This is a genomic window from Burkholderia sp. RF7-non_BP4 (genome assembly GCF_001521935.1).
GTDB lineage: Bacteria > Pseudomonadota > Gammaproteobacteria > Burkholderiales > Burkholderiaceae > Burkholderia > Burkholderia diffusa.
In genome coordinates this window covers 225,319-282,555 of the sequence record NZ_LOTA01000025.1, presented here as the reverse complement: position 1 = coordinate 282,555, position 57,237 = coordinate 225,319, and the positions used below count along the sequence as shown (strand labels likewise).

At 65.7% G+C, this 57,237-nt stretch carries 47 protein-coding genes (2 of these 47 cut by a window edge); 29 read left to right on the top strand and 18 right to left on the bottom strand.

Annotated elements, in window-relative coordinates:
- The 4 genes in view from WS49_RS09545 to WS49_RS09530 are tightly spaced (at most 18 nt apart) and all read left to right on the top strand, a layout consistent with a single transcriptional unit that may run on beyond the window.
- Window positions 1–480 carry the end of a CoA-acylating methylmalonate-semialdehyde dehydrogenase gene (locus WS49_RS09545; RefSeq protein WP_059527011.1) on the top strand. The gene continues 1,050 nt to the left of window position 1, outside the view, so 480 of the gene's 1,530 nt are visible here — the last part of the coding sequence; the start codon falls outside the window, past its left edge; the stop codon is at window positions 478–480.
- An 18-nt stretch (window positions 481–498) separates the two neighbouring features.
- Window positions 499–1,401: a 3-hydroxyisobutyrate dehydrogenase gene (mmsB, locus tag WS49_RS09540; RefSeq protein WP_059527008.1), complete on the top strand. Its 903-nt coding sequence runs from the start codon at window positions 499–501 to the stop codon at window positions 1,399–1,401.
- Window positions 1,398–2,189 carry an enoyl-CoA hydratase gene (locus WS49_RS09535; protein WP_059527004.1) on the top strand — a complete coding sequence of 264 codons (792 nt, stop codon included), beginning with the start codon at window positions 1,398–1,400 and terminating at the stop codon, window positions 2,187–2,189. The genes mmsB and WS49_RS09535 overlap by 4 nt, the downstream gene beginning before the upstream one ends.
- Complete coding sequence (locus WS49_RS09530) at window positions 2,186–3,325, top strand: enoyl-CoA hydratase/isomerase family protein (RefSeq protein ID WP_059527002.1); 1,140 nt, start codon at window positions 2,186–2,188, stop codon at window positions 3,323–3,325. The genes WS49_RS09535 and WS49_RS09530 overlap by 4 nt, the downstream gene beginning before the upstream one ends.
- 68 nt (window positions 3,326–3,393) lie before the next feature.
- On the opposite strand, the gene WS49_RS09525 is transcribed toward WS49_RS09530, so the two are convergent.
- The gene (locus WS49_RS09525) at window positions 3,394–4,299 is read right to left on the bottom strand and encodes a LysR family transcriptional regulator (RefSeq protein ID WP_059526999.1); all 906 of its coding nucleotides are present in this window, start codon (window positions 4,297–4,299) and stop codon (window positions 3,394–3,396) included.
- A gap of 177 nt (window positions 4,300–4,476) precedes the next feature.
- On the opposite strand from WS49_RS09525, the gene WS49_RS09520 reads away from it, so the two are divergent.
- Window positions 4,477–6,015, top strand: coding sequence for an MFS transporter (locus tag WS49_RS09520; RefSeq protein ID WP_059526997.1), 1,539 nt, complete (start codon window positions 4,477–4,479; stop codon window positions 6,013–6,015).
- Window positions 6,016–6,050: 35 nt separating this feature from the next.
- On the opposite strand, the gene WS49_RS09515 is transcribed toward WS49_RS09520, so the two are convergent.
- Window positions 6,051–6,632, bottom strand: coding sequence for an HD domain-containing protein (locus tag WS49_RS09515; protein ID WP_059526994.1), 582 nt, complete (start codon window positions 6,630–6,632; stop codon window positions 6,051–6,053).
- Between the two features lie 85 nt (window positions 6,633–6,717).
- Window positions 6,718–7,275 carry a helix-turn-helix domain-containing protein gene (locus tag WS49_RS09510; protein ID WP_059526991.1) on the bottom strand — a complete coding sequence of 186 codons (558 nt, stop codon included), beginning with the start codon at window positions 7,273–7,275 and terminating at the stop codon, window positions 6,718–6,720.
- A gap of 282 nt (window positions 7,276–7,557) precedes the next feature.
- On the opposite strand from WS49_RS09510, the gene WS49_RS09505 reads away from it, so the two are divergent.
- A complete protein-coding gene (locus WS49_RS09505; RefSeq protein ID WP_059526988.1) occupies window positions 7,558–8,961 on the top strand; it encodes an HdeD family acid-resistance protein in 1,404 nt (467 codons plus the stop codon).
- A 303-nt stretch (window positions 8,962–9,264) separates the two neighbouring features.
- A complete protein-coding gene (locus WS49_RS09500; RefSeq protein WP_059526985.1) occupies window positions 9,265–9,996 on the top strand; it encodes a ribonuclease T2 in 732 nt (243 codons plus the stop codon).
- 67 nt (window positions 9,997–10,063) lie between these two features.
- On the opposite strand, the gene WS49_RS09495 is transcribed toward WS49_RS09500, so the two are convergent.
- The 3 genes from WS49_RS09495 to WS49_RS09485 all read right to left on the bottom strand — a co-directional run bounded on the left by WS49_RS09495 (window position 10,064) and on the right by WS49_RS09485 (window position 13,599).
- A complete protein-coding gene (locus WS49_RS09495) occupies window positions 10,064–10,699 on the bottom strand; it encodes an isochorismatase family cysteine hydrolase (RefSeq protein WP_059526982.1) in 636 nt (211 codons plus the stop codon).
- Window positions 10,700–10,942: 243 nt separating this feature from the next.
- Complete coding sequence (locus WS49_RS09490) at window positions 10,943–12,895, bottom strand: P-loop NTPase fold protein (RefSeq protein WP_156441372.1); 1,953 nt, start codon at window positions 12,893–12,895, stop codon at window positions 10,943–10,945.
- Between the two features lie 449 nt (window positions 12,896–13,344).
- Window positions 13,345–13,599, bottom strand: a complete 255-nt coding sequence (locus WS49_RS09485) for a hypothetical protein (protein ID WP_155624433.1) — start codon at window positions 13,597–13,599, stop codon at window positions 13,345–13,347.
- 106 nt (window positions 13,600–13,705) lie between these two features.
- Between WS49_RS09485 and WS49_RS09480 the strand changes: the two genes are divergently transcribed.
- A complete protein-coding gene (locus WS49_RS09480; protein ID WP_059526974.1) occupies window positions 13,706–15,157 on the top strand; it encodes an IS1182 family transposase in 1,452 nt (483 codons plus the stop codon).
- 695 nt (window positions 15,158–15,852) lie between these two features.
- Here WS49_RS09480 and WS49_RS34925 read toward each other — a convergent pair.
- Both WS49_RS34925 and WS49_RS34920 read right to left on the bottom strand, forming a co-directional pair.
- On the bottom strand, window positions 15,853–16,008 hold the full coding sequence (locus tag WS49_RS34925) for a hypothetical protein (RefSeq protein WP_156441371.1): 156 nt from the start codon (window positions 16,006–16,008) through the stop codon (window positions 15,853–15,855).
- A 632-nt stretch (window positions 16,009–16,640) separates the two neighbouring features.
- Window positions 16,641–16,886, bottom strand: a complete 246-nt coding sequence (locus tag WS49_RS34920) for a hypothetical protein (RefSeq protein ID WP_156441370.1) — start codon at window positions 16,884–16,886, stop codon at window positions 16,641–16,643.
- Window positions 16,887–17,842: 956 nt separating this feature from the next.
- Here WS49_RS34920 and WS49_RS09475 point away from each other — a divergent pair.
- The 4 genes from WS49_RS09475 (at window position 17,843) to WS49_RS09460 (ending at window position 20,477) form a co-directional block, all read left to right on the top strand.
- Window positions 17,843–18,502, top strand: coding sequence for a hypothetical protein (locus WS49_RS09475; protein WP_059526972.1), 660 nt, complete (start codon window positions 17,843–17,845; stop codon window positions 18,500–18,502).
- Window positions 18,499–19,245 carry a hypothetical protein gene (locus tag WS49_RS09470; RefSeq protein WP_059526969.1) on the top strand — a complete coding sequence of 249 codons (747 nt, stop codon included), beginning with the start codon at window positions 18,499–18,501 and terminating at the stop codon, window positions 19,243–19,245. The genes WS49_RS09475 and WS49_RS09470 overlap by 4 nt, the downstream gene beginning before the upstream one ends.
- Window positions 19,242–20,024, top strand: coding sequence for a hypothetical protein (locus tag WS49_RS09465; RefSeq protein WP_059526966.1), 783 nt, complete (start codon window positions 19,242–19,244; stop codon window positions 20,022–20,024). The genes WS49_RS09470 and WS49_RS09465 overlap by 4 nt, the downstream gene beginning before the upstream one ends.
- Before the next feature lie 186 nt (window positions 20,025–20,210).
- The gene (locus WS49_RS09460; protein ID WP_059526963.1) at window positions 20,211–20,477 is read left to right on the top strand and encodes a hypothetical protein; all 267 of its coding nucleotides are present in this window, start codon (window positions 20,211–20,213) and stop codon (window positions 20,475–20,477) included.
- Between the two features lie 16 nt (window positions 20,478–20,493).
- Here WS49_RS09460 and WS49_RS09455 read toward each other — a convergent pair whose 3' ends face one another.
- Window positions 20,494–21,408 carry a glutaminase gene (locus tag WS49_RS09455; RefSeq protein ID WP_059526960.1) on the bottom strand — a complete coding sequence of 305 codons (915 nt, stop codon included), beginning with the start codon at window positions 21,406–21,408 and terminating at the stop codon, window positions 20,494–20,496.
- Window positions 21,409–21,632: 224 nt separating this feature from the next.
- Here WS49_RS09455 and WS49_RS09450 point away from each other — a divergent pair, with 224 nt between their 5' ends.
- Both WS49_RS09450 and WS49_RS09445 read left to right on the top strand, forming a co-directional pair.
- Entirely contained in the window at window positions 21,633–22,343 is a 711-nt protein-coding gene (locus tag WS49_RS09450; protein WP_059526956.1) for a response regulator, read from the top strand.
- Between the two features lie 64 nt (window positions 22,344–22,407).
- On the top strand, window positions 22,408–23,538 hold the full coding sequence (locus tag WS49_RS09445) for an ATP-binding protein (RefSeq protein WP_059526953.1): 1,131 nt from the start codon (window positions 22,408–22,410) through the stop codon (window positions 23,536–23,538).
- A 6-nt stretch (window positions 23,539–23,544) separates the two neighbouring features.
- Here the strand turns inward: WS49_RS09445 and WS49_RS09440 are convergent, their stop codons facing one another.
- Window positions 23,545–25,965: a patatin-like phospholipase family protein gene (locus WS49_RS09440; RefSeq protein WP_059526938.1), complete on the bottom strand. Its 2,421-nt coding sequence runs from the start codon at window positions 25,963–25,965 to the stop codon at window positions 23,545–23,547.
- Window positions 25,966–26,237: 272 nt separating this feature from the next.
- Between WS49_RS09440 and WS49_RS09435 the strand changes: the two genes are divergently transcribed.
- The 5 genes from WS49_RS09435 to WS49_RS09415 all read left to right on the top strand — a co-directional run bounded on the left by WS49_RS09435 (window position 26,238) and on the right by WS49_RS09415 (window position 37,110).
- A complete protein-coding gene (locus WS49_RS09435) occupies window positions 26,238–27,272 on the top strand; it encodes a rod shape-determining protein (protein WP_059526935.1) in 1,035 nt (344 codons plus the stop codon).
- A 205-nt stretch (window positions 27,273–27,477) separates the two neighbouring features.
- Window positions 27,478–28,137 carry a YdcF family protein gene (locus WS49_RS09430; protein ID WP_156441369.1) on the top strand — a complete coding sequence of 220 codons (660 nt, stop codon included), beginning with the start codon at window positions 27,478–27,480 and terminating at the stop codon, window positions 28,135–28,137.
- A 633-nt stretch (window positions 28,138–28,770) separates the two neighbouring features.
- Window positions 28,771–34,374, top strand: coding sequence for an autotransporter domain-containing protein (locus WS49_RS09425; protein ID WP_059526929.1), 5,604 nt, complete (start codon window positions 28,771–28,773; stop codon window positions 34,372–34,374).
- Window positions 34,375–34,529: 155 nt separating this feature from the next.
- Window positions 34,530–36,755, top strand: coding sequence for an amylo-alpha-1,6-glucosidase (locus WS49_RS09420; RefSeq protein ID WP_059526926.1), 2,226 nt, complete (start codon window positions 34,530–34,532; stop codon window positions 36,753–36,755).
- 103 nt (window positions 36,756–36,858) lie between these two features.
- Window positions 36,859–37,110 (top strand): hypothetical protein, encoded by a 252-nt coding sequence (locus WS49_RS09415; protein WP_059527240.1) that lies wholly within the window; start codon window positions 36,859–36,861, stop codon window positions 37,108–37,110.
- A gap of 498 nt (window positions 37,111–37,608) precedes the next feature.
- Here WS49_RS09415 and penR read toward each other — a convergent pair whose 3' ends face one another.
- Entirely contained in the window at window positions 37,609–38,499 is an 891-nt protein-coding gene (gene penR / locus WS49_RS09410) for a beta-lactamase transcriptional regulator PenR (protein ID WP_059526923.1), read from the bottom strand.
- 116 nt (window positions 38,500–38,615) lie between these two features.
- Between penR and blaPEN-bcc the strand changes: the two genes are divergently transcribed.
- The gene (gene blaPEN-bcc, locus WS49_RS09405; protein ID WP_059526920.1) at window positions 38,616–39,509 is read left to right on the top strand and encodes a PEN family class A beta-lactamase, Bcc-type; all 894 of its coding nucleotides are present in this window, start codon (window positions 38,616–38,618) and stop codon (window positions 39,507–39,509) included.
- A gap of 331 nt (window positions 39,510–39,840) precedes the next feature.
- Here the strand turns inward: blaPEN-bcc and WS49_RS09400 are convergent, their stop codons facing one another.
- The 3 genes from WS49_RS09400 to WS49_RS09390 form a co-directional block, all read right to left on the bottom strand.
- Entirely contained in the window at window positions 39,841–40,041 is a 201-nt protein-coding gene (locus WS49_RS09400) for a DUF805 domain-containing protein (protein ID WP_059526917.1), read from the bottom strand.
- A 799-nt stretch (window positions 40,042–40,840) separates the two neighbouring features.
- Window positions 40,841–42,217: a sensor histidine kinase gene (locus WS49_RS09395; protein ID WP_059526914.1), complete on the bottom strand. Its 1,377-nt coding sequence runs from the start codon at window positions 42,215–42,217 to the stop codon at window positions 40,841–40,843.
- The gene (locus tag WS49_RS09390) at window positions 42,214–42,876 is read right to left on the bottom strand and encodes a response regulator (RefSeq protein WP_059526911.1); all 663 of its coding nucleotides are present in this window, start codon (window positions 42,874–42,876) and stop codon (window positions 42,214–42,216) included. Before WS49_RS09390 ends, WS49_RS09395 begins: the two co-directional genes overlap by 4 nt.
- A gap of 227 nt (window positions 42,877–43,103) precedes the next feature.
- On the opposite strand from WS49_RS09390, the gene WS49_RS09385 reads away from it, so the two are divergent.
- From WS49_RS09385 to WS49_RS09365, 5 genes are all read left to right on the top strand, one after another.
- On the top strand, window positions 43,104–43,457 hold the full coding sequence (locus WS49_RS09385) for a YgiW/YdeI family stress tolerance OB fold protein (RefSeq protein ID WP_059526909.1): 354 nt from the start codon (window positions 43,104–43,106) through the stop codon (window positions 43,455–43,457).
- A 63-nt stretch (window positions 43,458–43,520) separates the two neighbouring features.
- Window positions 43,521–44,381, top strand: coding sequence for a MurR/RpiR family transcriptional regulator (locus WS49_RS09380; RefSeq protein ID WP_059526906.1), 861 nt, complete (start codon window positions 43,521–43,523; stop codon window positions 44,379–44,381).
- A 136-nt stretch (window positions 44,382–44,517) separates the two neighbouring features.
- Window positions 44,518–45,378: an isocitrate lyase/PEP mutase family protein gene (locus tag WS49_RS09375; protein ID WP_059526903.1), complete on the top strand. Its 861-nt coding sequence runs from the start codon at window positions 44,518–44,520 to the stop codon at window positions 45,376–45,378.
- Window positions 45,379–45,711: 333 nt separating this feature from the next.
- Complete coding sequence (locus tag WS49_RS09370) at window positions 45,712–45,978, top strand: YodC family protein (RefSeq protein WP_059526900.1); 267 nt, start codon at window positions 45,712–45,714, stop codon at window positions 45,976–45,978.
- A gap of 155 nt (window positions 45,979–46,133) precedes the next feature.
- Window positions 46,134–47,300, top strand: a complete 1,167-nt coding sequence (locus tag WS49_RS09365) for a cytochrome P450 (RefSeq protein WP_059526898.1) — start codon at window positions 46,134–46,136, stop codon at window positions 47,298–47,300.
- An 18-nt stretch (window positions 47,301–47,318) separates the two neighbouring features.
- Here the strand turns inward: WS49_RS09365 and WS49_RS09360 are convergent, their stop codons facing one another.
- On the bottom strand, window positions 47,319–47,645 hold the full coding sequence (locus WS49_RS09360) for a superinfection immunity protein (protein ID WP_059526895.1): 327 nt from the start codon (window positions 47,643–47,645) through the stop codon (window positions 47,319–47,321).
- Between the two features lie 90 nt (window positions 47,646–47,735).
- Window positions 47,736–48,155: a rhodanese-like domain-containing protein gene (locus WS49_RS09355; RefSeq protein WP_059526892.1), complete on the bottom strand. Its 420-nt coding sequence runs from the start codon at window positions 48,153–48,155 to the stop codon at window positions 47,736–47,738.
- 111 nt (window positions 48,156–48,266) lie between these two features.
- Here WS49_RS09355 and ftrA point away from each other — a divergent pair, with 111 nt between their 5' ends.
- On the top strand, window positions 48,267–49,241 hold the full coding sequence (ftrA, locus tag WS49_RS09350; RefSeq protein WP_059526889.1) for a transcriptional regulator FtrA: 975 nt from the start codon (window positions 48,267–48,269) through the stop codon (window positions 49,239–49,241).
- A gap of 172 nt (window positions 49,242–49,413) precedes the next feature.
- A complete protein-coding gene (locus WS49_RS09345) occupies window positions 49,414–50,139 on the top strand; it encodes a hypothetical protein (protein WP_059526886.1) in 726 nt (241 codons plus the stop codon).
- Window positions 50,140–50,205: 66 nt separating this feature from the next.
- Here WS49_RS09345 and WS49_RS09340 read toward each other — a convergent pair whose 3' ends face one another.
- On the bottom strand, window positions 50,206–52,545 hold the full coding sequence (locus WS49_RS09340; protein ID WP_059526881.1) for an Orn/Lys/Arg decarboxylase N-terminal domain-containing protein: 2,340 nt from the start codon (window positions 52,543–52,545) through the stop codon (window positions 50,206–50,208).
- A gap of 3 nt (window positions 52,546–52,548) precedes the next feature.
- Window positions 52,549–54,075, bottom strand: a complete 1,527-nt coding sequence (gene adiC, locus WS49_RS09335; protein ID WP_059526878.1) for an arginine/agmatine antiporter — start codon at window positions 54,073–54,075, stop codon at window positions 52,549–52,551.
- Between the two features lie 608 nt (window positions 54,076–54,683).
- Between adiC and WS49_RS09330 the strand changes: the two genes are divergently transcribed.
- Together WS49_RS09330 and WS49_RS09325 are read left to right on the top strand one after the other, a co-directional pair.
- Window positions 54,684–56,138, top strand: a complete 1,455-nt coding sequence (locus WS49_RS09330; RefSeq protein ID WP_059526875.1) for a M20 family metallopeptidase — start codon at window positions 54,684–54,686, stop codon at window positions 56,136–56,138.
- Between the two features lie 75 nt (window positions 56,139–56,213).
- Window positions 56,214–57,237: the 5' portion of a malate/lactate/ureidoglycolate dehydrogenase gene (locus WS49_RS09325; RefSeq protein WP_059526873.1), read on the top strand. It continues 86 nt past the right edge of the window; only the first 1,024 of its 1,110 coding nucleotides appear in the window; the start codon lies at window positions 56,214–56,216; its stop codon lies beyond the right edge, outside the window.

The following is a 57,237-nucleotide window of genomic DNA, read 5'->3' as shown; positions in this document are numbered from 1 at the left end:
ATCAAGGAAGGCGCGAAGCTCGAACTCGACGGCCGCGACGTGAAGGTCGCCGGCTTCGAGGAAGGCAACTTCATCGGGCCGACGATCTTCTCCGGCGTGAAGACCGACATGACGGTCTACACGCATGAAATCTTCGGGCCGGTGCTGGTCGTGATGGAAGTCGACACGCTCGACGAAGCGATCGCGCTCGTCAATGCGAACCCGATGGGCAACGGCGTGGGCATCTTCACGCAGAGCGGCGCGGCCGCGCGCAAGTTCCAGAGCGAGATCGACGTCGGCCAGGTCGGCATCAACATTCCGATTCCGGTGCCCGTGCCGTTCTTCAGCTTCACCGGTTCGCGCGGCTCGAAGCTCGGCGATCTCGGCCCGTACGGCAAGCAGGTCGTGCAGTTCTACACGCAGACGAAGACGGTCACCGCGCGCTGGTTCGACGACGACACGACGGCCGGCCCCGTGAACACGACGATCCGGCTGCATTGAGCCGGGGAGGACACGAACATGAAGATCGGATTTATCGGACTGGGTCACATGGGTGCGCCGATGGCGCTGAACCTCCTGAAGGCCGGCCACGAAGTGCACGCGTTCGACCTGAGCGCCGACGCGTTGCGCGCGCTGCAGGACGCCGGCGCGCAGGTGGCCGCGTCGCCGCGCGATGCGGCATCGGGCGCGGCGTTCGTGATCACGATGCTGCCGGCCGCGCCGCACGTGCGCTCGGTGCTCGCCGGCGAGAACGGCGTGCTGGCCGGCCTCGGCGCCGGCGCGACCGTGATCGATTCGAGCACGATCGACCCGGCGAGCGCGCAGGCGTTCGGCGCGCTCGTGCGCGAGCACGGCGGCGCGTTCGTCGATGCGCCCGTGTCGGGCGGCACCGGCGGCGCGGCGGCCGGCACCCTGACCTTCATGGTCGGCGGCAGCGACGCTGATTTCGAGCGCGTGAAGCCCGTGCTCGCCGGCATGGGCAAGAACATCGTCCATTGCGGCGCGACGGGCATGGGGCAGGTCGCGAAGGTCTGCAACAACCTCGTGCTCGGCATCTCGATGGCGGCGGTGTCGGAGGCGATGTCGCTCGGCGTCGCGCTCGGCATCGATCCGAAGGTGCTGGCCGGCATCGTCAACACGTCGACGGGCCGCTGCTGGAGCTCGGATACCTACAACCCGTATCCGGGCGTGATCGACACCGCGCCGTCGTCGCGCGGCTACAGCGGCGGCTTCGGCACCGACCTGATGCTGAAGGATCTCGGCCTCGCGAACGACGCCGCGAAGCAGGCGCGCCAGCCCGTCTATCTCGGCGCGCTCGCGCAGCAGCTTTACCAGACGATGAGCAGCCGCGGCGACGGGCAACTCGATTTCTCGGCGGTGATCCGCCTGTACCAACCGGCCACGAAGAAGGACGCCTCATGATCGAACTGGACTACGTCGACGACGGCGCGATCGCGTGCGCGACGCTCAAGCGTCCGCCCGCGAACGCCTTTACCGCCGACGGGCTGCGGCAACTGCAGGACACCGTCGCCGAATTGAACGCGAACCCGCGCGTGCGCGCGCTGGTGATCACCGGCGACGGCCCGAAGTTCTTCAGCGCGGGCGCCGATCTCAACACGTTCGCCGACGGCGACCGCGCGGTCGCGCGTGCGATGGCCGCGCGCTTCGGCGCGGCGTTCGAGGCGCTGCATGACGCGCGCGTCGTGACGATCGCGGCGATCAACGGCTACGCGATGGGCGGCGGCCTCGAATGCGCGCTCGCGTGCGACCTGCGGATCGCCGAGACGCACGCGCAGATGGCGCTGCCCGAACCGTCGGTCGGCCTGCTGCCGTGCGGGCTCGGCACGCAGACGCTGCCCTGGCTCGTCGGCGAAGGCTGGGCGAAGAAGATCATCCTGGCCGGCACGCGCGTCGACGCGTCGACGGCGCTCAGGATCGGCCTCGTCGAGGACGTGGTCGAAAGCGGCGCGGCGCGCGATGCGGCGCTGGCGCTCGCGCGCAACGTCGCGCGGCAGAGCCCGCACGCGGTTGCATACAGCAAGGAACTGATCGGCCTCGCGCGCCGCGGCGTGCCGCGCGGCGCGGCGCTCGCGGTCGAGCGCGAACGCTTCGTCGACCTGTTCGACACGAACGATCCGCGCGAAGGCGTGGCCGCGTTTCTCGGCAAGCGCGCGCCGCAATGGCATACCGATGGAGAGCCGCAACGATGAGCACGCCGGTCACGACTCATGGCAGTTTCGTGGAGCCCGCACCGGAGGTGCTGTTCCGCGTGGTGAACCGCGTGGCGCTCATCACGCTGAACCGGCCGGCCGCGCTCAATGCGTTGTCCTATCCGATGATCGGCGAGTTGGCCGCGCACCTCGAACGCTGCCGCACCGACGACCAGATCGTCGCGGTCGTGCTGCGCGGCGCGGGCGAGAAGGGCTTCTGCGCGGGCGGCGACGTGCGCGCGCTGCACCGGATGGTCGCGCAGCGCGAGACCTGGCTGCCGTTCTTCGTCGACGAATACCGGCTCGACTACGCGATCCATACGTTCCCGAAGCCGATCGTCGCGCTGATGGACGGCGTGACGATGGGCGGCGGAATGGGCCTTGCGCAAGGCGCGGCGCTGCGCGTCGCGACCGAGCGCAGCAAGATCGCGATGCCGGAGACGCGCATCGGCCTCGTGCCCGACGTCGGCGCGACGCATTTCCTGTCGCGCATGCCGGTCGAACTCGAACTGTACGTGGGGTTGACGGGCGCGATGCTGTCGGGCGCCGATGCGCTGACCGCGAAGCTCGCGGACCTGTGCGTGCCGTCGTCGTGGCTCGATACGTTCGAGACGCGCATCGAGAGCGTCAAGTGGGACGGCGACGTGCTGCCGGCGCTGCGCAAGGTGTTCGAGCCGCCGTGCAACGTCGTGCCGCATTCGGCGCTCGACAGCCAGATGGCGTGGATCGTCCGTCATTTCGACAAGCGCTCGACCGTCGAACGGATCGTCGCGACGCTGAAGCAGGATCTTGAACGCGACGAGCTGGCGCGCGAGCATCGTCAATGGCTGCAGGCGACGCTCGACGCGCTCACCGGCCATTCGCCGACGATGCTGTGCGTGACACGCGAAGCGCTGCTGCGCGGCCGTCAGATGACGCTGGCCGAGTCGTTCCGGATGGAACTCGGCATCGTGGCGCGCGCGATCGAGGAGGGCGACTTCTGCGAAGGCGTGCGCGCGCATCTCGTCGACAAGGATCGCAAGCCGCGCTGGGCGCCGGCGTCGCTCGTCGAGTTGCGCGCCGAGCGCGTGCGGCATTTTCTGACGTCGCCGTGGAAACTGTTCGCGCATCCGCTCGCCGATCTCGGCGCGGCGTGAAGTGACGCGATGTGCCGACGCGCCCATGCGGCGCGTCGGCTTCAATTCATTTTTCCGCGCTTTCGCGCTCAGCGCTCGATCATCGGCGGCACCGCCTGCACGAGCGCGTCGATCACGCAGCGCGTCTTGCGCGGCAGGTAGCGCGTTTTCGGCCAGATCGCGTGGATGTCGCCTTCGCACACGAAGCAGCGATCGAGCACGACGACCATCTCGCCGCGCTTCACGTAATGATCGAGCAGCCAGCTCGGCAGCCACGCGATTCCGAACCCCGAGGCGCCTGCCGCCGCGATTGCCTGCACGTCGTCGAAACTGAGCTGGTGCGGCATGTCGATGCGCACCGTCGAGCCGTCCGGCGCGCGCAAGTCCCACGGCTGCACGACGCCCGAACGTGAATACGCGATCGTCCGGTGGTGCCTGAGGTCGTCGAGCGATTGCGGTATCCCGTAGCGCGCGAGATACGACGGCGCCGCGCCGAGACTGCCGTATTGCGTGCCGAGCCGCCGCACCGCGAGGCTCGTGCTGTCCGCGAGCGTGCCGATCCGCACCGCGAGGTCGATCCCTTCCTCGATCAGATCGACGAAACGGTCCGTGATCGACACGTCGATCCGCAGATGCGGATAGGTGCGCGCGAGGTCGAGCACGATCGGCGTCACGCAGTGATGCCCGAATGCGAGCGGCACGCTCAGCCGCAGCTTGCCGCGCGCTTCGTTGCGGCCGCTATCGAGATCGGCTTCGGCCGCTTCCAGCTCCGCCAGCGCGCGCACGCAGCGGTCGTAGTACGCCTGGCCGTCGTCGGTCAGGCTCTGGCTGCGGGTCGTGCGCTGCAGCAGCCGCGCGCCGAGCCGCTTCTCGAGCCGCGCGATCGCCTTGCCGACCGCCGAGCGTGTCATGTCGAGCCGTTCCGCGGCGAGCGCGAAGCTGCCGGATTCCACGACCTGGACGAAGGTCGTGACGCCGTCGAGTCTGTCCGTCATGGCAGGATGGGTTGATTGCGTCCTGTGATTCCCCAGTCTGGAGAAATGGTCGCGTCAATGGGGAGGGAAATTCTCACTATAGTACCGATTCCCGTTCAGCGTGCGTTGCCGGCCGCACGCGGCGCATCTTTCTTATCTGGAGGCGCGCGGCCTGTCGCGGGCCGTCGCGCAATACGCATGACGCTATCCGACTCCCGCAGGAATGCGGTCGCGCTCGCGGCCGTCTGTCTCACGTCGCTGATGTTCGGCCTCGAGATATCGAGCGTGCCGGTGATCCTGCCGACGCTCGAACACGTGCTGCATGGCGACTTCAACGGCATGCAGTGGATCATGAACGCGTACACGATCGCGTGCACGACGGTGCTGATGGCGGCCGGCACGCTCGCCGACCGGTTCGGCCGCAAGCGCGTGTACGTGATCGGCACCGTGCTGTTCGGCGCGACGTCGTTGCTGTGCGGGCTCGCGCCGAACGTGCCGGTGCTCGTCGCGGGCCGGCTGCTGCAGGGCGCGAGCGGCGGCGCGATGCTGATCTGCCAGATCGCGGTGCTGTCGCACCAGTTCCGCGAAGGGCGCGAGCGCGGGCGCGCGTTCGGAATCTGGGGGATCGTGTTCGGGATCGGTCTCGGCTTCGGGCCGATCGTCGGCGGCGCGATCGTCGCGCTGGCGTGCTGGCCGTGGGTGTTCCTCGTGCATGCGCCGCTCGCGGCCGTCGCGCTCGTGCTGATCGGCGGCGCGGTGCAGGAGTCGCGCGATCCGCATGCGGGCACGCTCGACGTCGCGGGCATCGTCACGCTGTCGCTGGCCGTGCTCGGTCTCGCGTTCTATATCACGCAGAGCGCGGAGCTGGGGCTCACGAGCGCGGCCGGGCTTGGCGTGCTCGGCGCGACCGTGCTCGCGCTGGCCGGCTTTTTCGTCGCGGAGCGCACGAGCGCGCGGCCGATGTTCGACTTTTCCGTGTTCCGGATTCGCGCGTTCACCGGCGCGATCTTCGGCTCGATGGGAATGAACTTCAGCTTCTGGCCGTTCATGATCTACCTGCCGATCTGGTTCCAGGTCGCGCTCGGCTACGACAGCGTGACGGCCGGCCTCGCGCTGCTCGCGTACACGCTGCCGACGCTCGTCGCGCCGCCGGTCGGCGAGCGGCTCGCGCTGCGCTACGGGCCCGGTGTCGTGATTCCGGGCGGACTGTTCACGATCGCGGCCGGGTTCGCGCTGATGCGGATCGGCAGCGGCGTCGAGCCTGCCAGCTGGCTCACGATGCTGCCAGGCTGCGTGATCGCCGGCATCGGGCTCGGGCTCACCAATACGCCCGTCACGAACACGACGACGGGCGCGGTGCCGAGTTCGCGGGCCGGGATGGCGTCGGGCATCGACATGAGCGCGCGGATGATCTCGCTCGCGCTGAACATCGCGGCGATGGGCTTCGTGCTGGTCGCGGGGATCGTCGCGAGCCTGAAGGCGGGCGTCGCGGGGGCGGTCGATGCGGGGACGCTGCGCATGCTGGCGCAGCAGATCGCGTCGGGCCGCACCGACGGGCTGCAGGCGATCGCGCCGGCGCTCGCAAAGGCCGACCCGACCGGCACGGCGCTGCACGCGGCGCTCGTGCACGGGTTCGGCTGGGTGATGGTGTACGGCGCGGCCGGCGTGGCCGTGCTCGCGACCGCGAGCGCGGTGGCGTTCGCGCCGGCAAGGCGCAGGGCGGCGGTGTGCGAATGATGCGCGCAGTGTCGCGCGCGGCCGGTTCCGCGCGCTTACGTGCCGTCGCCGCGAGCGTCGATCCGGCGTTGCGTGTCCGCGTCGACGATCGCGCGGATCGCGCCGAACAGCGGCGCCGCGTCGGTGTAGCGCCGACCGTAGCCGAGATTGAACGCGTAGTCGAAATCCGGCGGATTGCTGCCCTGGTTGTGCTGGAGGATCGTCTCGAGCTTGTCGAGTGCCTTCGCGGCGCGCGCCTCGGGTGATGCCGCCGCCTCGTATTCGTCCCACAGCGCGACGATCTCGTCGCGCAGCGCGCGATCGAGCCCGGCCGTCAGCGTCAGCAGGTCGTCGCGTTCATGCGTGCTCTTGTCCGGATGCGCGGCCTGCTCGATCGCGGGGATGTCGCCGTGCAGCGCTTCGCCGAGATCGTGGACGACGCACAGCTTCAGCAGCTTCGTCGTGTCGACGTCGGGCAGCGCATCGGCGAACACGAGCGCCATCAGGCTCAGCCGCCAGCTGTGTTCGGCCGTGCTTTCGGCGCGCCCGGTCGACGTATGGCCGCTGCGCAGCACGTTTTTCAGGCGTTCGGCTTCGCGCAGGAAATCGAGCCGCGCGTGGATCGTGTCGAGGTTCATGGCAGTGAAGTGCTTGAATCGAGCCCTCAAGCGTACGTCGCGCGGACGCGATGCGTCCACGCATGAAATATGCGCGCCGCGCTTGCTACAGCGTTTCGACGAGCCGCGCGGCGGAGCCGTCCGACAGCGTCATCCGCGTCCATCGGCAGGTGCTGCCACGGATCGGCACGATGCGCGACGCATTGGCGCCGGTCGCGAACTCGACGCTCGGCGGCCCCGCGCGATCGTGCCAGCCGAGCGGGTCGAGCGCGGCTTCCATGCGGACGATTTCCGGCGTCGCGTAGCGCCACAGCGATGTGCCGAGCAGCGTCGGCAGCGGCCGCGAAAACTCGGCCGCGCGTGACGGCGAACACGCGAGCAGACGGTGCGTGAGATCGCACACGAGATGCATGCGGGCCGTGCTGCTCGCGATCAGCCGGGCGAGCGCGTGGTCGCCGGCCGAATCGAGACGCGCGGCAAGCAGCCGCTCGGCCATCGCGCGCTCGTCGGGCGACATCTGCTGGATGCCGGCTTCCCAACGCGAAATCGTCGATTGCGCGACGCCGAACAACTCGGCCGCGTGGCTCTGCTTCATGCGATGCAGCGTGCGCCAACGCTTGAGTTGCGGGCCGAGCGGCGGGGTGTGAAGCGGTGAGGCGGGCATGTTCGTGTTCCGTTCGGGATGCGGGCCGTGCTGGCGCCGCGTTGCGAAATGGATGAATCGGCCGTTATTCCGGGGGTGCCTGGATCACGAAGAGCGTGACGTCGGGCGTTCTGACTCGCCGGAATTGTTTTCGCCAGGCTTTCAACCAGCTCCTCCATATCTTATTATTCGGCGAAAGCGGAGCGCGCCGGCTGCCGTTGTTCATGTCGAGGCATGATGCGGCGGTCGGCATGACAGGAGATGCGTGCCAGCGCGTATCCCGAAAAAACATACGAGGGCGCCATGGTACGACTGGTCTTGCTGCTGCTGGGCATCGAATATCTGCGAACGCGCTGGCGCGGGCTGACCGTGCTGGGCTGGCTGTGGGTCGTCGCGGGCGTCGGCATCTTCGTCGACGCGCTCGACGGTGCGCTGCATTTTCCGATCGAACTGTTCGCTTGGCTGTTCCTGATCGAGGGGCTCGCGACGCTCGCGGTGGCCGGCAGCGGCGTCGGCGGGCAGCGCATCCTGCGCTACGTGAAGGGCATCGCGGTCGTGGTGGCCGCAGGGCTCGTGTTCGCGGGCCATCATCACGGCCACTTCCTGTTGTCGATGATCTTCGGCACGCTGTTCCTCGTCGACGGGCTGCTGCAGTGCACGTCCGCGTGGATGGTGCGTTACCGGCGCTGGAACGTCGCATTCGCCTGGGGCGTCGTCGAAATCCTGCTCGCGGTCTTCTTCTATCAGCCGTATCCGACCCATTATGTGGGCACCGTGCCGTACTGCCTCGGCCTGCTGCTGATGTTCGGCGGGATGCACATGTTGAGCCTTGCCGCGCGCGTGCGGCGGCTGACGCGCAACCCCGTGTTCGTCACGTCGCCGGCGCCGTCGATCGTGCCGGACATCGACGCGGCGCCCGACATCCCTCGCTTCACGCAATCCGAATGGGACGGCCCGCCGGCCGACCACGAGCACGCGCTGACCGTGCACGTGTGGACGCCGACCGGCACGTCGAAGGCCGAAGCCCAGCGCTATCCGGTGATCGACCGCTACATCGCGGCGGTGGACGTCAACGGCGTGATCTCCACCGGTCATGCGGCGCTGGAGTCGCCCGAGGGCATCTACATCAGCCTCTACCCGGCCGTCGAGATCGATCGTTCTCCGGATGAATTCACGCGGATCCTGCGTGCGACGCGCGAGAACGACGTGCCGGGCCTGTTTCAGCCCGACTATGCGACCGAGTCGAAAGCGTGGTGTCCGTCCACCGTGCGCGTGCGGATCCGCAATTACGATCCGGCGAAGCTGGCCGCATTCTGGTCGTCGTATCGGCAGACCGTCACATACAACCTCACGCACCGCAACTGCTCGAGCACCGTGTCGAATGCGCTCGAAGCGGCGCTCGACGGCGCGGTGTGGCGGCTCGGGGGCACGCGGGCCGGGTGGGGCGCATTCATCCGGCTGCTGCTCACGCCCGAGCTGTGGGTCGCCGCGCAGATCCGCAAGCGTGCGGTGACGATGGCCTGGACGCCCGGGCTCACGCTCGACTATGCGCGCGCGCTCAGCATGCTCGCCGATCCGCGACCGTTCGCGTGGTGGAAGGTCGCGCGCTCGGCCGTGAAGGCGATCATGGCGTCGCGCCGCGCGTGGCGCGAGCAGGACAGTGCGGCGCTGTCGCCGGGTGGATCGGAAGCCGCGTCGGTGAAATAATCGCGTGGCGCCGGTCTCGCGCGTGCGTGCACGCAGCTCGGTAGCGGGTCGTCAGCGCGGGGGTGTCGTCGGTGAGCACATGGCTTCGCCCGTTTCCGATCTCGACGCGGTAGGGCATGCCTGGCCGGGTGGGCGTCATCGTGGGGAGGATCCGTTGCAGGAAACAAGAGGTTCGGCGTTGCACTACGAATTCCTTCGTCCACCTTCATATTGATGCAACGTTGCGCAGGCAACAATCGCGGGCAGACATTCGACAATCTTGCGGCGCATCCCGCGACCGCAAGCCTTTTCCGAGGAAACGCCATGCTCAAGACGCTCGCCCGCGCCGCGGCCGCACTCGCCGTCGCATCCGCCTCGTTGCACGCCGTCGCGCAGACCAGCTACGACTACCTGTTGCTCGCGGCTTCGTGGGAGCCCGGCTTCTGCGCGTCGCACGACACGCCGGAATGTACGAACCTTTCCGGCACGTACGCGGCGACGAGCCTGTCGCTGCATGGCCTGTGGCCGAACAGATATGACGGCAACCAGCCGTTCTACTGCGGCGTGCCGCAGAGCGACGTCGATCTCGACAACGCGCACCAGTGGTGCAGCATGGATGCGTATCCGGTCAGCACCGCGACCCGCAACACGCTGTCGACCTACATGCCGGGCGTGGCGTCCTGCCTCGACAAGCACGAATGGTTCAAGCACGGCACCTGCTCGAATTCGGCGTCGCCGGACGCATACTGGAACGAGGCGGCCGGCATGATCAGCCGGCTCGGCAACACGTCGTTCAACGCGTTCCTGCAGGCGAACGCGGGTAAGACCGTGACACGCAATCAGCTGTTGTCCGCGTTCGAAGGCGCGTTCGGCAGCAATACGCGCAGCGCGGTGTCGCTGAAGTGCACGAAGACGAACGGCGTCAGCTATTTCACGGAAGCGTGGATCGCGGTCAAGACGAATGCGACTACCCAGTTTCCGAGCGCGGCGTCGCTCGTGACGGACGGGAATACGCAGGGCACGTGCCCGACGTCCGGCGTGTATATCGCGAAGTAACGCGCGAAGTTGCGCGGGGAGCGCCGGTCGGGTGCGTTCCGGCCGGCGTGGTGCGGGTGTTGCGTGTCTATGCGAGCAGTCGCAGTGCATCCGCGAGCGACAACACCGTCGTGCGCGTCTCGAACGCCGTCGCGAACAGGTGCTCGTGCACGACCTCATCCGGGTCGTAGCAGCAGTCCTTCACCGTATACAGCCGGAAATCCGCATCGCTTGCGTGCGCAACCGACGACAGCACGACGCCGGTCGACGCGATCCCGACGAGGATCAGCGTGTCGATGCCCTGCGCGACGAGCCGTGCCTGAAGGTCGGTGCGAAAGAACACGCTCGCGCGATGTGCGATGGTCAGCGGCTCGTTGTCCAGCCGCCCGAGTTCCGGGCACAGGCCGTCGTCGATGAACAGGCCGAGTTGCTTGATTCCTTGGCCGTTCTTGTTGCGTGGACTGACCTCCGGATAGCCGGGGCTGAAGTGGAGATTCGCGAAACAGACGTGGACGCCGCCCGCCCGGGCTGCATCGCACAGCTTGCGCGTGTTGGCGAGCAGGGTGGGGGCGACCGATGGAAAGAGACCGAGGATGTCGGTCTGGTAGTGCATGACGATCAGTGCGGTTTGCGCGGGCACGATCGGGGGAATCGGTGTGCGCGTGCGGCTTTCCGCGTTTGCGTGATGAGTCGTTGCGAGATCTGAAGCGTGTTCCGGTTGCATGACTGATGCTCTCCCATGAGTCATTTCGGTGTCTCAGAAAATCGATCGCTCGTTATACGTCGTCAACCATTTCAGTGCAAGGGGGGCGGGAATTCGGTCAATGTGGCCGGCATGCGATCTTTGCGGGCGAGTGGAGAGGTTGTTGACGACTGGGTTCAGCCAACAGCTGACGTCCGAGCCTCAAGTTCCTGCCCCTGTCGGAGACAGCAGATGCTGGAGGACACTTCCAATAGATTTCCTGCTTCAAACCGTCCTCTTATAATTCGGTAATTTTCTTTGCCTTGGAGTTTTGCAAAAAATCATACTCTTCCCTTGATGGAGCGTTTGGGCAGCCGTAAGAACGGTTTGGCGAACATAACCCAAAAGGACGCCACTGATCTTCCCTTTCCTTCTTTCCATTTCCTCTCCCAGCTCACGCGCCACTTGTATCAGCCAGCAGTATTCCACCCGCAGCTTCGTCTGCGCATGTCCGGAGGAGTATCGTTCTTTTAACGTCCCGGGAATGTATTGGAGCTGTCTTGGATGCAGTGCCGCTACATGCCTTACAAACAAATTTGGGGCAATATATGAAAGGATTGGTACGTCGTAGTACCGGCTCGGTCCGTTGTGAATCGTCAAGTCCTGCGAGAATCTCCATATGTCTTTGTCCATGACATTAAGGAATTCCAGCGCATCGGCAGGATATTTATTTTCAGCTGCCGTCGTAATCCGGTCTTTCGCATATGAAAGCAGTTTCCCGAATTGTGTGTTGTCCGGCGCCCTCCACCCCAGACCACCCCAACCCGTCAAAGTCCGAAGCGTAAGAAAACTCCGAGACTCTAAAATTTCACTCGATTTATAAAGGGAGTCAATATTTTTCTTGGCACTATCAATGATAGTGTCGAATGACTCCGCAATCGCACCGATACTTGATAGCTCCAGGAGAATTCCGCAGACATGCAGCAATATCCCGACATTCTTATACTGACCATTTAAGAATTTATCTTGGACAATTTTCGCGAGACTGGCAACCTCTTCGTCTGTCAGCGAATAAAGATCCCATAACAGGCGCCACTCTTCAGCATTATCACGCGCAAAATATTTGCTATGCAGTATGGCTTCCGAGAATTGATCTTCACTCACGAGACCAGTATCCAATAATTCCTGCCAAAGCTCTATGGAAAGCACCGCATCACTAGGTGAAAAGTGTGGATACTTTGACAAGACTTTCCTAAATATATCGTCTTCGCTGGAAGTTTTGCCTATTGCCTGCTGAAATTGAAAACCCGAAAGTTTGCCAATGTCTGAAACAGCAATGGATCCACTTTTTATTTCAATTGAAAAGACGACAAACGCCTTCAGAAGGTCCGTGCATAGATCGTCATGCCCCCTTGCCTTCTCAGGCAACATCTGGCCAATTCGAGTGAAGTCATGAAAAATCTGCCGAAGGTGTCGCAAATTAGAGTACCCAGAAGCCGAATGAAGATTCGCCACAAGCTCCTTCTTGCTTTGCAAGAAGCTGGCGAAGAAACTTGGTTCAAGCTCGCCTAGGAATGCATCAATTGCGTCGTTGACATTTGATTCAATTTCAAATGTTTTTCCGATAAGCTTTTCTTTTATTCTTCTATATTCGGCACCCTGCCGGCTTTCCTCTGTATCACGACGCAGCAGCTCCTCCTCATTTGCCACAAGAATGGCTTTGTAACCATCGTGCTCTACATAGTAGTTTATATATCCCATTAGATCTCCGATGGGAATCGAGCATCTTTCAATATCGTCGAAGACCAGCACAAGGCCTTCTGTATCCCGTAAGTATTTAGGCAGTTCGATGTCCGGCACATTGGCGCTAATACTGCCATCCGCCTTACCGTCTCCGTCCAAATCGATCTTCAATGTCCCTTTGAGCATGCCCTTCGCTACTTTTCCGGCAATGGCCATCCCTTTAGAGCCCAGGATTGGGTGCAATTGACGAAAAAATTCACTCTCTATATCTTTCGGTGAGCTCATTCCATACAAGCTAACATACAGTGCGCGACGCCCTTTTTTTTCTGCCTCACCAAATCCTGTGGAGTGCTCTAATTTATTTATAGAATCCTTCATGAACCAAGTTTTACCCGCACCCCAATTTGCCCGAATTAATACCGCATAACCCGGGGGCGACGGGAGATTGTAGTAATATGAGAGGAACTCGCCAATCTGCTTGTTTTTATTTTTCATTTCTACGATTTGGTAGGTTTATGGTTAGCCGAAGATTAAGCAAGAATTTTACTCTATTAGAGTATTTATCATCCATAGAATAATAGCTGGGTGAGAATACTGCAGCTTCCGCTGCGGGAGGGCGGGCGGAACGCAGTTGACAACCATTTTTAGGCGACGATCAAGAAGGGGGCTGAGCTAGCCGATCGACAAAGCCGCCCGGCTACTGGAAAGTGTAATAGAAGTCAGCCGCGGCCACCCTACTGGAGTAGCCACGCGAGGCGACGCAACCGTGTTCTTACAGGACACAACTGGCATATTCAGTTGCGCGCCAACCCAGCAAGGGAGACTGGCTGCTATGGGTCTATTTGAGCCGGTCCCTGGCCGCCGGGACCGCAGCAGGCCGAGTCCGGCCGAGACCGTGTAAAAACGCACGGAGAACGCCTCGAACGAGAAAACTACCGTTCAATTCACGCAGCCTCGATCCAAATCGGTTCGACGGGATGGTGCTCTTGAATTACGGCAACTGCGCACGCCATTTCCTTGGCGTCTCCCGCGCGAGCATGGCCCGCAAAATTCGTGACGAGTGCTCCTGTAGAGCGAAGCACCGCAATTTCTTCCTCAGTTAGCACGCCTGCGTCCACCCACAATTGATGGTCGTTGTTATCGCGCCATAGACTTTCGAATGCGGCAACCCCGATCTTCGAGCATGCAAAAAACACCATCTCCGTCTCCATTGTGTCGTGACTGGTCACGTGTTGAACGCATATATTGCCCGGAATTCAGATCAATCGCCTAGACTGAATCAACCTGCTAGCGCGAGAGGCGGAGATGGGGCGATTTGTCGAAGGTGCAAACCGCAATCAGGCAACGCTGCTGCCGGAATGTCTCGAAGACTTTATCGCCGAAGACAATCCCGTGCGGATAGTTGATGCATTCGTCGACGAGCTCGATCTGGCTTCGATGGGATTCGAGGGCACCACGCCTGCGAATACGGGCCGACCGTCTTACCATCCGGCCGTTCTGCTCAAACTCTACATCTACGGCTATCTAAACCGCGTGCAGTCGAGCCGACGTCTGGAGCGCGAGTGCCAGCGTAATGTCGAACTGATGTGGTTGACCGGGCGCCTCGCGCCGGACTTCAAGACAATCGCCGAGTTCAGACGCAACAACGGCGTCGGCATTCGCAATGTATGTCGGCGCTTCGTGGTGATATGCCGCGACTTGAAGCTCTTCACGCAAGCAGTCGTTGCCATCGACGGCAGCAAGTTCAAGGCCGTCAACAGCCGCGATAACAACTTCACGCCCAACAAGATCGCTAGGCGTCAGGAACAGATCGAACAGAGCATTCAGCGTTATCTGGATGCTCTGGAGACGGCGGATCGCACGCAGCCAGTCGAGGTGGAAGCCAAAACCGAACGGCTAAGAGAAAAGATCCAGACGCTGCGCGAGCAGATGCGGGAACTGGATCGAGCCGCAGAACTGTTGAATGACTTACCGGAAAAACAGGTCTCGCTGATTGATCCCGACTCGCGCTCGATGATGTCGCAGGCAAAAGGCACAGGCGTGGTGGGCTACAACGTTCAGGTGGCTGTTGATACGAAGCATCACCTCATCGTGACACACGAAGTGACGAACGTCGGTAGTGACCGCGCGCAGCTAAGCCCAATGGCCAAAGCCGCGCGCGAAGCGATGGGCAAGAAGAAGCTCAAGGCACTGGCCGATCGTGGATACTTCAATGCAACGGAAATCAAGGCTTGCGACGACGCGGGTATTGCGGCGCTGGTACCGAAAACACAGACATCAGGTGCAAAGGCGGATGGACGGTTCGACCGGGCCGAATTCATCTATATCGCCAGGGATGATCAGTACCTGTGCCCAGCAGGTCAACGTGCGATATACCGATACACCTCCTTCGAAGGCGCAAATCTGCTGGAGCTGCGAACGTACTGGAGTAGCGCTTGCCCGAAGTGCCCGATGAAAAGCCAGTGCACGCCGGCAGACTACAGACGCATCCGACGATGGGAACACGAGGCGGTGCTTGAGGCAATGCAGTCAAGACTGGATCGCCAGCTTGACGCCATGACGATACGGCGCCGGACGGTCGAACACGTGTTCGGCACACTCAAACACTGGATGGGCTCAACCCACTTCCAGACTCGCTGTTTGGGCCATGTTGCGGCCGAAATGAGTTTGCATGTACTGGCCTACAACCTCAAGCGGGTGATCAGGATACTCGGATTCGCAAAAACGATGCGAGCGATGAAGCTGGCAGGCGCGTGAACTCGCGAGCCGACGCTGCTTACCCGCAAAACACGATTACTTAATCTGCCTGCACCTCGGTCGAAAACAACTGAGCGCCCAACTGGGCGTCACCGGTCGGCCGTTCTGCGCGTTTTTACACGGCCTCGGCCATGAACGGTCGTTAACTGCGCCGGTCATTCGGACGTTCAGATGTGAGCCCTATCCGCAAACGGCCGTTCGAGTTCCACATACGGGCGTTGCTTTATCATTCTGTGCGGACATTGGGCCATTTCCCGAAATCCTCTCCTTCGACCGTACCCAGTCAGGATGTAGGATCGCTTTGAACTTGTGTGACGATCAAACGGACAAATACGACACTGTCGCGCGATGAATCACTAGTTTTCCGTCGCCACTAATAGCTTCCAGCGGATAGGCCCTTGATTGGCAGTATGTGTATGATGATTCTGAGGCGGGAGTATATGGTTCTTTGCTATCCCTATCTCGTGCCCGCAAGCGTTGCACCTGTAGATACCAGCGTCCGGGGCTTGTGTACCTGGATCGCGGAGAGAATCGAAATTTCCGTGCTGGTTTTGTTGCAAGTGATTGGAGTATTTGTAAAGCGCCATATGCCACCCCGTTTTGCGATATGTGGAGACAATTTATTTGAAACTGATTCAGTTGCCCATGAATCGGCGCAACCGTACCTCTATTTTTCCGTCGCATTGTCTGCAATTTCATTTCTTCTTTGGCGCTGCAACGCCTTGTTTCACCGCGACCGACTTGTCTGCCATGGTGCGGCCGGCAGAGGAGTGTCCTTTCGGCAACTCTTTGCCTGCATCTTTCAATTCTTTCGATGTCGGTGGCTTTATTGTTTCTTTTTTGGTAACCATTTGTGCACCCCATTGGCTAGTAATTTAGATGGGTAATACTATTTGAATGGCTACAGTGAGCCTAGGATGTTCAACGCGGCCCATAAAGAGGTGTTAACCCGAAGTTCTAACGTAATGAAAATACCGAGTTGCTTATCCTCGCCCAGTTTTGATGTTTGGACGTCGGTTCCAAGCTAGGACCCGCCATTTACACCGGAGTACATTGATGGTCCGCTTCGGGTCGGTAGCGGCCCATCCATAAAAGTGCGGGCGTAGGTTTCAGCGTAGCTTTGTGCGTCGGGCCTTGTCAGATAAGGCGCAGGTACTGCTGCATCATTGGAGTGACGGTTGCAGGTGTTGATGCGGATTGCATGCTCATGTCACGGCGAAAAGTTGCTTTGGCTGTTCGACTATAGCAGCGGCGCGCATTGGGCCGCTCAAAGTTCGACGTTCAGCAGTTAACGATGGTCATGGGCGGCGGCTTCCGGCGACAAAGCGCCATCACTATGCGCCGCTGATTGGACGTTCAGGTGTCGGCTCCATCCCGCAAGCGGCAATCCCTTTGAAGGACTAACATTCTCAGTTACGAATGAGTTCAACGAATACGGGTTGTCGTTTTTGGCATCCTGCTCCTCGCGACGCAGTACGGAACACTAAAACACGTTTACATCGTCGCCGTCCTTGACAAAGTCTTTTGTATATGGGGTGCCACCATTCACCGAGATTAAAAGTGTGGCTTCATCGGAGCCGTTCCCCGTCGCTGGGATTGAGGCGCTACAGCTGTCTTGTGCGACCGGGCCGTTAAATATAACCACTCCATTGTTGTTCTGATCTTTGACGACGATTGTCGTGTCGCCGATAGCGTTTGGCGTACAAACTCTAAAATTGACAGTGGCCATGGCAGCTCCCACTAGGGCGTAACCCTGTCCGATGCAGCTCACGCAGGCGTAAATTAAGACCTTGTTTCGCTTGCTGACGAAGCAGGTGGTAAGGGCTCTTGGCGACATCAGCCGTTACCACACTCTAGGTTACCGTTGTGATTCCAGATCTGCAGCATTCCAGTTTGCGGGTTCAGACACGAGCAAATATCGATTGAGGAACTATGGCTGCACCCGTACAGTCCGCAGCTGGAGCCAGTCGGGCAGTTGCCGCAATAGAGAATACCTCCGCTCACTTTGCAGGCATTGCACGACTCCTGGAAGGTTCCGGGCGGCAAGGCGGTGCTGGAATATGGACATATCTGAGCACTTGCGCACTCCATGAAGCAGGAAAATGACGACGCAACAAGAATGGCAGCAGCGGCTAACGGACGACGCATGATCAATCTCCAAAAAGAGAATGCATTTTGAAGATGCTTCGCGATCAACTTTCTCGCCTGAGTCAGCGTAGACCAAATGATTTACAAACGACTTTCACGACTTCGCCGAAACGATAGAATGTCGGACAGAGCAAGGGGTGTTCCAAAGGTAATGAGTCCCCTTCGATCAAGAACTCGCTGATCAGAGTGACCCAGGCTCGAGGCCGGCCCCTGAATTTTGCGGCTCGCTACTTCGCCCGCAATCGGACGCGGTCACACTTCGTGCTCTTGGTCCAGAACGATTCTCCCGGTGGTGGCTACTTCAGGCTGGATGTCCGTCTGCGGAATGGCCGCGGAACGTTATACGGCCACTGTTCCCACGAGCGCTCTGCGTACCCCTCGCCTCCACAGCCCGCAACGTGTGATGACGATCCGCTGGGAACATCCCACACGGGGGCTAAATTGCTTTCCAAATCGTCATAAACTTATTCTGATTTGCTAGAAGTTGCGGTATGTAATCGTCTCTGAGAAAATCGTTGCGTCCCCGAAGGAGCAGACATGGCGAAGCCGTCAAAGAACACTTCAGAGCAAGAGGGCGAAATCACCGTCTCGATGGTCAGGTTCACGATGAAGGGATCCGACGCGAGCCTTCAAAAGGGACTCGATGCGATCAAGGCCGCATTCTCTCAATCCGGATTTGGCATCGTCCAGGAAGCGAAACCTCAGCTTCGAGGCCCCTCTGCGCCTCGTCTCGCAGCCGCCAACGGTGAGGAGGGGGAGCCAGAACTTGTCGAGGAAGTGCCGCAGGATTCAGACGTAGAAGATGCGACACCAGCCGCTGCCCCCGCTCCAAAGAAGCAGGGAGCTCCCAAAAAGCCGAAAAACTTCAAGGTCATGAAGGAGTTGAAGTTCGACGACTCCGCTCCGACGCTCGAGGCGTTCATAAACGAAAAGAAGCCCTCGACGCATCTTGATCGCTACCTGTGCATTGCGTATTGGTTTAAGCACACCGTCGGGGTTGAGGACCTGACAACAGAACACTTCTTCACCGCGTACATGCACTATGACTGGTCGTTGCCAGGGAACGCGGCAACACCCATCGCCGACCTGAGACACCAGAAGCGTCAACTTTTCGTCGCAGGAGTGATGCCGGGCACATGCACCATAAACAACGCTGGTGAGCGGCGAGTTCGGGAAATGGGGAAGGCTGACACTTGAAGGACGTTCAACACTTCATCTCGCCGATCAAGGACTTCAATCAGAAATCTGCGCCGTACCAGATTGAGGTCTTTGGCTGGTTTTTCCACGAAGTTAAGGGGCAGGAGTATTTCAGCCCGGCAGATATTCGTGCCTGCTACGACGCTGTGCATCTTCCGATTCCGAACGTCTCCGCGGCGCTTGCCAAAATCTTGGAGAAGCGGCCAGTCCGCGCCATTCGGAGCCCAAAGGGCTATAAGCTCGCGAGCGCAGTTCGGGGAGAAATGGAAAAGCTCCTACCGGTGCGGTCTAGCTCGGTGGCGACAACGGCTCTGCTAGACGGCTTGGTGGTCAAGATCACGAACCCGACACACAAGGTCTTCTTGAACGAGGCGCTCGTTTGCTTCAAGCATGGCGCGTACCGCGCAGCCATTGTGATGATGTGGAACCTGACATACTCCCATGTCCTTGACCGCATCTACTGCGGCCACGTGACTGCCTTCAATGGCCAGAAATCCAAGACTTACGCCAAGCTTCCAGACATCACAAAGCTGACCGACTTCGAAGACTACGGCGAACGTCAGGTGATCGAAATCTGCCGCGGGGCGCGCATCTTCGATGCCACCGTCTGCAAGACCCTGACGGATCGTCTGAATCGTCGCAACTCTGCGGCTCACCCTTCGTCCGCGGCTTTCACCCCTGTACAAGCTGAAGATCAAATCACCGATCTGGTAAACAACGTTTTGTTGAACCCGAACGTATGAACTGGTGGCTCACCATTCCGTCTTGGCTGGTCGCAGGCTATTTTGGGATCGGCTTTGTCATAAAGGCCGGATTTCCGCCGAAAACTGAATCGCTCATCGGCGATGCACTGTTTGTCGCGTTGACACTTTTCTTCCTATTCTTGCCGTTCTTCAACAAGATCAAGATCGGTTCGTGGATCGAACTGGAGCGTGAGGTCAAGGAAGCAAAGAAGGAAGCGGCGGCGGCCAAGGAAGAGCTGCGTGAGTTCAAGAATGAGGTGCGGAACACGATGAGCGCTGTCTCGACCAACTTGGCGACGCAACGAGTCTCGACACAGGTCCATGTGCATGGCACAAGTCCTGAACAGCTACGCGAAGCGCAAAAAAAGCTCGGCGAAAACCTCAATCCGGTCGATCAGTCGACCGTTGAGAAGTACGAGCGGACGATCCGCGCGCAGCAAGACGGAGACATCCCGCTCATGCTTGCCAAGGTTCGGATGGACATTGAACGCTTGCTGCGCCGGATCGTCGGGGCAAGGTTGATTGTGGCGAATCCTGGCGACGATCCAATCAAGCTTGCCACCATGAGGCAGCTCTTTCAGAGGTTCATCCAAACCGATCCTTCGTACGAGTACCTTGCGAAGCCCTTCAAGTACGTCAACAACGTGTGCAATGCAGCGATCCACGCTCAGCCTGTCAGCCTGGAACAGGCGGACGAAGCACTCCGACTTGGAGCTCAGATCATCGAGGTGCTTGGAAAACATCAAGACGCTTCTGACGGCGAGTCTGCCTTTGCATGAAGGCCGCAGACCACGACAAGCGGCCGACAAGGACGAATGCGTCTTTGACATCGTCAGGCGCTACCGTGAGCTGCGGCCTGATATCGGCAAGAAGTGTGCTAAGTCGCAGGCGATTCAGACTTCAATAAGCTCAAAGATCTGATATCGGTAAAGGCAGCCGAAAAGTGGTTCAAGGGGCCGCACTAGATGGACTCCGCGAATGTCAACGCCATCATCAGCGCCGTATCGGGGCTCGCGGGCGTCGGCATCGGCGCATTGCTAAACTATGTGGCCGAAACAGTGAAGTCAGCTGGCGACCGCGACCGACGGCTAACGATTGCAAAGCAGACGCCGGCGTTAGCCATGCAGAAGACCGCTTCGGGTCGATCGCTGCCGAAAACCGACTTCCCCGTCGAACGCACCACCACCCGCCGCTATGAACCCACCGACATTGCGCCAATGAGGTCCGCCTAAACCCAACCCAGCCCCCTCAAAAAATCGACCTCCCCGTATAAGTCGTCAACCACTCCAGCGCCAACGTCCCCGCCAACGAGTTCCCGTTCGCATCGAGCCCCGGCGCCCACACGCACACGGCCATGTCGCCCGGCAGCACCGCGACGATCCCGCCGCCGACCCCGCTCTTGGCGGGCAAGCCGACGCGATAAACGAAGTCGCCCGCCGCGTCATAGGTGCCACAGGTCAACATCAGCGCCGACAATCGCTTCGCCGAACTCGCATCGACGACCCGCTCGCCGGTGACGGGCGCGATGCCGCCGTTCGCGAGAAACAGCGCCGCTTGCGCAAGCTCGATGCAGTTCATCGTGATCGCACACTGGCGGCAATACGCGTCCACCACGATGTCGGGCGGCATCTGCATGTTCCCGAAGCTCGCCATGAAATGTGCCATCGCGCGGTTGCGTTCCGCATGTTCCAGTTCCGACAGCGCGACGCGCGAATCGTAGTCGACGTCGCCAACACCGATCAGCCGCCGCACGAATTCGACGAGCGCCGTCTCGGCCTTGACGAAGCGGCGGCACAGCACGTCGGTGACGACCAGCGCGCCGGCGTTGATGAACGGGTTGCGCGGCTTGCCGCGCTCGCTTTCGAGCTGAACGAGCGAATTGAACGCGGTGCCGGACGGCTCGCGGCCGACCCGTTCCCACAGCGCATCGCCCAGCAACTGGAACGCGAGCGTGCATGCGAACAGCTTCGAGATGCTCTGGATCGAGAAGCGCTCCTGCGCGTCGCCGACGGTGTAAACGTTTCCGTCCAGCGTCACGACGGCCATCCCGAACTTGTCGGCGGGCACTTTCGCGAGCTCGGGAATGTAGTCGGCAACGCGTCCCTGGCCGATCCAGGGGGCGAGTTCGGCGTGGATGCGTTCGAGGATCGGCTGATAGTTCATCGCGTACGAGGCAGGGCGGGCGCGGAGCCCGGTTTTCAAAGAGCCCGTATGGAACCGTTTCGGCGCCGATTCGTCAAGCGTGGCAGCCATCGCGCCCTTATTCTCCAGATCTTCGAACGGGCAATCGGCGGGCGCAGTATCATGCGGTACGTTTCGGCCGATGGCCGGCGGCCGGCGCAAGCCCGCCGCCGCCACGGTCTCCCCGTATGATCCGACCGTTGCCCATGTCTTTTCGCATCCTGCTCGTCGAAGACGACACCCGCCTGTCCACGCTGATCGCCGGCTACCTGCGCAAGAACGACTACGAAGTCGACACTGTGCTGCACGGTGACGCCGCCGTGCCGGCGATCCTGTCCACGCGCCCGGATCTCGTCATTCTCGACGTGAACCTGCCGGGCAAGGACGGCTTCGAGATCTGCCGCGAGGCGCGCAAGCAGTACGACGGCGTGATCATCATGGTGACGGCGCGCGACGAGCCGTTCGACGAGCTGCTCGGCCTCGAATTCGGCGCCGACGACTACGTGCACAAGCCGGTCGAGCCGCGCATCCTGCTCGCGCGGATCAAGGCGCAGCTGCGCCGCGTCCCCGCGCGCGCGGCCGAGGGTGCCGCGCCGCAGCCGGAGCGCTACACGTTCGGCCAGTTCTCGATCGACCGCACCGACCGTTCGGTCGTGCTGCCGGGCGGCAGCTCACCCGACCTCACGTCGGCCGAGTTCGACCTGCTGTGGGTGCTGGTGTGCCACGCGGGAGAAGTCGTCAGCCGCGACGACCTGATGCTGCAGCTGCGCGGCGTCGAGTTCGACGGTCTCGACCGCACGATCGACGGGCGCATCTCGAAGCTGCGCCGCAAGCTGCACGACGACGCGGGCAACCCGCAGCGGATCAAGACGATCCGCAGCAAGGGTTACCAGTTCAGCAAGCATGCGTGGGAATGACGCCGGCCCGGCACGACGCCGTCGGCCGCCGCATCCCCGCATCGCACGATAGCCGGAAGCCGCGATGATCCGACGCACCCCTTCGCATCCCGACGCAGCGCCGCTTTCGGCGCCGCGCTATGTCAAATGGCGCTGGCTGCATTTCCGCCGCGCGTGGACCGACACGCGCGCCGACCGCATTCCGAGCTGGTCGCGCCTGTACGTGCGGACTTACCTGCATCTGCTCGGCCTCGTGCTGCTGACCGCGCTCGTGCCGGCGCTCGCGTTGTGCGTGGTGCTGTCGCCGGAAGTCGTGTGGCACGCGTTCGACGCGCTGCCGGGCGATATCTGGATCGTGCTCGCGTTCGTGTTCGCCGCGCCCGCGCTCGCCGCGTATCGGTGGATGCGGCCGGTCTGGTCGGATCTCGTGATGGTGCGCGAGCGCGCGATCGACTTCACCGGCGGGCGCTTCAACACGCGCGCGCGGGAGTCGCACAGCGTGATCATCGGCCCGCTCGCGCGCACGCTGAACGCGCTCGCGATGCGCATGGAACGGCTGATCGCCGCGCAGCGCGACCTGACGAACGGGATCTCGCACGAGCTGCGCACGCCGCTCGCGCGCGTGCGCTTCGCGCTCGAGATGCTGCGCGAACCGGGCTCCGCCGCCGAATACAACGGTGCGCTGGAGAGCATCGCGCAGGACGTGACCGAGCTCGAGGAGCTGATCGACATGAGCCTCACGTATGCGCGGCTCGAATACAGCTCGCTGCAGTCGAACCTCGAACTGACCGCGCCCGTCGCGTGGTTCGAGCACCAGATCAGCGACGCGCAGCTGCTGTATCCGGAGCGCGCGATCGAGTCGCGCATCGCGATCGCGTCGGACCTGCGCGTGAAGATGGACCGGCGGCTGATGTCGTATGCGATGCGCAACCTGCTGCGCAACGCGAGCAAATATGCGGCGTCGCGGATCGTCGTCGGGATCGCGATCGAGCACGGCAACATCGCGATCTTCGTCGAGGATGACGGCCCGGGCGTGCCGGAGAGCGAGCGCGAGCGGATCTTCGATGCGTTCGTGCGTCTCGACCGCCGCACGGGCGGCTACGGGCTCGGCCTCGCGATCACGCGGCAGGTGCTTCACGCGCACAACGGCCGGATCGCGGTCGTCGATCCGGTCGAACTCGGCGGCGCGCGCTTCGAGATCAGCTGGCCGATCTGAGCGCCGTCAGTACGTGCGGCCGAGCTGCAGGTAGATGTTGCGCCGGCCGCCCGGCGCGAGCGCGACACCCATGTACAGCGGACCGAATGCAGTCGACAGACTCGTGAAGAACGTGTAGCTCTGCTTGAGCGTGCCGCCGCCGACGTTCACGCCGCTCGACCACACGTTGCCGACTTCCGCGCTGGCGCCAACCGACAGCGCCTTGATCGGGGACGCGTTGAAGGTCATCAGCTGGTTCATGTAGGTCACGTTGCCGTACGCGAGTTCGTTGCCGGTCAGCTGGTCGGCCGCATACGCGGCCAGATGCTGGAACCCGCCGAGCGTGAAGTTGAACGCGTTGATCAGGTTGGTGCCGCCGATGCTCTTGCCGCCCTCGATCGTTGCACTGACGCTGTGCCGGCCGAACTGCTGCGCGATCATCGCCTTGCCGTAGAGCTCGGTATAGGGCGTGTTGGACGCATCGGCGAGGTCCTGGGCGGACTGGGTGTTGTGCGACCACAGCGACCGTTCGACACGGAATTCGCCGTAGTAGCCGCGCCGCGGGAACATCGGATCGTCGAGCTGATCGATGACGAGCCGCGCACGCGCAGTCAGCGCCTGTGACGTGAAGCTCGGCCAGATCAGCGTCGAGCTGCCGTCGTCGAACGGGAATGGCAGGTTGTAGTTCGGCGAGCCATGCCCCGTCGCGTAGCCGATACCCATCCGGAAGTCGCCGAGCCGTGCGATCGGCAGGCCGAAGTCGAGCCCAGTGCGCGCCGTCTGCATCAAGTATTGATTCAGCTTCACCTCGCCGCTGTTGTCGTACAGGTTCACGTAGCGGCGCTGGTATTCCGCATAGGGCGAAATGTAGAAGCCGTACGCGGCCGGCAGCGGCTGGCGCAATTCGACGCGCGCCGACTGCAGATCGCTGCCGATCGTCGTGTCCGCGCGGAACTCGAGACCCGATTCGGTGAGCCACGGCCGCCGGTAGCCGACGTGCAGGCGGAAGCCGCCCTCGTCGGTCGAGCTGCTCGACATGCCGACGCCGAACAGCAGGAAATTCGGCCCCCAGTATTTCTCCCGCGCATCGATCTCGAGCACGTTCTCGTCGCCGTGGCTCACGATCTGCTGCGTCACGCTCTCGAAATTGCCGCCGGTCGTCAGCCCGAGCAGGTCCTGGCTGACGGTCGCGGGATCGTAGGTGTCGCCCGGTTTCACATGCAGCGCGTCGCTGACGACACGCTTCGGCACGCCGCCGGTCGTCTTGATCTCGATCCGCGTGATGCGGATCGGCGGCGGCAGCGGCTGCGCATGCGCGGACCGGTAGGCCGCGTACTGTTCCGGCGTGAGCGCGAAGTGCCTGAGGCGCGGCAGCGCCGCGGTCGCGGCGGCCGCGCCGGCGGCGATCGCCTGCTTCGCGTTCTGGAAATCGGTGAACGCGAGCGCGCCGAGGTCGGGCGTGAGCAGCACGTCCTGCGCGGCGAGCTGCTTGCGCTGCGACGTCACGTTCTGGCGGATCAGGATGCCGACCATCTGCTGCATCACGTCGGCCGGCGACGCGAGCGCGTCGAGCGGGCGCAGCGGCGAGCCGATGTCGACGGCGATCACGACCTTCGCCCCCATCTGGCGCGCGGTGTCGACCGGCAGGTTGCTGACGAGCCCGCCGTCGACGAGTGCGCGGCCGTTGATCTCGGCCGGCGCGAACAGGCCGGGCATCGCCATGCTCGCGCGGATCGCGAGCGGCAGCGAGCCGTGGTCGAGCACGACCATCTGGCCCGTCTGCAGGTCGGTCGCGACCGCGCGATACGGGATCGGCAGCTGGTCGAACGGCTGGTTGGTCGGCACGGCGGCGGTCCAGTTCGCGAGCAGCGCCTGCAGCCGGTTGCCCTGCACGAGGCCGACCGGCGCCTTCACGCCTTTCTTGCCGAAGCCGAGCGTCAGGCTGTTGATGTACAGTCGCTCGTCCTCGCGGCTGCTTTGCGGCAGGTCCGCGCGGTCGGTCACGTCGAACGCGATGTCGGCCAGGTTCACCTCCGACAGCTGCTTCTGCATCTCGTCGGCGGCCATCCCGCTCGCATACAGGCCGCCGACCACGGCGCCCATGCTGGTGCCGGCGATGCAGTCGATCGGAATGCGGTTCTCCTCGAGCACCTTCAGCACGCCCAGGTGCGCGTATCCGCGGGCGCCGCCGCCGGACAGCACGAGGCCGATCGCCGGCCGGCCGGCCGGGCCGCCGTCGGCGTTGCAGGTCGGCGCGGGCTTGGCGGCGGGGGCGGCGGCCGTCGTGGCGAGCGCGCCCGGTGCGGCGGCAGTGGCCGCCGTCACGGGGCCGGCGGGGGTGTCGGCGGCCGGCAAGGGCTGGGCGGCAACGGTGCAGCACCAGAGCGCAACGAGCGTTGCGCCGAGTGGGCGCACCCCGAGCCAGCGGGGAAAAGCGGTCGCTGTCATGGAGGAATACCTGGCGTGATCGGTCGTCGGACGCCTGCCGGGAGCAGGCAAGACCGAGAGATTACCGTGTTTTACAAGCGCGACGCGAGAGGCCGATGCGTAGCCGCGGGCCTGCCGAAACGCACATTTGGCAATCTCGTCGCGAAAAAATCATCGGAATTGTCTAAAGTACCGGAACCATTTGCCGCTAAGTCCGTGATGGGGCGGTAAAAGCGCGCCGCGGGGACGCGGCCTGGCCATTTCGGCCGGTTTGTTCAAAAAAAAGGCTTGATATGTCGACACCGCTGTTCGGAAAGTTGTTTGCGCAACCCGTTGCGATCGACCCTGGAACGGCGAGTACGCGGATTTATACGCACGAGCGCGGCGTGGTGCTGAACCAGCCGTCGGTGGTCTGCTTTCGCAAGGGCGGCGCGACCGACGCGCGACCGACGCTCGAAGCGGTCGGCGAGCTCGCGAAGGCGCTGCTCGGCCGTGAGCCGGGGCATCTGGAGGCCGTGCGGCCCATGCGGCATGGCGTGATCGCCGATGCGCACGCCGCCGAGCAGATGATCCGCCGCTTCATCGACATGTCGCGCACGCGTTCGCGTTTTGGCCGCCGCGTCGAGGTCACGCTGTGCGTGCCGTCGGATGCGACGGCGGTCGAGCGCCGCGCGATCCGCGAGGCCGCGTTCGCCGCCGGTGTATCGGACGTCGAACTGATCGAGGAAGCGCTCGCCGCCGGGCTCGGCGCGGGCCTGCCGGTGACCGAGCCGGTCGGCTCGATGGTGATCGATATCGGCGGCGGGACGACCGAAGTCGCGGTGATCGCACTCGGCGGCATCGTCTACCGCGAGGCGATCCGCGTGGGCGGCAACCAGTTCGATGCGGCGATCGTCAACCACGTGCGCAACCTGTACGGCGTGCTGCTCGGCGAGCAGACCGCCGAGCGCGTGAAGAATTCGATCGGCTCGGCCACCAGCGCGGTGCCGCGCACGTCGACGCGCGCGATCGGGCGCGGCGTCGCGGACGGCCTGCCGCGCTCGATCGAGCTGTCCAACCACGACGTGGCGGACGCGCTGGCCGCACCGCTCAAGCAGGTGATCGGCGCGGTGAAGTCGGTGCTGGAAAATGCGCCGGCCGAACTCCTGACCGACATCGCGCATCGCGGCGTGGTGCTCACGGGCGGCGGCGCGCTGCTCGCGGGCCTCGAACGCCTGCTGCGCGACGAGACCGGGCTGACCGCGCGGATCGCCGACGAGCCGGCCACCTGCGCGGTGCGCGGCGCGGGGGAGGCGATGGGGCGGCTCGCGACGTGTCCGGTGGATTGACGCCGGCCGGGCCGGCGCATTGGCGTTCCTCGCCGGTCTTTCGAACCCCGAATCTCCAGCATGCCGAACGTCGTCCGGATTCTCCGGACATGCTCGGCAGGTCGTATCGACCGCGTTACCTGGACAGGCGCGAGCGCGTCGTGGCAGCATGCCGGGCCGTATGCCGTGCAAACCGGCGGCACGCTTCCCCAGGAGTCCGACACCTTTGAACCAGCGTTTCAAGAAGGGCCGTGCGGCCCGGATCGGCCGCGTGCTGGCCGCATTCGCGTGTTTGTGGATCGTCGCGGCCGTCGTGCTCGTCGGAACCGGGATGCGGATGCCGAGCGCGCCGGCCGACGTCGCGGTGATCTTCGGCAATGCGCTCGACGACGGCGGCGCGCCGAAACCGGTGCTCGCGGCGCGGCTCGATGTCGGCGTGCGCTGCTACCGCACCGGGCAGTGTCCGGCGTTCCTCGTCAGCGGCGCGATCGACGGCCCCGGGCTGAACGAGGCGACCGCGATGCGCGACTATCTGGTCGCGCGCGGCGTGCCGGCCGACCGGATCGCCGTCGACGACCAGGGCGACAACACGCTCGCGACCGCGCAGCGCGCGCGCGCGTACATGCAGGCGCACCGGATGTCGCGCGTGCTGATTGTCAGCCAGTATTACCACCTCGCGCGGGCGCGCCTCGCGTTCGAGCGGGTCGGCATCGCGCCCGCGAACATCTTCGCCGCGTTTCCGCGCGGCTTCCAGTGGCGCGATATCTATTCGAGCTGGCGGGAAGTGCCCGCATACGCGATCTACGCACTGCGCCTGTGGCTCGATCCCGGTGCGCGACCCATGTCGTTCCGGCCGATGCTCTATCTGATGAGCCTGTTTTCGTAACACGCCGTGCCGGCCGGGAATCGATCGATTTCACGGCTTTCATTTTCATTTCAAAACGGCGATTTCACGTGCGCCTGATTCGAACGTGCCTGGCGGGGCGTTGAAAATCCGTGCTTTCAATTATGCAAATGAAATGGATCCGGATAATGTGTGCCGGCTGCCGCCGTCGTCATTCATATCGCACCGCGAAAATCCAGCCGGCGATTCAGTGCGAAATATCGGTGTTTTCACGGATTCCGCGGCGTCGGTAGCTTGGCCCCGGATTTTTCCGGAATGACCGGGAAGCCCGCGTAAGCCGGTCGCTTCGCGCATTTCCCCAAGTAAAAAATACGTATTCGATTGACCTCGATCAGATAACCAAACATCGACTGGAAAACCGTGTTTTTTTGATATAGCCTAGTCTGACAAAAGCAGGCGGAAATCAAATCAACCAGAAAGTCGCTGCATAAAAAAACGAGGGGTCACGATCATGGCATCCGGTTAGTTTTGCGTTCGCAAACGAGAATCGATTAACCAGCAGTTCATCCACGAATAAACCGACGTCGTTCCGCGACCGCCGGAGGGCACGCTTGCGTCCCGGATTTTCCGCTGTCGCCGGTCCGATCAGCATCCATGCCGATGATGAGGGGAAGCATGAACATTGCGCATTCGAAGAAGAGTGGGGAGCCGTTTCCGAGATTCCTGTTGCCGACGGGGGTTTTCCTGGCATTGTCCGGCGCGGGCATCGTTCCCGCGTACGCGACCTGCAGCACGGCGGGCACCACGGTAACCTGCTCGGGCGTCGCGAATCCGCTGGCGCCGAGCTATGCGAACAGCGCGAACAACCTGAACGTCACCGTCAATCCCGGCGCGAGCGTCGGCGTGCTGCTGGGCGTCGGCGGCACCGCGATGTCGCTGACCGGGAACAACAACACGCTGACCAACAACGGCTTGATCGACCCGTCCGCGCTCGGCTCGGGGCTCGGCGTGCTGTCGAGCGGGGCGGTGGTCGGCAATGCGTCGGCGAGCAACACCACCGTCACCAACAACGGCACGATGAACGGCTCGACCGGGGTGGCGATCAGCGGCGTGACCGGCATGGCGCTGTCGGTCCAGAACGGCACCGGCGGCACGTCGACCATCAACAACACCGGCACGATCGGCTCGAATCCGCTGGTCGGCGCGACGCTGTCCGGCGCGGATGCACCCGTGGTCGCCGCGTACGGCGGCGGCAGGGTCAACATGACGAACAGCGGGACGATCAACGGCCGCGTGTCGCTCGGCACCAACGGTACGCCCGGGCAGGGCAACACGTTCACGAACTCGGGCACGATCAACGGCGGCGTGTCGATGGGCGCGAACAGCAACAACACGTTCAACGCGGTGACGGGCTCGTCGGTCAACGCGGCGGGCGGCACCGGCGGCGCGTTCAACATCACGATCGGCCCGAACACGATCAACGTGGCGGCGACGGGCATCGTCGACGGCGGCGCGGGCGGCAACAACACGCTGAACCTGCAGCAGGGCACCTCCGCGAACGGCACGATCGCGGTCAACAATTACATCAACTTCAATCATCTCGACGTCACGAGCGGCAACTGGACGATCAACGGCCCGTCGACCGCGCAGGACGCGACGCTCGCGGGCGGCGTCGCGATCATCAACGACAACGCGTCGCTCGGCACGGGCACGATCACGGCCAACGGCGGTGCGTTGCAGGCGGGCACGGCGGGGCTCAACGTGTCGAACAACGTGGCGCTCGGCACCGCGCTGACGGTGCAGGGCGCGACCGGGCTCACGCTGTCGGGCACGGTGTCGGGCAGCGGCGCGCTGACGAAGAACGACGGCGGCACGCTGACGCTGTCGGGCGCCAACACCTATGCGGGCGGCACGAACTTGAACGGCGGCGGCCTCGTGGCCGGCAACAACCTGGCGCTCGGCACGGGCGCGCTGAACGTCAATGCGGCGGCGTCGCTCGACACGAGCGCGAGCGTCACGCTCAACAATGCGGTCAATCTCAACAACAGCGCGACGCTGACGCTCGGCGGCAGCAACGACCTCGGGCTGTCCGGCACGATCAGCGGAAACGGCGGCCTGGTGAAGAACGGCGCGGCGACGCTGTCACTGAGCGGCGTGAACACCTACACGGGCGACACGACGATCGTCAGCGGCACGCTCGCGCTGAGCGGTGCGGGCAGCCTCGCGGCGACCGGCACGGTGAACCTGACCGGCGCTGGCGCGACATTCGACCTGGGCGGCGCGTCGGGCGCGCGGACGATCGGCGCGCTGTCCGGCGCGGCCGGCACGAACGTGACCCTCGGCGCCAACACGCTGACGCTCAACGGCACCGTCAACGCAACCTACGCGGGCACGATCGGCGGTGCGGGCAGCGTGACGCTGTCCGGCCCCGGCACGCAATCGCTGACCGGCACGAACACGTATACGGGCGGCACGAACCTGAACGGCGGCAACCTCGTCGTCGGCAGCAACGCGGCGCTGGGTTTGGGCGCGGTGAACGTCAACGGCTCGTCGACGCTCGATGCGACCACCAACGTGTCGCTCGCGAACGGCATCAACGTCGCCACCGGCACGACGCTGACCGTGGTCGGCAGCACCGATCTCGGGCTCGGCGGCACGATCTCCGGCGGCGGCGGGCTCGTGAAGAACGGCGCGGCGACGCTGACGCTGAACGGCGCGAACAACTACACGGGCGGCACGACGCTGAACGCGGGCGTCCTCGCGCTCGGCAATGCCGCGGCCCTCGGTACCGGCACGCTGACCGTCGGCGGCGCGGCGACGCTCGATGCGACCACGAACCTGGCGATCGGCAACGCGATCGATCTCGGCGCGAGCACGGCGCTCACGCTGGGCGGCAGCAATGCACTCGGGCTGGGCGGTGGGATTTCCGGCACGGGCGCGCTGGTGAAGAACGGCGCGGCGACCGTGACGCTGACGGGCGCGAACACGTATACGGGCGGCACGACGATCAACGCGGGCACGCTGGCGATCGGCGCGGGCGGCAGCCTGGCGGGGACCGGCGCGATGAATCTGGCGAACGCGGGCGCGACGCTCGACCTGAGCGGTGCGACCGCGGGCACGCAGTCGATCGGCGCGCTGGACGGCGTGGCCGGCAGCAACGTGAATCTCGGCGCCAACACGCTGACGCTGGGCGGGACGACCGGCGGCACGTTCAACGGGGCGATCGGCGGCACCGGCAGCCTGACGCTGGCCGGCACCGGCACGCAGACGCTGAACGGCGCAAGCACCTATTCGGGCGGCACGAACCTCAATAGCGGCGGCCTGGTGCTCGGCAACGCAGCGGCACTCGGCACCGGCGCGCTGAACGTCGGCGGCGCGGCGACGCTCGATACGAACGCGAGCCTGTCGATCACCAACGCGGTCGATCTCGGCACGGGCGCGACGCTGACGCTCGGCGGCAGCAACGCGCTCGGATTGAGCGGCGCGATCTCCGGCGCGGGCGCGCTCGTGAAGAACGGCGCGGCGACCACGACGCTGACGGGCGCGAACACGTACACCGGCGGCACGACGATCAACGCGGGCACGCTGGCGGTCGGCGCGGGCGGCAGCCTGGCCGCGACCGGCGCGATGAATCTCGCGAACGCGGGCGCGACGCTCGACCTGAGCGGTGCGACGGGTGCGCAAACGCTCGGCGCGTTGTCGGGCGTGGCCGGGAGCAACGTGAATATCGGCGCCAACGCGCTGACGCTGGGCGGGACGGGCAGCGGCACGTTCAACGGGGCGATCGGCGGGACCGGCAGCCTGACGCTGGCCGGCACCGGCACGCAGACGCTGAACGGCGCGAGCACCTATTCGGGCGGCACGAACCTCAATAGCGGCGGCCTCGTGCTCGGCAACGCCGCGGCACTCGGCACCGGCGCGCTGAACGTCGGCGGCGCGGCGACGCTCGATACGAACGCGAACCTGTCGATGACGAATGCGATTGCTCTCGGCACGGGCGCGACGCTGACGCTCGGCGGCAGCAATACGCTCGGATTGAGCGGCGCGATCTCCGGCACGGGCGCGCTCGTGAAGGACGGCGCGGCGACCACGACGCTGACGGGCGCGAACACGTACACCGGCGGCACGACGATCAACGCGGGCACGCTGGCGGTCGGCGCGGGCGGCAGCCTGGCGGCGACCGGCACGATGAACCTCGCCGGCACCGGCGCGACGCTCGACCTGAGCAGCGCGTCGGGCGCGCAAACGCTCGGCGCGCTGTCGGGCGTGGCCGGCAGCAACGTGAGCCTCGGCGGCAACGCGCTGACGCTGGGCGGAACCGCCAGCGGCGTGTTCGGCGGGGTGATCGGCGGGACCGGCGGCCTGACGGTCGCGGGCACCGGCATCCAGACGCTGACGGGCGCGAACACGTACACGGGCGGCACGACGATCGCGGCGGGCGGCACGCTGCAGCTCGGCAACGGCGGCACGTCGGGCAGCGTGGTCGGCAATGTCGTCGACAACGGCGCGCTGATCTTCAACCAGTCCGCCCACGTGACGCTCGCGAGCGTGCTGTCCGGCACCGGCTCGCTGACCCAGGCCGGCAGCGGACAACTGACGCTGACGGGCCTCAGTACGCTGAGCGGTCCCACCACCGTCGCCGCGGGCACGCTCGCCGTCGACGGTTCGCTCGGCCAGTCGACCGTGACCGTGCAGAGCGGCGCGACGCTGACGGGCACCGGCACGGTCGGCGGCGTCGTCGTACAGAGCGGCGCGTTCGCGGCCGTGTCGCAGCCGGGCGCGGCGCTGAACGTCGCCGGCAACGTCACGTTCCAGCCGGGCTCGACGCTCCAGGTCGCGGTCACGCCGCAGCAGGGCGGCAGCATCGCGGCGAGCGGCGCGGCCACGCTGAACGGCGGCACCGTGCAGGTGCTCGCGAACCAGGCCAGCTACCAGCCGACCACGAAGTACACGATCCTCACCGCATCGTCGGGCGTGCAGGGCACGTTCAGCCAGGTGAATTCGAACTACGCGTTCCTGATGCCGACGCTCAGCTACGATCCGGATCACGTGTACCTGCAGCTCGTCACGAACGGCACGTCGCTGCCCGATGTCGCGACGACGCCGAACCAGCGCGCGGTCGCGACCGCGATCGGCGCGCTCGGCACGGGCAATCCGCTGTACGACACGATACTGACGACCGACGCGGCCACCGCGCGCCGGGCCTACGGGATGCTCGACGGCGAACTGCAGGCGAGCCTGAAGAGCATGCTGCTGCTCGACAGCCGCTACGTGCGCGATGCCGTCACCGATCGCGTGCGCCAGGGCCTCGCACCCGGATCGGGGCCGCTCGCCGCGCTGTCCTCGGGCGGCGCCGCGCTGTGCGGCGACAACACGGCCGGTGTCGCCGACCCGACGTTGCCGCCGGAACGCCGGATCGGTTCGCGCGAAGGATGCTATGGCGGCACGCCGTATCAGCCGGTGGTCTGGGGGCAGGCGTTCGGCGGCCGCAGCAGGCTCGCGGGCGACGGCAACACGTCGGCGATCAACCGCAGCATGACGGGCTTCATCGCCGGTGCCGACATGGCGCTCAACGACAAGTGGCGTGCCGGCCTGGCCGCCGGCGTCACGCACAGCTCGCTCGACAACGACCAGAGTTCGTCGGCGTCGGTCAACAGCTATTACCTGTCGCTGTACGGCGGCGCGCAGTACGGTGCGCTCGGCGTGCGCGGCGGCGCGTCGTACACGTGGTACCGGATCAACAGCGACCGCAATCCGGGCTTCGCGGGCTTCTCCGATCACGATTCGGCCGGCTACAACGCGCATTCCGCGCAGGTGTTCGGCGAAGTCGGCTATGCGCTGCCGGTCGGGCCGGTCGCGCTCGAACCGTTCGCGGGTCTTGCCTACGTGAACCTGCATACCGACGGCTATACGGAAAGCGGCGGCGCGGCCGCGCTGCGCGCCGGCGGCGAGACGACCCACGTCGGTTTCTCGACGCTCGGCGTGCGTGCCGCGTCGCAGCTCGGCACGATCGCGAGCGGCACGTTCACCGCGCGCGGGACGGTCGGCTGGCGGCACGCGTTCGGCAACGTGCAGCCGTCGTCGGCGTTCACGTTCGCGAACGGCGGTACGTCGTTCCAGGTGTCGGGCGTGCCGATTGCTCGCGACAGCGCGGTGCTCGAAGCGGGTATCGACGCGACCATCACGAAGCGCCTGACGCTCGGCCTCACGTTCAGCGGCCAGTACGGCAGCGGCGTGCGTGACAACGCGGTGCTCGGCAACATCCTGTGGAAATTCTGAGCGCCGCCTGATGTGCCTGTGCGCGACCCCGCGCGGCGACGGCAACGCCGTGGGGGTCGCGTCTTTTTCGTCGCTGCGCGCGGCCCCCGTTCTGGCCTATCCTGTGCGAAACACGCGACGCGCACCGCGCGTTGCGCCTCGACACAGGAGCATCGATGCCGAATCACGCCGAAGCCACCACGACGCAGGCGCCGCAAGTCGCGCCGGTTCCCCCGACCCAGGCGACGGGCGCCGCGTTCATCGCCCCCGAAGCCGATCCGCAGGCACTCGCACGCAACAACCAGTACGTATTGAAATCCGGTGACGCGTTCGTCGTCAGCGACGCGCTCGGCGACATCGGCGGCCATGACGACGGCCTGTTCGTCGACGACATGCGCGTGCTGTCGACATGGCGCCTGACCTTCGGCGGCCGCGCGCCGTCGCTGCTGTCGGGCGCGACGAGCGCGGACAACGCGTCGTTCACCGCGCACCTGACGAACCGCCCGCTGCCGCCGCTCGGCGGCCGCGAGACGCCCGAGGGCGTGATCCACATCGAACGGATGCGCGTGCTCGCGGGCGACGTGCTGTACGAAGCGCTGACGCTGACGAACTACGGCGCGAGCGAGGCCGAGGTGCCGCTGTCGCTGTCGTTCGCGGCCGATTTCAAGGACATGTTCGAAGTGCGCGGCACGCCGCGCCCGAAGCGCGGCACGGTGGTCGCGCCGCGCGTCGACGCCGGGGCGGTGCGGCTGCGCTACGACGGCCTCGACAAGGTCGAGCGCAACGTGACCGTGCATTTCTCGCCGGCGCCCGACGCGCTGTCGGTCGATCGCGCCGATTACACGCTGACGATCGCCGCGCAGGCGTGCGTGTCGATCTACCTGACCGTCGACGCGACGCTCGGCCCCGCGCACGACGGGGAAGGTCCGGGATGCGGCCGCGTCGCGCTGCGCACCGCGCTCGTCGGCGTGCATCGCGAGATGCGTTCGCGGCGCGAGTCGATGGCGCGCGTGAACACCGGCAATCCGCTGTTCGACGCATGGCTCGACCGGTCGCTCGCGGATCTCGGGCTGCTCACGACGCAGCTCGACACCGGGCCGTATCCGTATGCGGGCATTCCGTGGTTCTCGACGCCGTTCGGCCGCGACGCGGTGATCACGTCGCTGCAGATGCTGTGGCTGCAGCCGTCGCTCGCGCGCGGCGTGCTGCGCTTTCTCGCGGAGCACCAGGCGCGCGAGACGTCCGCGTTTCGCGACGCGGAGCCCGGCAAGATCATGCACGAGTTCCGCCGCAGCGAGATGGCCGCGACGGGCGAGGTGCCGTTCGCGCTGTATTACGGCGGCGTCGACACGACCCCGCTGTTCATCGTGCTCGCGGGCGCGTACGTCGAACACACCGGCGACGACGCGCTGATCGACGAGCTGTGGCCCGCGCTCGAGCGCGCCGCGCAGTGGGTGATCGACAAGTGCGACCGCAATCCGTACGGGCTGCTCGATTACCAGCGCACGTCGGAGCGCGGCCTCGCGAACCAGGGCTGGAAGGACAGCCACGATTCGGTGTTCCATGCGGACGGGCGCTTCCCCGACGGCCCGATCGCGCTGGTCGAAGTGCAGGCGTATGCGTGCGCGGCGCTCGATGCGATGTCGATGTGCTCGCACCGGCGCGGCCACGCGGCCGACGCGACGCGCTATGCGTTGCGCGCGAAGGCGCTGCGCGACCAGGTCGACGCGCTGTTCTGGATGCCGGAGGGCGAGTTCTACGGGATCGCGCTCGACGGTCACGGCGACCTGTGCCGCGTGCTGGCGTCGAACGCGGGCCATCTGCTCGCGTTCGGGCTGCCCGACGCCGAGCGCGGCGCGGCGGTCGCCGGCGTGCTCGGCTCGACGCTGTTCCAGACGGGTTGGGGCATTCGCACGCTCGCGGCCGGCCAGCCGCGCTTCAATCCGATGGCCTATCACAACGGTTCGGTGTGGCCGCACGACAATGCGCTGATCGCGCGCGGGCTTGCGCGCTACGGCGACAAGACGGCCGCGGTGAACCTGCTGCGCGCGCTGTTCGAAGCCGCGGTCAGCTTCGAGATGCGGCTGCCGGAGCTGTTCTGCGGGTTCCCGCGCCGACGCGGCGAGCCGCCGACGGCTTATCCGGTCGCGTGCCTGCCGCAGGCGTGGGCGGCCGGTGCGCCGTTCATGATGCTGCAGGCCTGTCTCGGCGTGAGCGTGGACGCGGCGCGCCACGAAGTGCGCGTCGAGCGCCCGGCGCTGCCCGAAGGCGTCGACTGGCTGCGCATCGACGAACTGCGGGTCGGCGACGAAACCGTATCGCTGACGTTCCGGCGCGTCGATGGCCAGGTGGTCGCGGCGGCGGCGCAGCCGGGGCGGGTGAAGGTGGTCGCGGTGCTGTAGTCGTGCAGCGGCCTGCACGGACGTTGCGCGATGTCGCGCCACGTCCGCGCGCAGCGGCATAGAATCGTGACATGACCCTTGAACGATGGCGGAGGCACCTACGATGACGACCGACAATCGGCCCGACGACGGCGAGCACAAGCTCGAGAATCTGGAAGCGGCGGTCGACCACCTGCACAAGTCGATCGAGTCGCAGAGCATCGCGGCTGGCGCGGCGAAGGGCATCCTGTTCAGCCTGATCGAAACGCTCGGCGCGCTGATCGGCGATCCCGACCTGCCCGAACATGCGCGCTCCGGATACGAGGCGCTGCGTGACAAGGCGCGTGATTTGCGCGGCGGGCTCGACCGCCATTGATGAACCGGCAGCGCGGGCGTCGGCCACACGGCCCGCGCCGGTGCTGCCCAATCCTGCGCGGCGCGCACAAAACCCCGTGCGCTCAACGAGTTAGCCCGCCGGTGCGCAGGATATCCACAAGCTTGCCAACACAATCTGTGGAGAACCGTCCGGCCCCCAAAACCGGCTGCGTGGTGCAGGCCTCGAGGCCGCAAACGATGCCGCGTCATTGACCTGTCTGGCCCGATCTACTGAATCCCCTTTTGTATCAGGATGTTACGCGTCACATTGGGGGAATATCCACAGGCTTGCCAACAAAATCTGTGGATAAGTCCGACGTGATTGCTTCCTGATGGTTGAGGATCGGGCGCGCGGCGGCCGGCAGGCTCGCGCCTTTGGGCACGCGCTGCCCGATGCGTGCATCGGCGCGGTAATTCGCGCGCGATCAACGGGTTAGGCCCCGGGTACCCAGGATATCCACACCCTTGCCAACACAATCTGTGGACAAGCACGGCGCCATCATTCGACCGGCGCCGCGTCGGCCGCTTCCGCAACGATCCAGTCGCGGAACAGCGTCATCGCCGGCGTGAGCGGCTTCGACTTCAGCGACGTGAGCCAGTAGCCGCCCGCGCGCACGTCGATGTCGAGCGGCCGCGCGAGCTGGCCGAGCTGCAATTCGCGTGCGAACATGCAGGCCGGCGCGAGCGCGATGCCCGCGCCCTGCATCGCGGCCTCGACCATCAGCCGCGACGAATCGAACACGGGCCCGTTCACCGACCACGGTTCGAGCTGCGCGGCGTCGAACCAGCCGAGCCATTCGTCGGTGCGGTACGAGCGCAGCAGCGTTTCGTTCGCGAGATCGGCCGGCCGTGCGAGACGCCGCGCGATCTCCGGCGCGCACAGCGCGGTGAGCGGTGCGTCGAGCAGCCGCTCGTTGCGCGTCGTCGGCCAGTTGCCTTCACCGAAGCGGATCGCGAAATCGAGGCCCTCGGCCGCGAGGTCGACGACGTTGTTGTTGGTCCGCAGCCGCAGCTCGACGAACGGGTGCGTGTCGCCGAAGCGCTTCAGCCGTGGCATTAGCCAGCCTAGGGCAAAGGTGCCGACCGCGCCGAGCGTCAGCACCTCGTGGAAGCGCCCGCCCTCGAACTGCTTGAGCACGGTCTCGATCCGGCTGAATGCGTCGCTGAGCACCGGCAGCAGCGCGCGCCCTTCGTCGGTGAGCCCGAGGCCGCGCGGCAGCCGGGTGAACAGCGCGCAGCCGAGCCGCTCCTCGAGCGAGCGCACCTGCTGGCTGACGGCGGCCTGGGTCACGCTCAGCTCGAGGCCGGCGCGCGTGAAGTTCAGGTGACGCGCCGACGATTCGAACGCGCGCAAGGCATTCAGCGGAAGATGAGGGCGGAGCTTGGTCATAAGAATTTCTTGTGGCAGCGCTCAATTATCGTTGCTTGTCAGGCAACCGTAAAGTCACGATAGTGCTGTCTCGCCGGCCGGCTGTTCCGCATTCATTCCACCACGAGAGACACGACATGACCTACTCATCGCAACGTCGAACCCTGTTGCTGGCCGCCGCGACGGCGCCGCTCGTCCTGACCGTCGCCGCGTGCGCGTCGCCGCCGGCCGCGGGGCGGGACGTTTCGTCCGCGACGTCGTTTGCCGCGCTCGAGCGCGCGGCGGGCGGCCGTCTCGGCGTGTGCGCGATCGACACCGCGAGCGGCCTGCACGCGCTGCATCGCGCGGACGAGCGCTTCCCGTTCTGCAGCACGTTCAAGGCGATGCTGAGCGCGGCGGTGCTCGCGCAGAGCGTCGAGCACCCGGGGCTGCTGCAGCAGCGCGTGACGATCGCGCAGTCCGATCTCGTGAACTACTCGCCGGTGTCGGGCAAGCACGTCGGCACCGGGATGACCGTCGCCGAGTTGTGCGAGGCGGCGATCCAGTACAGCGACAACTCGGCCGCGAACCTGGCGATGAAGCTGATCGGCGGGCCGGAGGCGGTGACTGCGTATGCACGCTCGATCGGCGACGACATGTTCCGGCTCGATCGCTGGGAGACCGAACTGAACACCGCGTTGCCGGGCGACCCGCGCGACACGACGACGCCCGCCGCGATGGCCGCGAGCATGCGCGTGCTCACGCTCGGCGACGCGCTGCCGCCCGTGCAGCGTGCGCGGCTCATCGCGTGGCTGCGCGGCAACAAGGTCGGCGACAAGCGGATTCGCGCGGGCGTGCCGGCCGGGTGGCAGGTGGCCGACAAGACCGGCACCGGCGACTACGGGACGACGAACGATGCAGGAGTGATCTGGCCGCCGTCGCGCGCGCCGATCGTGCTCGTCGTGTACTACACGCAGGCGCGTGCCGATGCGAAGGCGAAGGACGACGTGATCGCCGCCGCCGCGCGCATCGCGGTCGCGACGTTCGCCTGAGCGGGTGGCGCGGCGTGCGTTCATCGACGGATGGGCGAAGCGATGGAGGCACGCCGTGCCGCGGTCGTGACCGGCAGGTCGAAACGTTGTGTGATCAACGACTTAGGTCACGCATGCTCAGGATATCCACATCCTTGCCAACAAAAATTGTGGACAAGCCCGCGAGTGGTCGCGTTCAGCGCGTGGCGGGCGCGGCGTCGGTATGCCGCGGGCCTGCCTGCACGATTCGAAGCGGCACGGACAAAACCTTTCGGATCAAGCGCTTGATCGCGGTATGCGCAGGCTATCCACAAGCTTGCCAACACAATCTGTGGACAAGCACGCTCGATGTTCAGCCATGCCGATCGTCGACCGACGGCCAGCGCGCGAACGCGAACACCCACAACATGATGAAGTTCAGGACCGGGATGAACATCGTCAGGATCCACCAGCCTGAATGTCCGGTACGCCGAACGATTCGGACATACGGATAGACGACGATCGCGACGAGCACGAGCGAGACGATCAACTGCCCTGCGGTGAAGTGTTCCATGGTCTTCCTCGGATGATGTGTCGTTGTCCGATGCGGGCCAAAGGGCCCGCACGTGGCGCCGCGCGTGCAGTCGCGCGATGCGCGGCCGCGTGCGGCTCGTGTGATCCTGACGCGTCGCGTGCATGAACGTCAAGCTGCGTTCGGGGCGCCGCCGTTGCGCCGGATCGTCCGATCGCGCGCGTGAGCGGACCGCGCGCTGCCGCAACGGTGGCGCGGCGCATGAATCGTTGGCCGATCAACGGGTTAGGCGATGCGTGCGCAGGATATCCACAAGCTTGCCAACAAAATCTGTGGGTAAGTGGCGCGACGATTGCGTCGCATATCGAACGCATATTGGAATGCACATCGGATCGCACATCGACGTGCCATCGTGATGCGAAGTGCGGCGAACCGGCGCGTATGACGGCGCGCCGCGCGCCGCGTCTGCATCACGCGTGCCAAAGTCCGTCGGATCAAGGGCTTAGCGTCGCGGTGCGCAGGATATCCACAAGCTTGCCAACATTTTCTGTGGAGAAGTCCGCGTGGCGATCGCGCGATGAAGCCGAGTCGAAACGAATCCCGGCCGCCGTTTCATGAACTCGGCGTCGTCGTTCGACACGGCCAGGAAATCCGCTTTTGGCAGGAGAGGGGGATCGGTACGCGATGTCGCGTCGAGACGTGCGCGTGTCCGGCGCGGTTTGGCGCATTCGCTGCGCACGACCGCCAAACCCTTTCGGATCAATCGCTTGCCGTCGTTAGCGGCCGGTTGTCCACAAGCTTGCCAACACAATCTGTGGAAAAGCCGGCCATTGGGCGAGCGTCAGGCCGGCGCGGGAAAACGCACCGTCACGGTCAGCCCGCGCCCGCCTTGCGTCGTGCCGAGCGCGACCGTCGCGCGATGCTGTTCGGCGATCCGCTTGACGATCGACAGGCCGAGCCCGCTGCCCGACGACGTGGCCGCCTGCGCGCCTTCGCCGCGATAGAAGCGCTCCCATACGTCCGTGCGTTCGGCTTCCGGAATACCGGGGCCGTCGTCGGCGACTTCGAGCACGGGCGTCGCGCCGTCGAGGCGCGCGGACACGTCGACGCGCGCACCGTTGCCCGCGTAGCGGATCGCGTTGTCGACGAGGTTGTTCAGCAGCACGCGCAACGTGTCCATGTTGCCCGCGGCCATCACCGGCGACGACACGATCGCGCCGAGGTCGATATGGTGCGCATCCGCGACGCGCGTGCGGTCGGCGACCACCGAGCGGCACAGCGCGGCGAGATCGACGGGCGCGGAGGCCGCGGCGGACGCCTGCGCGTCGGGTTCGAGGCGCGCGAGCGTCAGCAGCTGTTCGGCGAGGTGGCCGAGGCGCGTCGTGCCGGCCTGGATCTGCGCGAGGATCTGCTCGCGTTCGTCGGCCGTCGACGCGCGCCGCAGCAACTGCGACTGGATCGACAGTCCCATGATCGGCGTGCGCAACTCGTGCGCGGCATCGGCGATGAAGTGCCGCTGCAGCGTGAACGAGCGATCGAGCCGCGCGAGCAGATCATTGATCGCTTCGGCGAGCGGGCGGACTTCGTTCGGCATCGACGCGATGTCGACCGGTTCGAGATTGTTCGCATTCCTGCGCTTCAGGCCGGATGCGATCGTGCGCAGCGGCCGAAGCCCCGCGCCGATGCCGAACCACAGCCCGATCGCGAGCACCGGCAGCATCGAGAACACCGGCCACAGCAGGTGCACCGCGATGCCCGCGATCGCTTCCCAGCGCGCGTGGCGCGCCTGCGCGAGGCGGATCGTCGTGCCGCCGCGTTCGGTCACGTAGGTGCGCCATGGCTGGCCGCCGACGTCGACGCTGCCGATGCCCGTCTGCGCGGGCGGCGGCAGCGCGGACTTGCGATCGGTCGAGTAAACCAGCGTGCCGTTGCGCCAGACCTGCAGCAGCACGGCGTCGGGATCGCTGGCCTCGAAGTCGTGCTTGCCTTCGCGGTGATCGCGGAATGACAGTTCGCCGTTCGGGCCGACGACGATTTGCTTCGACATGCTGCGCATTTGATCGTCGAGGAGATCGTCGAGCTCGCGCAGCGCGCCCCAGTAGGTGCCCGCGCTCGCGACCAGCCCGATCACGCACGCGGCCGGCAGCAGCCACATCAACAGGCGCCGCCGCAGCGATGCGCTGCGCCAGCGCGCGATCGCGTGTTGCAGATGCGTCATGCGCCGTCACCGATCCGGTAGCCGACGCCGCGCACCGTGCGGATCATGTCGTGGCCGAGTTTCTTGCGCAGGTTGTGGATGTGCACCTGCACCGCGTTGCTTTCGATTTCCTCGCCCCAGCTGTACAGCCGCTCCTCGAACTGTTCGCGCGAAATCACCGCGCCGGGGTCGCGCATCAGTTCGTGCAGCAGCACGAATTCCTTCGGCGACAGCGTGACTTCGTCGTCGTTGAGCCAGACCAGGTGCTTGACGGGATCGAGACGCAGCGGGCCGATCGCGAGCGTCGTCTGCGCGCGCCCCGCGTGGCGGCGGTTGACCGCGCGAATGCGCGCGAGCAGTTCCTCGAGCACGAACGGCTTGACGAGGTAGTCGTCGGCGCCGCTGTCGAGGCCGGCGATGCGATCCGGCACGCCGTCGCGCGCGGTGATGATGATCGCGGGCAGGGTTTCGTCGCGGCGGCGCAGCGACGCGAGCACCGACAGGCCGTCGCGGTTCGGCAGCCCGAGGTCGAGCAGCAGCAGGCCGTAGCTGGTGGCGCGCAGCGCGAGCGTCGCGGCTTCGCCGTCCTTGACCCAGTCGACCGCGAAGCCTTCCTGTTTGAGGCCCTGTTCGAGCCCGCTGCCGATCAGCGGATCGTCCTCGACGAGCAATACGCGCATGGATTCGTGTCCGTTGGCGGGCGTGGCGCCCGGGGTTCCCATGATAAGCGCAGGTGTCTTAGGCCGAGCTTAAACACGGGCGCCTCCGTGCGTTCGCGCACCGAAAGGCCGCGACGGCATGCCGCGGCGGACGGCCTTCAGGTTTGCTTAATCTTACGCTCCGTAATCTCGGGGCCGTCGCGTTCAACGGGAGCGCGACGCACTCGAAAAAATGGAGGAACGAGATCATGAAACACCTGACGAGAATCCTGGCGATCGCGCTCGCCGTGCTGCCCGCCGCCGTCTACGCGGAATACACGGGGCCGTCCACGCTGACCACGACGACCGTGAAGGAACTGCTCGCGAACGGCAAGGACGACCAGCACGTGCAACTGCAGGGGCGCATCGTCAAGCACACCGGCGGCGAGGACTACGAGTTCGCCGATGCAACCGGCACGATCCGCGTCGAGATCGACAAGAAGTTGTGGGCGGCCGGCCAGCCCGTCAGCGACAAGAGCGAAGTGAAGCTGACCGGCGAGTTCGAGCGCAAGTGGTCGGGCAAGGTGAAGGTCGACGCCGATCACGTCGAAGTGCTGCGTTGACCGGTGCACCGGTGCGGACGGGGCCGGTGATACCATGGACGACCGGTTCCCGTTCTCACCAAGATGGCTGCCAATTTCGATGAACTCGCGTCCCGGATCCGGGCGCAATTTTCCGAACTGAGCCCGCAATTCCAGGCGGGCGCTGCATTTCTGCTCGATCATCCCGACGAGGTTGCCACCTCGTCGATGCGCAAGGTCGCGCAGCGCGCGCAGGTTCAGCCCGCGTCGCTCGTGCGGCTCGCGCAGCAATTCGGTTTCCCCGGCTGGAACGAGCTGCGCGACCTGTGCGTCGCGCGCGTGCGCGCGCGTCCCGAGCCGCTCACGCAGCGTGCGCGTTCGCTCGTGCGGCCCGACGCGAAGGCGTCGCTCGCGCACGATCTCCTTGCCGCCCAGCAGCACAACCTCGTCGCCACCGCCGCGCAGAACGAGCACGCGCTCGCCGACGCCGCGAAACTGATCCGCAAGGCGTCGCACGTGCACGTCGCGGGATTTCGGTCCTGCTATCCGGTCGCGTTCGGATTCGTATACGGCTATCGGCTGTTCCGGCCGACCGTGTCGTTGCTCAACGGCGTCGCCGGCTCGCTCGAGATGGAGCTGCGCACGATCGCGAAGCAGAGCGTGACGGTGATCATCAGTTTCGCGCCGTATTCCGCGGAAGCGACGCGCGTCGCGCAGGCGGCGAAGGCGCAGGGCAGCAAGATCGTCGCGATCACGGACAGCGCGGTGTCGCCGATCGCGTTGCATGCGGACGCGCAGCTGATCTTCACGCACGACAGCCCGTCGTTCTTTCCGTCGCTGGTCGCCGCGCATGCGATGGCCGAGGCGCTGGTCGCGCAGTTGCTGGCGATGGAAGGCAGCGATGCGATCGCGGCGCTCGAGCGTACGGAAGCGGAACTGCATGCGAAGGGCGCGTACGTCGTGTAGCCGCACGGCGGCGTGACTGGGAGGCACACCGCGCCGCGCGCGAGGCCCCGGCATCCACGTCGATATTTCACCGCGCGCTGAACCGTCGCGGTATCGCGCGCGCGTATGCTGACGTCTCCATTCCGAGGAGACCGCAATGTCCGATTCCAACGTGCAGTTCCGCCAGGCCGAAACCTTCCGCGCGCTGCACACGCGCCCCGGGGCCTTCATCATCCCGAACCCGTGGGATGCCGGTTCCGCCCGGCTGCTCGCGATGGCCGGCTTCGAATCGCTTGCCACCACGAGCGCCGGCTTCGCCTTTTCGAGGGGGCGGCCCGACAACGCGATCGACCGCGACGAAATGTTTGGCCACATCGCCGAGATCGTCGCCGCGGGCGGCCTGCCGGTCAGCGCCGATCTCGAGAACGGCTTCGGCGACGCGCCCGACGCGGTCGCCGAGACGATTCGCCTGGCGGCCGACGCCGGCGCGGTGGGCGGCTCGATCGAGGATGCGACCGGCCGCGCCGACGCGCCGATCTACCCGCACGACCTGGCGGTCGAGCGCATCGCGGCGGCGGTCGACGCGGCGCGCTCGCTGCGGTTTCCGTTCACGCTGACCGCGCGCTGCGAAAACTACCTGCATGGCCGTCCCGACCTTGCCGACACGATCGCGCGGCTCGTCGCGTACCGCGACGCCGGCGCCGACGTGCTCTACGCACCGGGCGTGACCGATCCCGACGAGATCGCGGCGATCACGCGCGCGGTCGGCGCGCCGGTCAACGTCGTGATGGGGCTGCAGGGCGGGTTGCTGAGCCTCGAGGCGCTCGCGGCGCTCGGCGTGAAGCGCGTCAGCGTCGGCGGCGCGCTGGCGCGGGCCGCATTCGGCGCGTTCCTGCGCGCCGCGACGGAAATGGCGCGCGACGGCACGTTCACGTTCACGCAGGCGGCGGTGCCCGGGCGCGACCTCAATCGCTGGTTTTCGGCGCCGGACAATTCGCCCGTCCGGTTCGAACAATGAGCGCCGATAAAACGTGGGAACGTTTCCAGCCGAAAACCGATTGACAGTAATCAATCGAAACCGCCGCCGATTTGAAGTTCGATGACGGCGCGAAATTCATCGTTTATTCTCCGCATTCCGGCTGTTTGACCATATTCGGCGCGCAAGCCGCGCCGAATATGGTGTCAGAAGCCCGCCGCGCGAACCGCTGCCGCGTATCGTTGCGATTTTCAGGTCGATGTTTTCGGGTATTCGGGAGTTGCCGGTTATTTATTGGATTGGTAATCTGCCGCGTATCCGAAAGACCTGTCAGCGGGCCGCCGGAAAATGAATATATAAAAAATCGAGAGAGCGATGAAAATCCGAGAAAATCACAGCAACGGCTTTCGCGTCGGCGATGTCGTGACGCTGAAAACCGGCGGCCCGCGCATGACGGTCACGTATGCCGGGCCGGTCGTGTTCGACGATGCCGACTGGCTCATCTGCCAGTGGTTCGACGACGGCGGCCACTTCCGGCAGGAAATGTTTCATCACGAAACGGTGGTGCCCGAACCGCGTGCGATTTCCGCCGGGCGCGTCCGCCTGCGCATGCAGGCGCACCGCTACCGCTCGGCAGCCTGACGCCACGTCCGTCACGACGCCGCTTGCCGGCAGCCGACTGCTGCGTCGCAGCAGCCCGCGATGCAGGCGTGGGCGTGACCGCGACATCCGTGACATCCGCGACATTTCACGTCAACCCGAAACATGCGGCGGCCCGACGCGCCGATACTGCACGCATGAACCCGACCAATCCGATTGCCGCGGTCACGCACCGCGATCCCTATCCGTACTACTCGACGCTCGTCGACGGGCCACCGCTCGCATTCGACGCCTCGCTCGGCCTGTGGGTCGCGAGCCGGGCGGCGAGTGTGACGGCCGTGCTCGGTCACCCGGCGTGCCGCGTCAGGCCGCTCGATGCGCCGGTGCCGCCCGCGTTGCGCGGGACGACGGCGGGTGCGCTGTTCGGCGACCTGGTGCGCATGAACGACGGCGCATTGCGGCACGACGTGCCGAAGCAGGCGCTGCGCGCGGCGTTCGCGCCGATCGACGTCGACGCGTTGCGCGAGCGAGCCGCGCAACTTGCCGGCCGCCGGCTGCGCGCACAGCATGACGCCGATGCACTGAACGCGTGGTGCCTGACGGTGCCCGTTTGCGCGGTCGCCGATCTGCTCGGCTTCGACGATGCGCAACTCGACGATATCGCTGCGCTGGTCGTCGACTTCGTCGCCGCGCTGTCGCCGCTGTCGGACGACGCGGCGCTGGCCCGCGCGAGCGAGGCCGCGCGGCAGTTGCTCGACCGGATGACGGAGCGCGTCGCGCGCACACGCGCGCAGGACGGCTCATGGGTTGCGGCGATTCAGCAGGCGGCCGGTGCCGCGGGCTGGCACGCAAGCGGTGCGCTCGTCGCGAATCTCGTCGGGTTGCTGTCGCAGACGTGCGAGGCGACGGCCGCGTGGCTCGGCAACGTGCTGGTCGCGTGGGACGCAACCGGCGCCGAACGCACGCTGCCGGATGCCGCGACGCTCGACGCATTCGTCGCCGAGGTCGGTCGCTTCGATGCGCCGGTGCAGAACACGCGCCGCTTCGTCGCGTCGCGCACGACGATCGAAGGCGTGACCGTCGATGCCGGTGCGGCCATCCTGGTCGTGCTCGCGGCGGCGAACCGCGATCCGGCCGTGCATCGCGAGCCGAACCGATTGTTGCCGGGCCGCGCGCCGGGGCCGAACTTCGGGTTCGGCACGGGGCCGCACGGCTGCCCGGGCGAGCGGATCGCGCGGGCGGTGACGGCGGGGGCGTTCGGGGCGTGGTTGCGCGCGGGCGGTGAGGCGCCGCGCGACAGGCTGGTGTGGGACTACCGGGCCTCGACCAACGTCAGGATGCCGAAGTTCGAAGCGGCGAGGTAAAGAGGACAGCGGGAACGCCTAGCGGCAACCTTGCTTCTCGGCCCATTGCTCCTGGGCGGCGACGCGGCGCTGCACGCGTTCGACGAGGCCGGCCGAGAAGGTCCGCATGCTGATGCCGCGGCGCTTCGCGAGGATGGTTTGCGCGACGTCGGTTTGCGGGTTCGGCTGGCATGCCCAGTAGAGCGTCATCAGCCAGCCGATGCCCGTCCACGCGAACAGGGCGTTGAACATTGCGATCGTCAGCTTGTCGTGCCGGGCGCGCCGGTCGGCGACGATGGCCGGAAGAAAATAGAGCGCGATCGCCGCGACCGAGCCGGCCATCTGAATCGGGACTGCGTGTTCCATGTTGCTGCTCCATCCGAACTGCAATGTGGCCGATTGTCGCGCTTTTTCCGTTTGCGTGCCGGCAATTGATTGTTGCGTTTTTAATGACGATCAGCGCGTGGCGACGTCCTCCGGCTGCGCTTCGTTGCACAACGCGAAACCCTCGTCGAGCCAGCCCGTGACGCCGCCGATCATCAGCTTCACCGGGCGGCCGAGGCGCGCGAGCCGGATCGCCGCGCGCGCGGCGCCGTTGCAGTGCGGGCCGGCGCAGTAAACGACGAACAGCGTGTCGGCCGGATGGTCGGCGAGCTTGCCGGCGACGATCTTGCGGTGCGGCAGGTTGCGCGCGCCGGGCACGTGGCCGGCGGCAAACTGCTCCGGACCCCGGACGTCGAGCAGCACGAAATCGGGCGTGCCGGACGCGAGCGCGTCGTGCACGTCCCAGCAATCGGTCTCGAAGCGCAGCGACGCTTCGAAGTGCGCGAGGGCGGCAGCGCTGTCGGCGGCGGGGACGTCGGTGACGTAAGACATGAAAGGCGCTCCTGAAGGGCGGCGCGGAATGCGCCGGGATGAAGGGCAGTATCGCGGTTCGGCGGCCATTGCGGCAGTGGCGCGATCGACAAGTTCCGGTAACATCGCGCCATGCACAATCATCTCGTCGTCGCGCTCGCCTACGATCGCCTCTGCACCTTCGAATTCGGCTGCGTGGTCGAACTGTTCGCGCTCGAACGCCCGGAACTCGGCGTCGACTGGTATCGCTTCGCGGTCTGCGCGAGCGAGCCGGGCCCCGTGCGCGCGGCGGGCGGCATCACGGTTGCCGCGCCGTACCGGCTCGCGATGCTCGATCGCGCGGACACCATCGTGATTCCCGGCTGGCGCGATCCGGACGAGCCGCCGCCGGAACCGCTGCTGAAGAAGCTGCGCGCCGCGCATCGCCGTGGCGCGCGGCTCTGTTCGATCTGCTCGGGCGTGTTCGTGCTCGCGGCGGCCGGCGTGCTCGACGGGCTTACCGTCACGACGCACTGGCGCTACGCCGAGCGCCTGCAGGCGCGCTATCCGGCGCTGCGCGTGAATCCCGACGCGCTGTACGTCGACGAAGGGCAGATCGTCACGTCGGCCGGCTCGGCGGCGGGGCTCGACATGCTGCTGCATCTCGTGCGCCGCGACCACGGCGGCGCGATCGCGAACCGCGTCGCGCAGCGCCTCGTGCTGCCGCCGCATCGCGACGGCGGCCAGGCGCAGTTCGTGCCGCGACCGGTCGCACCGGGCGGCAGCGACCGGCTCGCGAAGCTGATCGACTGGATGCGCGCGCATGCGGCCGAGCCGCACACGCTCGCGTCGCTGGCCGCGCAGGCGGCGATGAGCACGCGCACGCTGCAGCGTCAGTTCGCGGACGCGACGGGGATGTCGCCGCTCGCGTGGCTGATCCGCGAGCGCGTGAACGTCGCGAAGGACATGCTCGAAGCGCATCCCGGGTTGTCGCTCGCGCAGATTGCCGCGCGCGCGGGGTTCGGTTCCGAGGAGTCGTTGCGCCGGCATTTCCGGCGCGTCGCGGCGACGAGCCCTGCCGCATACCGGCGCGGGATGGATCGCGGCGTGAGGCCCACGGACGCGTGAGCGTCGCGTCTTCCTTCGCCACGGCGGCGCCCGGCCGTCGTTCGCTTCCTGCCGACTTCGAGCGCGCGTAAGATGGCGGTCGCCGTGCGGCGATCCGGTTCACGCGCGCCGCGCTTCCTGCGCCGCTGCAACCCGCCGCCATTCATCCATCACAACGACAAGGACGATCGCCATGGGCCTGCTGGGAAAGCTGTTCGGAAAGAAACCGCGTGATGAAGCGGCGACGCCCGCGCCGACCGCGAACGACGCACCGGACGCATCCGAAGGCGCGAACGATCGGAACGGCCCCGACATCGCGCCGGAGCTTGCGTCCGCGTTGAAGGCATTCCAGGCCGGCCGGCACGAAGCCGCGATCGCGGCCGCCGCGCCGCATGCGGAGCGGCTGGCCGATGCGGCGCGACTGTGCGCGCTGTCGTATTCGGCGATGAAGCGTTACCGTGAAGCGTTTCCGTACTGGCTCGCGCTGTTCGACCGCGAGCCGAGCGCGCACAACGCCGTGCAGCTCGCGACGACCTCGGCGATGTGCGACGAAGTGGAGCGCGGCGAAGCGTGGATGCAGAAGGCCGCCGAGGTCAATCACGACACGCGCGAGCAGTCCGACGTCGCCGCGCGCGTGAACTTCATTTCCGCGCTGATGCAAAGCGGCCACCTGCGCGAGGCGCTGCCGCATCTCGCGTGGGTGCGCGACGTATACGGCCACGTGCGCATCACCGACTCGACCTTCCTCTACATGCGCGGCATTCCGTTCTTTGCGTCGTTCCTCGAGAACAGTTTCGAGATCCTGAAGGCCACGCAGCCGGCCGACGCGATCGCATCTTGGTACGGAGAACTGAAGGGCAAGCTCGACGAAGAAGGCGAGGCGCAGCTTGCCGCGTGGGTCGGCCGGTTGCCGGCATGACCGGCGGGTCGTCACGCATCGCGACGCCGGCCGCATTCTGCCGGCGCGGCGTCACGATGCGCATGCTCAGCGCGTGTTGGTGTCGCGCGCGGTTTCCTTGATGCACGCGATCCGGTACACGCCGTCCTCGACTTCGACGCCATGCGTGTCGTGCGTGAAGCCGGGGAAGCGCAGGTCGTACTGCTCGAGCGCCTTCAGGTAGCCGAGCAGCGGGCCGTCGGCCGGCCCCGCGTTCTCGCCGGGCATCAGCAGCGGAATGCCGGGCGGATAGGGCACGACGCCCGTCGCGACGGTGCGGCCTTCCATCTCCGACAGCTCCAGCATCTCGATGTCGTTGTGCACGAGATGTTCGAACGCCTCGGCCGGGCTGAAGTCGGGCTGCGGCAGCGTCGAGAAGCCGCGCGACATCATCTCGGTCGTCTTCAGGTCGCTCATCGCACTGAACATCAGGTCGCACAGTTCGCGCAGGCCGAGCTTGCCGTAGCGGTCCGGATAGCGCGCGACGAGGTCCGGCAGCGCCTGTTCGAGCGGCGCGTTCGCGTCGTAGTCGCGCTTGAAGTCGAGCAGCGTGTTGACGAGCGTGCCCCACTTGCCCTTCGTCACGCCGAGCGAGAACAGGAACAGGATCGTGAAGTCGGTCGTCTTCTCGACGACGATCCCGTGCCGGTCCAGATACGCGGTGACGACCGACGCCGGAATGCCGACCGGCATCAGCCCGCCGTGCGGCGCGACGCCAGGCGTGACGATCGACACCTTGATCGGATCGAGCATGCAGTAGTCGTCCTCGATCTCGCCGAAGCCGTGCCACGTCTCGCCCGGATGCAGCACCCAGCACGACGGATCGGTGGCGAGCAGCGTTTCGTCCGCTTCATGGAACGGCACGCGCCGGCCCGTCTTGCGGTCGACCACGGTGTCCGGCTGCCAGCCGTTGAAGAACCAGTCGTCGTTCTCCTCGCATTCCGCATGCAGCCGCGCGAGCATCCGGCGGAACGACACGGCCTCGCGGATCGCGTCGGTCGTCAGCGCCTCGCCGCCGGGGCCGTCCATCATCGCGGCGCTCACGTCGTTCGACGCGATGATCGCGTAGTTCGGCGACGTCGACGCATGCATCATGTATGCCTCGTTGAAGCGTGCATGCTCGATCGGATTGCGGCCGTCGCGGACGTGGATGAACGACGCCTGCGACAGCGCGGCGAGCAGCTTGTGCGTCGACTGCGTCGCGAACACGGTCGGCTTGCTGGCGTCGTGTTGCGCCGGATCGCCGTGCATCGCGTGACGATCGCGGTAGATCGGGTTGAAGCGCGCATAGCCGTACCATGCTTCGTCGAAATGCAATCGGTCGACGCTCTGGCCGAGCAGTTCCTCGACGCGCGCGACGTTGTAGCAGAGGCCGTCGTACGTCGAGTTCGTGATCAGCGCATGCACGGGCGTCGGATCGATGCCGTCGCGCCCGCGCACCAGCGGGTTCGCGTCGATCGCGAGGCGCACGGCGGCGGCCGTGAGCCGTTCCGGCATGATCGGCCCGATGATCCCGTAATGGTTGCGTGACGGGATCAGGTAAGTCGGAATCGCGCCGGACATCGTCATCGCGTGCTCGGCCGACTTGTGGCAGTTGCGGTCGCACAGCGCGACCTGGTTGCGCGTGACGCTCGCCATCAGGATCACGCGGTTCGACATCGACGAGCCGTTGGTCACGTGATACGTGCGGTGCGCGCCGAACACGCGTGCCGCGTAGCGCTCGCTTTCGCCGATCGGACCGGAGTGGTCGAGCAGCGAGCCGAGTTCGCCGACCGAGATCGACAGGTCGGAGCGGAACAGCGCCTCGCCGAAGAATTCGAAGTACGCGCGGCCGACCGGCGATTTCAGGAACGCGGTGCCGCCCGTGTGGCCCGGCGTGTGCCACGAGTATTCGTACACGCGCGAGAACTGCGCGAGCGCGCGGAACATCGGCGGCAGCACGGTTTCGCGGTAGCGTTCGATCGCGGCGACGATCCGCCCGCCGATGAACGCGGTGGTGTCTTCCAGCATCCAGATGAAGTCGTCGGCCTTGCGCATCGCGTCGACTGGAATCGCGGCCGCGCTCGCGCGGCTCGCGAGCAGGAACACCGGCACCGTCGCATTGCGCGCGCGCATCGCGTCGAGCACGGCCTGCGCGGGCGCGTGGGCGGGATCGTTGCCGAGCTCCCAGTTGAGCAGCAGGCACTGGATCGCGGGATCGGCGTCGACCACCGCGCGCGCGTCTTCGGCGGAGGTCGCGATGACGACGTCGACGAGCCGCGTGCGCAATTCTTCGACGAGCGCGGTGGCCGCGCGTCCGGTGGCCGTGCGTTCGTCGATGTCGTGCTGCACGAGCAGCGCCTTCATGCCGAGGCGGCGGAACGCCGGTTGGGTCAAGGAAGCGGTCATGGGTTATTCCCCCGTTTGCTGGGTTGCCTGGACGCCCGCGGCCGGCGAGCGTGCGTGAAGGATGTCGGCCGTGTGTCGGCCCACGGAGATCCAGAAGGTCGCGACGAGCGCGACGATGGTGACGCCGAGCGCGAGGTAGCGCACCCAGCGCGGCGAGCGGCCGCCCGGATGGATATGGGTTTCCTCGATTTCGCGCTGACGGTTGATCGACAGCTCGTAGAACACGATCGTCGCGATCACGAAGATCAGCGACCAGCGCGTCTGCTGGCCGTCGGAGCCGACCATCGCCCACAGCGCGTAGACGGCGCCGATCAGGCCGACGATCGTGTAGAAGGTGAACTGGTGCGACGGCATCTTGCCGTAGCCGAGCACCTTGATCGCGATGCACGAGTAGATGTACGGCAGGAGCGTCATGATCACGGCGATCGACGCGATCTTGCCGAACTGCTCGCTCGCGCTCGGCGACATCGTCGCGAGCACCTGCACCGACATGATGACCGCGACGATCGCGAGGCCGGCCGATGGCACGTTCTTCGAGTTGACGCGGGCGAACACGCCGGCGAACAGGCCGTCGTCGGCCGCGGCCTTCGCGGTCTGGCCGACCAGCAGCGTCCAGCCCGCGAGCGAGCCGAGGCAGCCGAGCGCCGCGCAGATCGCGACCGCGTTCGCGGCGGTGTCGCCGAGCGCGAGGCGCGCGGCATCCGCGAACGGCGCGCTCGATGCGAGCAGCGCCTTGTTCGGGATCATCCCCATGATCACGGTCGAGCTGAGCACGTAGCAGACGGCCGCGAGCACGACGCCGCCGACGGTCGCGATCGGCACGTTGCGCGACGGGTTTTCGACGACCCCGGCCGACACCGACGCGCTCTCGACGCCGATGAACGCCCACAGTGTGAAGTTCAGCGTCGCGCCGATCGCGCCGACGCTGCTCGCGCCCGACACGTTCCAGCCGGCGAAGTACACGTCCTTGCTGAACCAGAACCAGCCGAACACGGCCATCCCGAGGATCGGCACGAGCGCGAAGATCGTCGTGACCGACTGCACGCGGCCGACCACGTTCGGCCCGAGGATGTTCGCGTAGGTGAACAGCCAGATCACGAAGATCTGCGCGAGCGCGAATACCAGCGGGTCGCGCAGCATCGGGAAGAAGTGCGTGAGATAGCCGAGGCCGGCGACCGCGAGGCCGACGTTGCCGAGCACGTTCGCGAGCCAGTAGATCAGGTTGGTCTGGTAGCCGATGTACGGGCCGAACGACTTGCGCGCGTATGCATACGGGCCGCCGGCGGCCGGGTCGATCGCCGCGAGCTTCGCGAACACCAGCGCGAGCGACACGGCGCCGACGACGGTGATCAGCCAGCCGAAGATCGCGATGCCGCCGGTGGCGGCGAGGTTCGCGGGCAGCATGAAGACGCCGGAGCCCATCATGTTGCCCGCGACCATCAGCGTGGCGGGGATGACGCCGATTTTCGGCGCGGCGGTCGCGGCTGGCGCGGCGGTGGAACGGGAGGAAGACGAGCTGGCATCGGACATGCGAGGCTCCTTGAATGATCGTGATGCAGTTGAGGTGGCGCGGCCCGGCGCCGGTCGACGAATCCGGAATGGTCCGTCGCTTTATTGAACGACAGCATCTTATCTCTTAATTGAGTTTCAATAAGAGTAAACGATGCAATTTAATATCTTGAATATTGATCGTCATCATTGAAGAAGATGAAATGTCATGGTGCGAACGGGCGGGATGTACGCGGCCGGACGGCGAACCTGGGCCGCTCCGGGTTGTGTTCGCGGGTGACGGTGCGGTATCTCGAAAATGGAACGGATAATCGATTTTTTGCCGAACTGGTTAATTCAATTGACGGGCTGAATGACTCGGGAAACCCTGATTGAATTAGTCGGTTATTATCGAGCGCTTGAAATGCGCGTTTGCCGGCGCCAGTGATTGTTTCTACCGAACGGTGATGCCGATGACGATGCATCGGTGCAATTGCCGACGGCCGCGGCATCACGGTCGAAGTCGCGTTCGGCGTGCGTGTGAAACGCTGCGGGAACGGGCCCTGAATACGGCCACGGAAAGCGCCCCCGGGAGCGGGGCCATCGGCGTATCATCCGGTGTTTCGTCAGCCCTATCCAGGCACCCCACCATGACCTCCGTCGACACTACCCCCGTCCTCGACCATGACAAGCTCGTTACCTTCGTCGAGCGCAAGTGGAACGATGAAATTCTTCACGCACTGACCGACTACATCGCGATCCCCGCCAAGAGCCCCGCGTTCGACCCCGACTGGGCGAAGCGCGGCTATCTCGAGCGGGTCGTCACCGATGCCGCGCAGTGGGCCGAACGCCAGCCGGTGAAAGGCCTGAAGCTCGAGATCGTGCGTTTGCCCGGCCGCACGCCGGTGATCTTCTTCGAAACGCCCGCGACACGCTCGGGCAGCACCGACACGATCCTGCTGTACGGCCACCTCGACAAGCAGCCCGAATTCGACGGCTGGCGCGCGGACCTCGGCCCGTGGACGCCGAAGTTCGAGAACGGCAAGCTGTACGGCCGCGGCGGCGCGGACGACGGCTACGCGATCTACGCGAGCCTCGCGGCGCTCGGCGCGCTCGACGAGCAGGGCGTCGAACGGCCGCGCTGCGTCGGCCTGATCGAGACCTGCGAGGAGTCGGGCAGCTACGACCTGCTGCCGTACGTCGACGCGCTGCGCGACCGGCTCGGCAAGGTGTCGCTCGTCGTGTGCCTCGATTCGGGCGCCGGCAACTACGACCAGATGTGGCTCACGACGTCGCTGCGCGGGCTGGTGTCCGGCGACCTGCAGGTCGAGGTGCTCGAGGAAGGCGTTCACTCAGGCGTCTTCGGCGGCATCGCGCCGTCGAGCTTCCGCGTGATGCGCCAGCTGTTCGAGCGCCTGGAAGATGCGAAGAACGGCAACCTGCTGCCCGGCGTGTTTCATTGCGAGATTCCCGACAGCCGCGTGCGCGAAGCCGACGCGGCCGCCGCGATCCTCGGCGACGCCGTGTGGAAGGGGCTGCCGTGGGCATGCGGCGCGGACGGCAAGCCGGTGCTGCCGACCACGACCGATCCGCGCGAGGCGCTGCTGAATTCGACGTGGCGTCCGGCGCTGTCGGTGACGGGCGCGGCCGGCCTGCCGGCGCTCGCCGACGCGGGCAACGTGCTGCGTCCGCGCACCGCGTTCAAGCTGTCGCTGCGCCTGCCGCCGCTGGTCGATGCCGCACAGGCCGTGCAGCAGCTGAAGGACCTGCTCGAACTCGATCCGCCGTACAACGCGAAGGTCACGTTCAAGCCGGACGCGGGCGCCGCGACCGGCTGGAGCGCGCCGGATCTCGCGCCGTGGCTCGCGTCGTCGCTCGACGCCGCGTCGCGCCGCCACTTCGGCGCGGACTGCGCGTACATGGGCCTCGGCGGTACGATCCCGCTGATGAACGTGCTGCAGGCCGGCTTCCCGTCCGCGCAGTTCATGGTGTGCGGCGTGCTCGGGCCGAAGTCGAATGCGCACGGCCCGAACGAGTTCCTGCACGTGCCGTACGCGAAGAAGCTGACCGCGGCGGTGGCGGACGTAATCGCGTCCGCGCGCTGAGCGTTCGCGCTGCCCGACCCGAACGGACTCAACCGGATTCCACCGGATTCACCCTGACCTCACGGAGCCTTGCCGATGACCGCGCTGCCGACCTCCGATACCGACCCGCTGCGCATGCGCGCCGAACCGCTGCATGCATTCGTCGCGGCACTCTGGGAGCGGGCGGGCAGCAGCGAGCGCGAGGCGCGGCTCGTTGCCGATCATCTGGTCGGCGCGAATCTGGCGGGTCACGATTCGCACGGGATCGGGATGATCCCGAACTACGTGGCGTCGTGGCGGGAGGGGCAGTTGCGGTTGAACGGGCACGCGTCGATCGTCCGCGACGGCGGCGCGGTGCTCACGATCGACGGCGGGCGCGGCTTCGGCCAGGTGATCGCGTTCGAGGCGATGGTCGAAGGGATCGAGCGCGCGCGACGCATGGGCATCTGCGCGCTCGGGCTGCGCGACGTCCATCACCTCGGCCGCATCGGGCACTGGGCCGAGCAGTGCGCGCGCTCGGGGCTCGTGTCGTTCCATTTCGTCAACGTGCCGGGCGACCTGCTCGTCGCGCCGCTGCACGGCACCGATCCGCGTTTCGGCACGAATCCGTTCTGCGCCGCGTATCCGCGCGCGGGCCGGCCGCCGCTGCTGCTCGATTTCGCGACGAGCGCGATCGCGTACGGCAAGACGCGGGTGGCATACAACCAGCGCAAGCGCGTGCCGGCCGGGTCGCTGATCGATCATCGCGGCCAGCCGACCGACGATCCGGCCGTCATGCACGAGCAGCCGTTCGGCTCGCTGCTGCCGTTCGGACTGCACAAGGGTTATGCGCTGGCGGCGATGTGCGAGATCTTCGGCGGCGCGCTGGTCGGCGGGCATACGACCTACGGCGGCACGCTGCAGAAGACGAGCGCGATCGTCAACGGGATGCTGTCGGTGCTGATCGATCCGAACGCGTTCGACGCGGCCGACGCGGAGCGCGAAGCCGATGCGTTCGTCGAATGGGCGAAGGCGTCGCCGCAGGCGGGCGATGCGCCGGTGCGGATGCCCGGCGAGCCGGAGGAGGCGAGCCGCGCCGCGCGCGGCGCGGACGGCATTCCGGTCGATCGTGCGACGTGGC

What these genes read in the sequence shown, in the direction of transcription:
- WS49_RS09485 (WP_155624433.1), bottom strand. Translation starts at nt 13,599, where the DNA reads ATGGTGTTTTTTGCATGCTCGAAGATCGGGGTTGCCGCATTCGAAAGT.
- WS49_RS09495 (WP_059526982.1), bottom strand. Translation starts at nt 10,699, where the DNA reads ATGCAACCGGAACACGCTTCAGATCTCGCAACGACTCATCACGCAAAC.
- WS49_RS09395 (WP_059526914.1), bottom strand. Translation starts at nt 42,217, where the DNA reads ATGACGCATCTGCAACACGCGATCGCGCGCTGGCGCAGCGCATCGCTG.
- mmsB (WP_059527008.1), top strand. Translation starts at nt 499, where the DNA reads ATGAAGATCGGATTTATCGGACTGGGTCACATGGGTGCGCCGATGGCG.
- WS49_RS09415 (WP_059527240.1), top strand. Translation starts at nt 36,859, where the DNA reads ATGACGACCGACAATCGGCCCGACGACGGCGAGCACAAGCTCGAGAAT.
- WS49_RS09340 (WP_059526881.1), bottom strand. Translation starts at nt 52,545, where the DNA reads ATGACCGCTTCCTTGACCCAACCGGCGTTCCGCCGCCTCGGCATGAAG.
- WS49_RS09445 (WP_059526953.1), top strand. Translation starts at nt 22,408, where the DNA reads ATGATCCGACGCACCCCTTCGCATCCCGACGCAGCGCCGCTTTCGGCG.
- WS49_RS34925 (WP_156441371.1), bottom strand. Translation starts at nt 16,008, where the DNA reads ATGGTTACCAAAAAAGAAACAATAAAGCCACCGACATCGAAAGAATTG.
- WS49_RS09450 (WP_059526956.1), top strand. Translation starts at nt 21,633, where the DNA reads ATGTCTTTTCGCATCCTGCTCGTCGAAGACGACACCCGCCTGTCCACG.
- WS49_RS09330 (WP_059526875.1), top strand. Translation starts at nt 54,684, where the DNA reads ATGACCTCCGTCGACACTACCCCCGTCCTCGACCATGACAAGCTCGTT.
- WS49_RS09375 (WP_059526903.1), top strand. Translation starts at nt 44,518, where the DNA reads ATGTCCGATTCCAACGTGCAGTTCCGCCAGGCCGAAACCTTCCGCGCG.
- WS49_RS09370 (WP_059526900.1), top strand. Translation starts at nt 45,712, where the DNA reads ATGAAAATCCGAGAAAATCACAGCAACGGCTTTCGCGTCGGCGATGTC.
- WS49_RS09365 (WP_059526898.1), top strand. Translation starts at nt 46,134, where the DNA reads ATGAACCCGACCAATCCGATTGCCGCGGTCACGCACCGCGATCCCTAT.
- WS49_RS09435 (WP_059526935.1), top strand. Translation starts at nt 26,238, where the DNA reads ATGTCGACACCGCTGTTCGGAAAGTTGTTTGCGCAACCCGTTGCGATC.
- WS49_RS09345 (WP_059526886.1), top strand. Translation starts at nt 49,414, where the DNA reads ATGGGCCTGCTGGGAAAGCTGTTCGGAAAGAAACCGCGTGATGAAGCG.
- WS49_RS09355 (WP_059526892.1), bottom strand. Translation starts at nt 48,155, where the DNA reads ATGTCTTACGTCACCGACGTCCCCGCCGCCGACAGCGCTGCCGCCCTC.
- WS49_RS09475 (WP_059526972.1), top strand. Translation starts at nt 17,843, where the DNA reads ATGGCGAAGCCGTCAAAGAACACTTCAGAGCAAGAGGGCGAAATCACC.
- WS49_RS09465 (WP_059526966.1), top strand. Translation starts at nt 19,242, where the DNA reads ATGAACTGGTGGCTCACCATTCCGTCTTGGCTGGTCGCAGGCTATTTT.
- WS49_RS09510 (WP_059526991.1), bottom strand. Translation starts at nt 7,275, where the DNA reads ATGCCCGCCTCACCGCTTCACACCCCGCCGCTCGGCCCGCAACTCAAG.
- WS49_RS09515 (WP_059526994.1), bottom strand. Translation starts at nt 6,632, where the DNA reads ATGAACCTCGACACGATCCACGCGCGGCTCGATTTCCTGCGCGAAGCC.
- penR (WP_059526923.1), bottom strand. Translation starts at nt 38,499, where the DNA reads ATGACCAAGCTCCGCCCTCATCTTCCGCTGAATGCCTTGCGCGCGTTC.
- WS49_RS09380 (WP_059526906.1), top strand. Translation starts at nt 43,521, where the DNA reads ATGGCTGCCAATTTCGATGAACTCGCGTCCCGGATCCGGGCGCAATTT.
- WS49_RS09525 (WP_059526999.1), bottom strand. Translation starts at nt 4,299, where the DNA reads ATGACGGACAGACTCGACGGCGTCACGACCTTCGTCCAGGTCGTGGAA.
- WS49_RS09490 (WP_156441372.1), bottom strand. Translation starts at nt 12,895, where the DNA reads ATGAAAAATAAAAACAAGCAGATTGGCGAGTTCCTCTCATATTACTAC.
- WS49_RS09530 (WP_059527002.1), top strand. Translation starts at nt 2,186, where the DNA reads ATGAGCACGCCGGTCACGACTCATGGCAGTTTCGTGGAGCCCGCACCG.
- WS49_RS09535 (WP_059527004.1), top strand. Translation starts at nt 1,398, where the DNA reads ATGATCGAACTGGACTACGTCGACGACGGCGCGATCGCGTGCGCGACG.
- WS49_RS09440 (WP_059526938.1), bottom strand. Translation starts at nt 25,965, where the DNA reads ATGACAGCGACCGCTTTTCCCCGCTGGCTCGGGGTGCGCCCACTCGGC.
- blaPEN-bcc (WP_059526920.1), top strand. Translation starts at nt 38,616, where the DNA reads ATGACCTACTCATCGCAACGTCGAACCCTGTTGCTGGCCGCCGCGACG.
- WS49_RS09385 (WP_059526909.1), top strand. Translation starts at nt 43,104, where the DNA reads ATGAAACACCTGACGAGAATCCTGGCGATCGCGCTCGCCGTGCTGCCC.
- WS49_RS09425 (WP_059526929.1), top strand. Translation starts at nt 28,771, where the DNA reads ATGAACATTGCGCATTCGAAGAAGAGTGGGGAGCCGTTTCCGAGATTC.
- WS49_RS09480 (WP_059526974.1), top strand. Translation starts at nt 13,706, where the DNA reads ATGGGGCGATTTGTCGAAGGTGCAAACCGCAATCAGGCAACGCTGCTG.
- WS49_RS09520 (WP_059526997.1), top strand. Translation starts at nt 4,477, where the DNA reads ATGACGCTATCCGACTCCCGCAGGAATGCGGTCGCGCTCGCGGCCGTC.
- WS49_RS09420 (WP_059526926.1), top strand. Translation starts at nt 34,530, where the DNA reads ATGCCGAATCACGCCGAAGCCACCACGACGCAGGCGCCGCAAGTCGCG.
- WS49_RS09460 (WP_059526963.1), top strand. Translation starts at nt 20,211, where the DNA reads ATGGACTCCGCGAATGTCAACGCCATCATCAGCGCCGTATCGGGGCTC.
- WS49_RS34920 (WP_156441370.1), bottom strand. Translation starts at nt 16,886, where the DNA reads ATGGCCACTGTCAATTTTAGAGTTTGTACGCCAAACGCTATCGGCGAC.
- WS49_RS09360 (WP_059526895.1), bottom strand. Translation starts at nt 47,645, where the DNA reads ATGGAACACGCAGTCCCGATTCAGATGGCCGGCTCGGTCGCGGCGATC.
- adiC (WP_059526878.1), bottom strand. Translation starts at nt 54,075, where the DNA reads ATGTCCGATGCCAGCTCGTCTTCCTCCCGTTCCACCGCCGCGCCAGCC.
- WS49_RS09455 (WP_059526960.1), bottom strand. Translation starts at nt 21,408, where the DNA reads ATGAACTATCAGCCGATCCTCGAACGCATCCACGCCGAACTCGCCCCC.
- WS49_RS09500 (WP_059526985.1), top strand. Translation starts at nt 9,265, where the DNA reads ATGCTCAAGACGCTCGCCCGCGCCGCGGCCGCACTCGCCGTCGCATCC.
- WS49_RS09390 (WP_059526911.1), bottom strand. Translation starts at nt 42,876, where the DNA reads ATGCGCGTATTGCTCGTCGAGGACGATCCGCTGATCGGCAGCGGGCTC.
- WS49_RS09505 (WP_059526988.1), top strand. Translation starts at nt 7,558, where the DNA reads ATGGTACGACTGGTCTTGCTGCTGCTGGGCATCGAATATCTGCGAACG.
- WS49_RS09400 (WP_059526917.1), bottom strand. Translation starts at nt 40,041, where the DNA reads ATGGAACACTTCACCGCAGGGCAGTTGATCGTCTCGCTCGTGCTCGTC.
- ftrA (WP_059526889.1), top strand. Translation starts at nt 48,267, where the DNA reads ATGCACAATCATCTCGTCGTCGCGCTCGCCTACGATCGCCTCTGCACC.